Source organism: Streptomyces sp. cf386, from assembly GCF_900103585.1.
Taxonomy (GTDB): domain Bacteria; phylum Actinomycetota; class Actinomycetes; order Streptomycetales; family Streptomycetaceae; genus Streptomyces.
This window is the reverse complement of sequence record NZ_FNHV01000038.1, coordinates 1-54,704: the sequence shown is the minus strand read 5'-3', so window position 1 is coordinate 54,704 and position 54,704 is coordinate 1. Positions and strand designations below refer to the sequence as shown.

General features: G+C 70.4%; 59 protein-coding genes and 1 tRNA gene. 29 read left to right on the top strand and 31 right to left on the bottom strand.

All coding sequences use genetic code 11. The features are described from left to right. From BLU79_RS45895 to BLU79_RS45885, 3 genes are all read left to right on the top strand, one after another. Positions 1-488: polysaccharide deacetylase family protein (locus tag BLU79_RS45895; RefSeq protein ID WP_143052601.1), on the top strand; the 488-nt coding region annotated here is incomplete at its 5' end. 179 nt (positions 489-667) lie between these two features. Further along, the gene (locus BLU79_RS45890; protein ID WP_093912016.1) at positions 668-2,245 is read left to right on the top strand and encodes an alpha/beta hydrolase; all 1,578 of its coding nucleotides are present in this window, start codon (positions 668-670) and stop codon (positions 2,243-2,245) included. A gap of 48 nt (positions 2,246-2,293) precedes the next feature. Next, a complete protein-coding gene (locus tag BLU79_RS45885; RefSeq protein ID WP_093912015.1) occupies positions 2,294-2,914 on the top strand; it encodes a hypothetical protein in 621 nt (206 codons plus the stop codon). Positions 2,915-2,948: 34 nt separating this feature from the next. Here the strand turns inward: BLU79_RS45885 and BLU79_RS45880 are convergent, their stop codons facing one another. From BLU79_RS45880 to BLU79_RS45855, 6 genes are all read right to left on the bottom strand, one after another. After that, positions 2,949-4,961, bottom strand: a complete 2,013-nt coding sequence (locus BLU79_RS45880; protein ID WP_093912005.1) for a beta-galactosidase — start codon at positions 4,959-4,961, stop codon at positions 2,949-2,951. Next, a complete protein-coding gene (locus tag BLU79_RS45875; protein WP_093912004.1) occupies positions 4,958-6,274 on the bottom strand; it encodes a glycoside hydrolase family 36 protein in 1,317 nt (438 codons plus the stop codon). The genes BLU79_RS45880 and BLU79_RS45875 overlap by 4 nt, the downstream gene beginning before the upstream one ends. A 41-nt stretch (positions 6,275-6,315) precedes the next feature. Next, positions 6,316-7,206: a carbohydrate ABC transporter permease gene (locus BLU79_RS45870; RefSeq protein ID WP_093912003.1), complete on the bottom strand. Its 891-nt coding sequence runs from the start codon at positions 7,204-7,206 to the stop codon at positions 6,316-6,318. Further along, complete coding sequence (locus tag BLU79_RS45865; RefSeq protein ID WP_093912002.1) at positions 7,203-8,180, bottom strand: carbohydrate ABC transporter permease; 978 nt, start codon at positions 8,178-8,180, stop codon at positions 7,203-7,205. Before BLU79_RS45865 ends, BLU79_RS45870 begins: the two co-directional genes overlap by 4 nt. Beyond that, positions 8,177-9,490: an ABC transporter substrate-binding protein gene (locus BLU79_RS45860; protein ID WP_093912001.1), complete on the bottom strand. Its 1,314-nt coding sequence runs from the start codon at positions 9,488-9,490 to the stop codon at positions 8,177-8,179. Before BLU79_RS45860 ends, BLU79_RS45865 begins: the two co-directional genes overlap by 4 nt. A gap of 223 nt (positions 9,491-9,713) precedes the next feature. Next, entirely contained in the window at positions 9,714-11,498 is a 1,785-nt protein-coding gene (locus tag BLU79_RS45855; protein WP_093912000.1) for a copper resistance CopC/CopD family protein, read from the bottom strand. A gap of 385 nt (positions 11,499-11,883) precedes the next feature. On the opposite strand from BLU79_RS45855, the gene BLU79_RS45850 reads away from it, so the two are divergent. Next, positions 11,884-12,219 (top strand): hypothetical protein, encoded by a 336-nt coding sequence (locus tag BLU79_RS45850; protein WP_256333750.1) that lies wholly within the window; start codon positions 11,884-11,886, stop codon positions 12,217-12,219. A gap of 76 nt (positions 12,220-12,295) precedes the next feature. Here BLU79_RS45850 and BLU79_RS45845 read toward each other — a convergent pair whose 3' ends face one another. Continuing rightward, positions 12,296-12,742, bottom strand: coding sequence for an anthrone oxygenase family protein (locus BLU79_RS45845; protein WP_093911999.1), 447 nt, complete (start codon positions 12,740-12,742; stop codon positions 12,296-12,298). 91 nt (positions 12,743-12,833) lie between these two features. Here BLU79_RS45845 and BLU79_RS45840 point away from each other — a divergent pair, with 91 nt between their 5' ends. Next, complete coding sequence (locus BLU79_RS45840; RefSeq protein ID WP_093911998.1) at positions 12,834-13,412, top strand: TetR/AcrR family transcriptional regulator; 579 nt, start codon at positions 12,834-12,836, stop codon at positions 13,410-13,412. A gap of 180 nt (positions 13,413-13,592) precedes the next feature. On the opposite strand, the gene BLU79_RS45835 is transcribed toward BLU79_RS45840, so the two are convergent. From BLU79_RS45835 to BLU79_RS45820, 4 genes are read right to left on the bottom strand one after another with little or no spacing between them, the layout of a single operon-like run. Next, positions 13,593-14,366: an SDR family NAD(P)-dependent oxidoreductase gene (locus BLU79_RS45835; RefSeq protein ID WP_093911997.1), complete on the bottom strand. Its 774-nt coding sequence runs from the start codon at positions 14,364-14,366 to the stop codon at positions 13,593-13,595. Then, positions 14,363-14,836: a cupin domain-containing protein gene (locus BLU79_RS45830; protein ID WP_093911996.1), complete on the bottom strand. Its 474-nt coding sequence runs from the start codon at positions 14,834-14,836 to the stop codon at positions 14,363-14,365. The genes BLU79_RS45835 and BLU79_RS45830 overlap by 4 nt, the downstream gene beginning before the upstream one ends. Beyond that, entirely contained in the window at positions 14,833-15,444 is a 612-nt protein-coding gene (locus tag BLU79_RS45825) for a GNAT family N-acetyltransferase (RefSeq protein ID WP_093911995.1), read from the bottom strand. Before BLU79_RS45825 ends, BLU79_RS45830 begins: the two co-directional genes overlap by 4 nt. After that, a complete protein-coding gene (locus tag BLU79_RS45820) occupies positions 15,437-17,599 on the bottom strand; it encodes a penicillin acylase family protein (protein ID WP_093911994.1) in 2,163 nt (720 codons plus the stop codon). The genes BLU79_RS45825 and BLU79_RS45820 overlap by 8 nt, the downstream gene beginning before the upstream one ends. A gap of 78 nt (positions 17,600-17,677) precedes the next feature. Here BLU79_RS45820 and BLU79_RS45815 point away from each other — a divergent pair, with 78 nt between their 5' ends. The 5 genes from BLU79_RS45815 to BLU79_RS49660 all read left to right on the top strand — a co-directional run bounded on the left by BLU79_RS45815 (position 17,678) and on the right by BLU79_RS49660 (position 20,477). Further along, entirely contained in the window at positions 17,678-18,397 is a 720-nt protein-coding gene (locus BLU79_RS45815; RefSeq protein ID WP_093911993.1) for a siderophore-interacting protein, read from the top strand. A gap of 61 nt (positions 18,398-18,458) precedes the next feature. Continuing rightward, positions 18,459-19,052, top strand: coding sequence for an HhH-GPD-type base excision DNA repair protein (locus tag BLU79_RS45810; protein ID WP_093912013.1), 594 nt, complete (start codon positions 18,459-18,461; stop codon positions 19,050-19,052). A gap of 170 nt (positions 19,053-19,222) precedes the next feature. Beyond that, positions 19,223-19,894, top strand: coding sequence for an HdeD family acid-resistance protein (locus tag BLU79_RS45805; protein ID WP_093911992.1), 672 nt, complete (start codon positions 19,223-19,225; stop codon positions 19,892-19,894). An 86-nt stretch (positions 19,895-19,980) separates the two neighbouring features. Continuing rightward, complete coding sequence (locus BLU79_RS45800) at positions 19,981-20,304, top strand: hypothetical protein (protein ID WP_256333749.1); 324 nt, start codon at positions 19,981-19,983, stop codon at positions 20,302-20,304. 47 nt (positions 20,305-20,351) lie between these two features. Continuing rightward, positions 20,352-20,477 carry a hypothetical protein gene (locus BLU79_RS49660; RefSeq protein WP_256333748.1) on the top strand — a complete coding sequence of 42 codons (126 nt, stop codon included), beginning with the start codon at positions 20,352-20,354 and terminating at the stop codon, positions 20,475-20,477. A 113-nt stretch (positions 20,478-20,590) separates the two neighbouring features. Here BLU79_RS49660 and BLU79_RS45795 read toward each other — a convergent pair whose 3' ends face one another. After that, positions 20,591-22,225, bottom strand: a complete 1,635-nt coding sequence (locus BLU79_RS45795) for a helicase HerA-like domain-containing protein (RefSeq protein ID WP_093911991.1) — start codon at positions 22,223-22,225, stop codon at positions 20,591-20,593. Positions 22,226-22,510: 285 nt separating this feature from the next. Here BLU79_RS45795 and BLU79_RS45790 point away from each other — a divergent pair, with 285 nt between their 5' ends. Both BLU79_RS45790 and BLU79_RS45785 read left to right on the top strand, forming a co-directional pair. Next, positions 22,511-22,807 (top strand): type II toxin-antitoxin system VapB family antitoxin, encoded by a 297-nt coding sequence (locus tag BLU79_RS45790; RefSeq protein ID WP_003999914.1) that lies wholly within the window; start codon positions 22,511-22,513, stop codon positions 22,805-22,807. A gap of 139 nt (positions 22,808-22,946) precedes the next feature. Next, positions 22,947-23,600 (top strand): LytR C-terminal domain-containing protein, encoded by a 654-nt coding sequence (locus BLU79_RS45785; protein WP_256333747.1) that lies wholly within the window; start codon positions 22,947-22,949, stop codon positions 23,598-23,600. Positions 23,601-23,643: 43 nt separating this feature from the next. Here the strand turns inward: BLU79_RS45785 and upp are convergent, their stop codons facing one another. After that, positions 23,644-24,279 (bottom strand): uracil phosphoribosyltransferase, encoded by a 636-nt coding sequence (upp, locus tag BLU79_RS45780; RefSeq protein ID WP_093912011.1) that lies wholly within the window; start codon positions 24,277-24,279, stop codon positions 23,644-23,646. A 138-nt stretch (positions 24,280-24,417) separates the two neighbouring features. On the opposite strand from upp, the gene BLU79_RS45775 reads away from it, so the two are divergent. The 9 genes from BLU79_RS45775 to BLU79_RS45735 all read left to right on the top strand — a co-directional run bounded on the left by BLU79_RS45775 (position 24,418) and on the right by BLU79_RS45735 (position 29,882). Beyond that, positions 24,418-24,630, top strand: coding sequence for a hypothetical protein (locus BLU79_RS45775; protein ID WP_093911989.1), 213 nt, complete (start codon positions 24,418-24,420; stop codon positions 24,628-24,630). A gap of 320 nt (positions 24,631-24,950) precedes the next feature. Further along, on the top strand, positions 24,951-25,478 hold the full coding sequence (locus BLU79_RS45770; protein WP_093911988.1) for a tRNA adenosine deaminase-associated protein: 528 nt from the start codon (positions 24,951-24,953) through the stop codon (positions 25,476-25,478). Between the two features lie 65 nt (positions 25,479-25,543). Beyond that, positions 25,544-26,026 (top strand): nucleoside deaminase, encoded by a 483-nt coding sequence (locus tag BLU79_RS45765; RefSeq protein ID WP_093911987.1) that lies wholly within the window; start codon positions 25,544-25,546, stop codon positions 26,024-26,026. A gap of 85 nt (positions 26,027-26,111) precedes the next feature. Continuing rightward, positions 26,112-26,196 (top strand) — tRNA-Ser (locus tag BLU79_RS45760). A 143-nt stretch (positions 26,197-26,339) separates the two neighbouring features. Continuing rightward, on the top strand, positions 26,340-26,519 hold the full coding sequence (locus BLU79_RS45755; protein WP_093911986.1) for a hypothetical protein: 180 nt from the start codon (positions 26,340-26,342) through the stop codon (positions 26,517-26,519). Positions 26,520-26,550: 31 nt separating this feature from the next. Next, positions 26,551-26,844, top strand: coding sequence for a Dabb family protein (locus tag BLU79_RS45750; protein ID WP_093911985.1), 294 nt, complete (start codon positions 26,551-26,553; stop codon positions 26,842-26,844). A gap of 146 nt (positions 26,845-26,990) precedes the next feature. Next, positions 26,991-27,875, top strand: coding sequence for an RNA polymerase sigma factor SigF (locus tag BLU79_RS45745; RefSeq protein ID WP_177001457.1), 885 nt, complete (start codon positions 26,991-26,993; stop codon positions 27,873-27,875). Positions 27,876-28,144: 269 nt separating this feature from the next. Further along, positions 28,145-29,065: an RNA polymerase sigma factor SigF gene (locus BLU79_RS45740; RefSeq protein WP_093911984.1), complete on the top strand. Its 921-nt coding sequence runs from the start codon at positions 28,145-28,147 to the stop codon at positions 29,063-29,065. Between the two features lie 49 nt (positions 29,066-29,114). After that, positions 29,115-29,882, top strand: a complete 768-nt coding sequence (locus tag BLU79_RS45735; RefSeq protein ID WP_093911983.1) for a hypothetical protein — start codon at positions 29,115-29,117, stop codon at positions 29,880-29,882. A gap of 68 nt (positions 29,883-29,950) precedes the next feature. Here the strand turns inward: BLU79_RS45735 and BLU79_RS45730 are convergent, their stop codons facing one another. Beyond that, on the bottom strand, positions 29,951-30,148 hold the full coding sequence (locus tag BLU79_RS45730) for a hypothetical protein (RefSeq protein WP_093911982.1): 198 nt from the start codon (positions 30,146-30,148) through the stop codon (positions 29,951-29,953). A gap of 205 nt (positions 30,149-30,353) precedes the next feature. On the opposite strand from BLU79_RS45730, the gene BLU79_RS45725 reads away from it, so the two are divergent. The 4 genes from BLU79_RS45725 to BLU79_RS45710 all read left to right on the top strand — a co-directional run bounded on the left by BLU79_RS45725 (position 30,354) and on the right by BLU79_RS45710 (position 35,063). After that, positions 30,354-30,803 carry a MarR family winged helix-turn-helix transcriptional regulator gene (locus BLU79_RS45725; RefSeq protein WP_093911981.1) on the top strand — a complete coding sequence of 150 codons (450 nt, stop codon included), beginning with the start codon at positions 30,354-30,356 and terminating at the stop codon, positions 30,801-30,803. Between the two features lie 57 nt (positions 30,804-30,860). Next, positions 30,861-33,392, top strand: a complete 2,532-nt coding sequence (locus BLU79_RS45720; RefSeq protein WP_093911980.1) for an MFS transporter — start codon at positions 30,861-30,863, stop codon at positions 33,390-33,392. A gap of 96 nt (positions 33,393-33,488) precedes the next feature. Further along, complete coding sequence (locus BLU79_RS45715; protein WP_093911979.1) at positions 33,489-34,313, top strand: YceI family protein; 825 nt, start codon at positions 33,489-33,491, stop codon at positions 34,311-34,313. 279 nt (positions 34,314-34,592) lie between these two features. Next, a complete protein-coding gene (locus BLU79_RS45710) occupies positions 34,593-35,063 on the top strand; it encodes a PPOX class F420-dependent oxidoreductase (RefSeq protein WP_093911978.1) in 471 nt (156 codons plus the stop codon). A gap of 28 nt (positions 35,064-35,091) precedes the next feature. Here the strand turns inward: BLU79_RS45710 and BLU79_RS45705 are convergent, their stop codons facing one another. The 14 genes from BLU79_RS45705 to BLU79_RS45640 form a co-directional block, all read right to left on the bottom strand. After that, a complete protein-coding gene (locus BLU79_RS45705) occupies positions 35,092-35,859 on the bottom strand; it encodes a TetR/AcrR family transcriptional regulator (protein WP_093911977.1) in 768 nt (255 codons plus the stop codon). 121 nt (positions 35,860-35,980) lie between these two features. Then, positions 35,981-37,495 carry an MFS transporter gene (locus BLU79_RS45700; RefSeq protein ID WP_093911976.1) on the bottom strand — a complete coding sequence of 505 codons (1,515 nt, stop codon included), beginning with the start codon at positions 37,493-37,495 and terminating at the stop codon, positions 35,981-35,983. Between the two features lie 122 nt (positions 37,496-37,617). Further along, positions 37,618-39,867 carry an ArnT family glycosyltransferase gene (locus tag BLU79_RS45695; RefSeq protein ID WP_093911975.1) on the bottom strand — a complete coding sequence of 750 codons (2,250 nt, stop codon included), beginning with the start codon at positions 39,865-39,867 and terminating at the stop codon, positions 37,618-37,620. Continuing rightward, on the bottom strand, positions 39,864-41,399 hold the full coding sequence (locus BLU79_RS45690) for a bifunctional glycosyltransferase family 2/GtrA family protein (RefSeq protein ID WP_093911974.1): 1,536 nt from the start codon (positions 41,397-41,399) through the stop codon (positions 39,864-39,866). Before BLU79_RS45690 ends, BLU79_RS45695 begins: the two co-directional genes overlap by 4 nt. A 14-nt stretch (positions 41,400-41,413) precedes the next feature. Next, positions 41,414-43,072, bottom strand: coding sequence for a sensor histidine kinase (locus BLU79_RS45685; RefSeq protein ID WP_093911973.1), 1,659 nt, complete (start codon positions 43,070-43,072; stop codon positions 41,414-41,416). Further along, positions 43,069-43,809, bottom strand: coding sequence for a response regulator transcription factor (locus BLU79_RS45680; RefSeq protein WP_093911972.1), 741 nt, complete (start codon positions 43,807-43,809; stop codon positions 43,069-43,071). Before BLU79_RS45680 ends, BLU79_RS45685 begins: the two co-directional genes overlap by 4 nt. A gap of 270 nt (positions 43,810-44,079) precedes the next feature. Further along, positions 44,080-44,298 carry a hypothetical protein gene (locus BLU79_RS49655; RefSeq protein WP_256333746.1) on the bottom strand — a complete coding sequence of 73 codons (219 nt, stop codon included), beginning with the start codon at positions 44,296-44,298 and terminating at the stop codon, positions 44,080-44,082. Positions 44,299-44,545: 247 nt separating this feature from the next. After that, positions 44,546-44,929, bottom strand: a complete 384-nt coding sequence (locus BLU79_RS45670; RefSeq protein WP_177001456.1) for an antibiotic biosynthesis monooxygenase family protein — start codon at positions 44,927-44,929, stop codon at positions 44,546-44,548. A gap of 116 nt (positions 44,930-45,045) precedes the next feature. Next, positions 45,046-45,456, bottom strand: a complete 411-nt coding sequence (locus BLU79_RS45665; RefSeq protein WP_093911971.1) for a hypothetical protein — start codon at positions 45,454-45,456, stop codon at positions 45,046-45,048. A gap of 7 nt (positions 45,457-45,463) precedes the next feature. Continuing rightward, positions 45,464-45,949, bottom strand: a complete 486-nt coding sequence (locus tag BLU79_RS45660) for a protease inhibitor I42 family protein (protein ID WP_093911970.1) — start codon at positions 45,947-45,949, stop codon at positions 45,464-45,466. Positions 45,950-46,038: 89 nt separating this feature from the next. Next, positions 46,039-47,754 carry a cysteine peptidase family C39 domain-containing protein gene (locus BLU79_RS45655; RefSeq protein WP_256333745.1) on the bottom strand — a complete coding sequence of 572 codons (1,716 nt, stop codon included), beginning with the start codon at positions 47,752-47,754 and terminating at the stop codon, positions 46,039-46,041. Positions 47,755-47,805: 51 nt separating this feature from the next. Next, a complete protein-coding gene (locus BLU79_RS45650) occupies positions 47,806-48,192 on the bottom strand; it encodes a WXG100 family type VII secretion target (RefSeq protein WP_143052600.1) in 387 nt (128 codons plus the stop codon). Positions 48,193-48,317: 125 nt separating this feature from the next. Next, positions 48,318-49,196, bottom strand: coding sequence for a DUF2797 domain-containing protein (locus tag BLU79_RS45645; protein WP_093911968.1), 879 nt, complete (start codon positions 49,194-49,196; stop codon positions 48,318-48,320). A gap of 58 nt (positions 49,197-49,254) precedes the next feature. Then, entirely contained in the window at positions 49,255-49,629 is a 375-nt protein-coding gene (locus BLU79_RS45640; protein WP_093911967.1) for an HGxxPAAW family protein, read from the bottom strand. Between the two features lie 82 nt (positions 49,630-49,711). Here BLU79_RS45640 and BLU79_RS45635 point away from each other — a divergent pair, with 82 nt between their 5' ends. Continuing rightward, positions 49,712-50,188 carry a MarR family winged helix-turn-helix transcriptional regulator gene (locus BLU79_RS45635; RefSeq protein ID WP_093911966.1) on the top strand — a complete coding sequence of 159 codons (477 nt, stop codon included), beginning with the start codon at positions 49,712-49,714 and terminating at the stop codon, positions 50,186-50,188. Between the two features lie 49 nt (positions 50,189-50,237). Here the strand turns inward: BLU79_RS45635 and BLU79_RS45630 are convergent, their stop codons facing one another. Beyond that, positions 50,238-50,633, bottom strand: a complete 396-nt coding sequence (locus BLU79_RS45630; protein ID WP_093912007.1) for a winged helix-turn-helix transcriptional regulator — start codon at positions 50,631-50,633, stop codon at positions 50,238-50,240. Between the two features lie 124 nt (positions 50,634-50,757). On the opposite strand from BLU79_RS45630, the gene BLU79_RS45625 reads away from it, so the two are divergent. Together BLU79_RS45625 and BLU79_RS45620 are read left to right on the top strand one after the other, a co-directional pair. Beyond that, entirely contained in the window at positions 50,758-51,597 is an 840-nt protein-coding gene (locus tag BLU79_RS45625; protein ID WP_093911965.1) for an NAD(P)H-binding protein, read from the top strand. 208 nt (positions 51,598-51,805) lie between these two features. Then, the gene (locus BLU79_RS45620; RefSeq protein WP_256333744.1) at positions 51,806-52,342 is read left to right on the top strand and encodes a GtrA family protein; all 537 of its coding nucleotides are present in this window, start codon (positions 51,806-51,808) and stop codon (positions 52,340-52,342) included. A 216-nt stretch (positions 52,343-52,558) separates the two neighbouring features. Here the strand turns inward: BLU79_RS45620 and BLU79_RS45615 are convergent, their stop codons facing one another. Together BLU79_RS45615 and rutA are read right to left on the bottom strand one after the other, a co-directional pair. After that, a complete protein-coding gene (locus BLU79_RS45615) occupies positions 52,559-53,236 on the bottom strand; it encodes an isochorismatase family protein (protein ID WP_093912006.1) in 678 nt (225 codons plus the stop codon). After that, complete coding sequence (gene rutA, locus BLU79_RS45610; protein ID WP_093911964.1) at positions 53,233-54,300, bottom strand: pyrimidine utilization protein A; 1,068 nt, start codon at positions 54,298-54,300, stop codon at positions 53,233-53,235. The genes BLU79_RS45615 and rutA overlap by 4 nt, the downstream gene beginning before the upstream one ends. Before the next feature lie 158 nt (positions 54,301-54,458). On the opposite strand from rutA, the gene BLU79_RS45605 reads away from it, so the two are divergent. Then, positions 54,459-54,704: helix-turn-helix domain-containing protein (locus tag BLU79_RS45605; RefSeq protein ID WP_371132078.1), on the top strand; the 246-nt coding region annotated here is incomplete at its 3' end.

Below are 54,704 nucleotides of genomic sequence, written 5' to 3'. Positions count from 1 at the left end.
ACGGGGTGAAGGCCACGTTCTGCATGGTGGGTACGCAGGCCCAGGCACACCCGGACCTGGTCAAGGACGTGGTGGCGGCCGGGCACCGGCTGTGCGACCACTCGGTTTCGCACGACGTCACCATGGACCGGCAGTCCGAGGCCTACCAGTCGCAGCAGATCCTGGACGCCGAGCGCATGATCACCAAGGCGTCCGGGGGCGTACGGCCGATGTACTACCGGGCCCCCGGCGGGGCCTTCACCCCCTACAGCCGCCACCTCGCCGCGTCCCACGGAATGCGCCCGCTCGGCTGGAACATCGACTCCAAGGACTTCGAACTCCCCGGCACCGAGGCCATGGTCGCCACCGTCAAGAACGAGATCTCCAACGGCCCGACCCTCCTCTTCCACGACGCGGGCGGAGACCGCTCCCAGACCGTGGCCGCCCTGCGCGAAGTCCTGCCGTGGCTCAAGGAGCAGGGCTACTCCTTCGGCTTCCCCGTGCGCTGAGCCCTCCAGGGCTGGACGGTGATGAGCCGTTCGTGGTTGTCCGACTCGGGGACCATCCGTCACGACCGCCGTCCCTCCACGGTCGGACGGATCTCGGATCTTCGGACGGATTCGCCCAAGTCCTCTGCACGAAAGGGTTGGTACGTCTCACCCGTATCAACCCCAAGGACGTTCCGCACGTGCGCAGCAGTCGAATAGCCCTCTTCTCAGCGGTCGGCACCGTCGCCACCCTGATTCCCGCGCTCGCACCGGCCACGGCATCCGCCGCGGGAAATCCCCTGAGCCAGTACGTTCAGCAGAGGCCGGCCTGGCACCGCTGTGACTCGGCGATGCCCGCGGCCTTCCAGTGCGCCACGATCAAGGTGCCGCTCGACTACAGCCGTCCGAACGGCAAGAAGCTCGATCTCGCGATATCGAGACTGAAGACGAGCAAGAAGGACGAGCGCCGCGGTGTGCTCCTGCTCAACCCTGGCGGTCCGGGCGGTACGGGCGTCGACCTGCCCCAGCTGTTGGCGAGCGAGATCCCGAAGTCCGTGAAGAACAAGTACGACCTCATCGGCTTCGACCCGCGAGGCGTCGGCCAGAGCTCCCCCGTCGGCTGCGGCTGGACGCCCGATGAGCAGAACTGGGAACGGCCGTACAAGGCGGAGACGTTCGCCAAGGACGTGAAGTGGGCCCGCACCGTCGCCGAGAAGTGCAACACCCGGCAGGGCACCAAGCTGCGCCACATCACCACCCGCAACACCGCCCGGGACATGGACGTGATCCGTGCCGTCCTCGGCGAGAAGAAGATCTCCTACCTGGGCTACTCGTACGGCACCTACCTCGGCGCGGTCTACACGCAGATGTACCCGGGGCGCTCCGACCGCTTCGTGCTGGACAGCGCTGTCGACCCGGCCCGGATCTGGCGCGGCATGATCCAGGTCTGGGCGGAGGGCAGCGAGCCCGCCTTCACCCGGTGGACCGAGTGGACCGCCGAGCGCAACTCCACCTACAAGCTGGGCGAGACGCCCGAAGCGGTCCGCAAGACCTTCTACGACCTGGTCGCCCAGGCCGACCGCAAGCCGATCGACCTCGACGGCACCAAGCTGACCGGTGACGCCGTCCGCTCCGGCAGCCGTGGCATGTTCTTCAGCGTGCGCGAGGCCGCCGAGTCGGTCGTCGAGCTGAAGAAGGCCGCCGCGGGGAGCCGCCGGTCCGCCGCCCCGAAGACCGGCACGGCCACGCCGCAGCCGCCGACGTTCGGCCGCGCCGCGCCCTCGGACAACGGCGACGCCGCGTTCTGGTCCGTCCTGTGCGCCGACACCCGCAACTGGCCGCGCGATCCCGAGCAGTACCGCGCCGACGCGATCCGGGACAAGGCCACGTACCCGCTGTACGGCGACTTCGCGTCCAACATCAAGCCGTGCGCGTTCTGGAAGCAGACCGGCGGTGAGGCCGCCACGAAGGTCGACAACAAGGTCGGCGCGCTGATCCTGCAGAACGAGTGGGACCCGCAGACTCCGCTGACCAGCGGCCAGGGCCTGCGCCGTGTCATGAAGGGCGCGAAGATGGTCACGGTCGCGGGAGGCGTCGGGCACGGCATCTACGGAACCAAGTCCTGCGCGGACAAGACGGCCACGACCTACCTGACCACAGGCAGGCTGCCGGCGACGGACCTCACCTGCCAGGCCGCCCCGGCCGCGGGCGAGCGCACCGGCGACAACCCGCTGCCGCTGCCTGCGCCGTCCGGTATTCCGGGCCTGATCGGCCGATAAGGCCGGAGGCCGAGCCGACCGAGGTCGGCCAGTGACAGACTCATGCCCATGACCCCCTCAACCTCCCGCCGTCGCAAGCCCGTTGCCGTTGCCGGTGTCGGTCTCGTCCTGGCCGTCGGCCTGGCGCTCACCGCCTGTGGTCAGGTGCGGGCGCCGGGCGCGGCGGGCGGGGGTGCGCCCAGCGCATCGGCGGGCGCGCCCAGCGCTTCGGAGAGTCCCGCGGGTGCCTCTCCGTATGTGGAGCCGGGGGCCGGTGACGGTGCTCCGCACTACAACGAGAACAACGCCTATCGGCAGACCCGCGAGATGTCCCCCGAACACGCGAAGGACGCCGAGCGGGAGGCCGAGCGGATCAAACCGGTGATCGAGCGGCTCTGGGAGCAGCGGAAGTGGGATCCGGCTGCGGTGCGCACGGCACTGCTCCGGCTCGGGTACGAGGAGGAACGCTTCACCGAGGACGGCGAGCGCCTCGGTGGGAAGCTCACCGTCCGCGCGATGGACAAGCGCTACCGCGACGGCGGCTACGTCACGCCCGAGGGCGCGCTGGTGGGCCTGCGGGTCCATCCGGATGCCTGCGTCATGGCGTTCGTGCAGAAGTCCAACTTCGAGGTGCGGGCCGACGGCCCGTACCTGGAGACAGGGTGCTTCCCGCCGCCCTTCAGCCACTGAACGGCATGACGCCGCATCCGGTTCCCCACCGTCCTCACACCCCGCGCGGCTCCCGTACGACCGCGATCTCCCCCGCCGGGACGATGACCGAGCCCAACACCTGCTTACCGGTGAGCAGTTCGGTGCCCTCGGCCAGGACCTCGCCCGGCCGGTCCGTGTGGTTGATCAGGAAGAGGTAGTCGGCTTCGGGCCCGCGCCGCAGGGCCGCCTCGACGCCCTGCGGGGTCGTACGCACCGGCTCCACTCCGGCCTCCGCACGGATGCGGTCCACCAACCCGGTCAGAGTCTCCGCGTCCGGCTGCGTGGCGAGATACCAAGTCACGCCCTCGCCATGGGAGTGGCGTGTCACCGCAGGCACTCCCGTCAGCGGACCGCTCGTGTACGACTCCACCGGCTCGGCACCGGCCAGCCGCAGGCGCTCCGACCACAGCACCCCCGTACCGCCACCGCTGAGGCGCACCGTCTCGCCGGGCAGCAGCGGGAACAGCTCGTCCGAGCTGACCCCCAGCGCCTCCCGGAACGCGCCCGGGTAGCCGCCCAGCCGGACATGGCAGTTCTCGTCCACCGCCCCGCTGTGGAAGCCCACCGCCAGGGTGCCGCCGCCCGACGCGAAGGACACCAGGTTCGCCGCGCCCGCGTCGTCCACCAGATACAGCGAGGGAGCCAGCACCACCCGGTAGGCCGACAGATCCGCGTCCGGGCGTACGAAGTCCACCGCGACGCCCGCCCGCCACAGCGGCTCGTACCAGGCGCGCACCAAATCCTGGAAGCGCAGCGCCTCGCTCGGCTGGGACGGGAGTTCCATGGCCCAGCGGGCGTTCCAGTCCCAGACGATGGCCACCTGAGCCGTGCCGACGCTGCCGCGTACCTCGCCGAGCGCCCGCAGGTCGGCGCCCAGCCGGACGACGTCGCGCCAGATCTGGCTGTCCGTTCCGGCGTGCGGGAGCATCGCCGAGTGCCACTGCTCGGCGCCCGCCTTCGCCGCGCGCCACTGGAAGTAGGCGATGCCGTCCGCGCCGCGCGCGACATGGGCGAGCGCGTTCCGCCGAAGCTCGCCGGGGCCCTTCGCCCGGTTCACCGGCTGCCAGTTGACCGCGCCCGTCGAGTGCTCCATCAGCAGCCAAGGGCCGCCGGCGAGGGAGCGGACCAGGTCGCCGCTGAGCGCGATGTCGATCTGCGACTCAGGGTCGGCGGACTGGAGGTAGTGGTCGTTGGAGACGAGGTCCAGCTTCGGGGCCCAGCGCCAGTAGTCCAGGGCGTCGAAGTTGTACATCACCATGAAGTTGGTGGTGGCGGGGGTGGCAGGGGCCGCCTCCAGCAGCACCTCGCGCTCCGCCTCGTACAGCGACAGCAGTGCGTCGCTGCAGAAGCGGCGCCAGTCCAACTGGTGGGTGGGGTTGGGGACGGCTCCCGTGGGGCGGGGCGGGATGATCTCGTCCCAGTCGTAGTACCACTGGCTCCAGAAGGTGGTGCCCCAGGCGTCGTTGAGGGCGGCCAGGTCGTCGCCGTACCGCTCCCGCAGCCAGCGCCGGAAGGCCGCCGCGCTCTCGTCGCAGTAGCACTCGGCGTTGTGGCAGCCGTACTCGTTGTGGATGTGCCACATCACCACCGCCGGGTGGTCGGCGTAGCGCCGGGCGAGTTCGCCCGCGATGCGCAGGGCCGCCTCGCGGTAGGCGGGGCTCGACGGGCAGAACGTCTGACGGCTGCCGTACGACAGTCCGCGCCCGTCCCGGTCCACCGGCAGCGCCTCGGGGTGGGCCTTGAAGAACCACGCCGGGGGTGCCGCCGTCGGGGTGGCCAGGTCGGCGGCGATGCCGTTCTCGTGGAGCAGGGCGAGGATCCGGTCGAGGCGCGAGAAGTCGTACTCGCCCTCGCGCGGCTCCAGCAGCGCCCACGAGAAGATGTTGACGCTGACCATGTTCACGCCCGCCTCGCGCATGAGGCGTACGTCCTCGGCCCAGACCTCCTCGGGCCACTGCTCGGGGTTGTAGTCACCGCCGTAGGCGATGCCCTCCACAGAAAGCCCGCGGGAAAGCTCGCGCGTCATCGGACGTCCCCCGACAGCAGCCGGCGCGTCGTCTCCACGCCCCACGTGTCCAGCGACAGCAGCCGGTCGCTGGACGCCATCAGGCCGCCGGTCGCCTCGACGTGCGCGGCCCAGCGCTCGCGGGTCTCCACCGCCGGGCGCGCCATCAGGCAGTCGGGGTCGTTGATCCAGAGGCGGCCGTGCTGCCACTGGCGGCCGACGCCCGTGAACTCGGCGGGGTCCTGGCCGGGTTGGCTGTAGTCATCGGCCTCGGGACGGCGGTGCGGGGCCGTGTCGGGGCTGACCCGCATCGCGTCGAACAGGCCGATGGAGGCGAGCAGGGGCGCGCCGCAGCCCAGGAGGTAGGCGTCCTCACCGATCGCGTCCCGGATCAGCCGGATGCCGGAGCGGTACGCCGTCAGCGCGTCCGACTCCGAATCGTGCCGTACGCCCTCCAGCGCGCCCGCGTAGAGGAAGTCCACCTTGAAGTAGTCGTAGCCCTCGGCGCGCAGCGTCCGGAAGACCTCCGTCAGATACGCCGCCGCCTCGGGGTGCGTGGTGTCCAGGACGCGCAGGTCATGGCCCCAGTTGCGGCCGGCGTGCGCGAAGCCGCCGTCGGCGGTGCGGACCAGCCACTCGGGGTGCTCGGCGGCCAGGTCGCTCGCCGGGTCGACGAGGAAGGGCGCCGTCCAGATGCCCGCCCGACGGCCCCTTGCCCTGATCGCGTCCGCGATGCCCGCGCGGGAGCGGAAGCGGCCGGAGAGGGTGAGCCAGTCGCCGAGGGCCTTCTGGTAGCCGTCGTCGATCTGGACGACGTCGATGGGCAGGTCGAGGGTGTCCATCGCACGGAGGTTCTCGTGGATGTCGTCCTCGGTGACGGCGGTGAAGTACTCGTACCAGGAGCACCAGACCGTCGGGGCCGGGCGGGGGGCCGTGAGCTGGAGGCTGTCGGCCCACTCGCCCAGCACCGACTGGACGGTGGCGCCCGTCCACTCCTTCACCGGGCCGTCGGCGCTGACCTCCGCCACGCCGTCCGTCACGACCAGCCGGATGGAGGGAACCTCGGTCAGCGGGTCCGTCGCCGCCCACAGGCGGACCGGTGAGCCGTCGCCGGGGTCGAGCGCCAGCAGGCCCTCGCCCTGGAAGGCGCCCTCGGGGACGGTGACGCCGGGGCGGTAGCAGACCGTCGCCCAGTTGTCGTTGGTCGGGCGGTACGGCTTGTCGCCGAGAGCGTAGGCGCCGCTGGGGCTCCAGGACTGCCAGCCCTCTTCGTGGACGCGGGCGTTGGCCTCGTCCACGGGCACGGAGGCGACGGGGGTGAAGGGGTGGTGCACGGGTGTCTCTTTCAAGAAAGGGGCTGTCGAGAAAGGGGCCGTCAGCCCTTGTTGGCGCCCAGCGTCAGACCGCTGACGAACTGCCGCTGCAGCACGAAGTAGACGATCAGCGTCGGGATCGCGGTCAGCAACGCACCGGCGGCGACCAGGTTCGGGTCCGTGAAGTACGCGCCGGTGAGGTTGTTCAGCGCCGAGGTGATCGGCATGTTCTCGCCGGTCGAGATCAGCACGAGGGCCCAGAAGAAGTCGTTGTAGATCCAGATGGACAGCAACGTCGCCAGGGCCGCCATCGCCGGCTTGCACAGCGGCAGCACGATCTGCCAGTACTGCCGCCATACCGAGGCGCCGTCCACCAGCGCGGCCTCGGTCAGCTCGTGCGGCAGGGTGCGCATGTAGTTGCTGAGCACGAAGGCGCAGAAGCCCGACTGGAACGCGACATGAATCAACACCAGGCCGAGCGCGGAGTCGTAGAGCTTGCCGCTCATCGTGATGCCGGGCAGGTCGATCAGCAGGTACAGCCGGTACAGGGGGGTGATGATGACCTGCTGCGGCAGCAGGTTGCCCGCCGTGAAGACCAGCAGCAGCGCCAGGTTGACGCGGAAGTCGAAGCGGCTGACGTAGAACGCGACCATCGAGGACAGGAACAGCGTCACCAGCACCGCCGGGACGGAGATGATCATCGTGTTGACGAAGTAGTGGCTCATGTCCGACTGCGTGAACGCGTTCGTGAAGTTGTCGAAGTTCAGCGTGTCCGGCCAGGACACGTAGCCCTTCTCGCTCGTCTCCGAATACGGCCGCATCGCCGAGTAGACGGCCCAGAGCAGCGGCGCGAGCCAGGCCAGTGCTGCGCCCGCGAGGAAGAGGTGGAGCAGGATCCGGGCGGGGCGGATCGGAGTGCGCTGCTTGCCGAGCGCTGCGGTGGGGCTGCTCATGCGCGCCGCTCCTTCCGGAAGGTGGCCACCAGGTAGGGGATGATCACGACGAGGGAGATCAGCAGCAGGACGACCGCGATGGCGGAGCCGTATCCGATGCGGCTGGACTCGCCGATGATGTTGTTGGTGACCAGGATCGAGAGCAGTTCGGTGCCCTCGGCGCCCTTGTTGAAGACGAAGACCAGGTCGAAGGCGCGCAGGGCCTCGATGATGGTGACGACCAGGACGACGGTGTTGGTGGGGCGCAGCGTCGGGAAGATGACGTTCTTGAACGTCTGCCACTCGTTGGCGCCGTCGAGCGCGGAGGCCTCCCGCAGCGACGGGTCGACGCCCTTCAGGCCGGCCAGGTAGAGGATCATCATGTAGCCGGTGTGGCGCCAGGACGCGGCGACGAGGATCGCCCAGAGGTTGAGGTCCGGGTCGCCGATCCAGTCGATGTACTTGCCGGGCTCGTTGGCCCCGATGAGGCTGTTGATCAGGCCGGTGTCGGGGTTGTAGATCAGCTGCCAGACGAAGCCGATGACGGCCATCGACAGCACGACGGGCAGGAAGAAGGCCGTCTGGTAGACGCGGCTGAACCGGATCTTCTTGTCCAACTGCACGGCCAGGAACAGGCCGAGCGGGGTCGGGATCACGATCAGGACGACGAACCAGATGACGTTGTGCTCGACGGCGGGCCAGAACTGCGGGTTCTCCTCGAAGAGTTCCTTGAAGTTCTGCAGCCCGACCCACTGGATCGAGTCGAAGCCGATCCCGTCCCAGGTGGTGAAGGCCAGCGCGATGGAGGCGAGGGCGGTCACCCAGACGAGGGCGATGTGCAGGACGGTCGGCAGACCCGCCATCAGACCGAGGGTGAGCCGGTCGCGGCGGGTCAGCAGACGGCGGTGCCCGTGGGGCACCTTCTTGGCGGGGGCAGCACCCGAAGGCGGCTCAGTGGCCGCCTCCGGGATCTCCTTGGTGGTGTTCGTGGTCATGAGGAAGCGAAGATCGTCTTCTTCTGGCGCTCGATCGAGGACAGCAGGCTGTCGACGCCCTTGGGGTCTCGGACGAACTTCTGCAGCGCGGGCTGCATCACCGTGGAGGTGAAGTCGGGCCGGCTGTCGCGGTCCATGAACTGGGTCAGGGACTTGGCGCCGGCGATCATCTCGTACGCCTTCTTCTGCAGGGCGCTGTACGACGACGTGTCGGCGCCGGTGGCGGCGTGGACCACGCTGGGGTCGGACTTGAGGTAGATGTCCTCGGCCTCGGTGGTGCCGAGGAACTCCAGCAACTTGACGGCCTGGGCCTTGTTCTTCGGGCTCTTGCTCATCATGAAGCCGTCGGTGGGCGCCTCGACGGTGTCCTGCCCGTATGCCGGGTCGATCTCCGGGAAGGCGAAGAAGTCGAGGTCCTCCAGGGCGGCCTTGTCGGTGAACTGCTGGGCCACGAAGGTGCCGAGGAGGTACATGCCGGCCTTCTTGGAGGCCAGCGTCTGGGCCGCGTCCTGCCAGGTACGGCCGGTGGCGCCCTCCTGGTGGTAGGGGAGGATCTCGGTCCACAGGTCGAAGACCTTGCGCACCTTGGCGTCGGTCCAGGAGGCCTTGCCGGCCATCAGCTCGACGTGGAAGTCGTAGCCGTTCTGGCGGAAGTTGATCTGGTCGAAGGTGCCGAGCGCGGGCCAGGCGTCCTTGTCACCGAAGGCGATCGGGACGATGCCGTCCTTCTTCATCTGCTTGCACAGCGCCACGAAGTCGTCCCAGGTGGTGGGGACTTCGTACCCCTTCTCCTGGAAGACGCTCTTCCGGTAGAAGACCGCCCACGGGTACGTGTACAGCGGCACGAAGTAGTACTTGCCGTCCTCGCCCTTGCTGAGCTTGTGCATCGCCTCGGGGAAGTTGCCCCCGATGGTCTTCCAGACGTCGTCGATCGGCGTGGCCAGTCCCTTGGCCGCGAAGAACTGCATCCGGTAGCCGGCGAACCAGGTGAACACGTCGTCCGGCGTGCCCTGGAGGTAGGAGTTGATCTGCTCCTGGAAGGTGTTGGAGTCCTTGGTGTTCACGTCGACCGTGATGCCGGACTTCTTCTTGTAGGCCGCGTAGATGTCCGCGAACGCCTTCTTCGGCACGGCGTCGGACGCCTTGGAGCCGAGGGTGACGGTCTTCGGGTCGCTCGCCGTGCCGCTGCCACCACAGGCGCTCAGCAGCGGGACACCCGCTCCGAGTACGGCGGCGCCGCCTATGCCGCGCAGCAGAGTGCGGCGGCTGGCCGAGGGGAGGGAGAGACCGGAGGGGGAGAGGTCGTGCATCTACGGCTCCTGAGGGCAGGGTTCGATCGTGAGGGTGGGCTCGTCGAAGTCCGTCTTAACCGATCAGAAATCAACTTGACCGAACACGGTGGCGCAATAACAGCCGTATGTCAGGTCATGCGTCAAGAGATGTCGATCGCCGTTTCGGAAACGTGACCGATATCTCGAACCGATCTTGAACCCCTCGCGCGTGCTCGTACGTGCTCTCCCGGGAGGCCGGGGGCTAGCGCACGACCACCGTCCTGGTCACACTCACCTGGTCGACCTCCGACGTCCGCACGGTCACCTTCATCTCCCACGTCCCGGCGATGGGCAGGTTGAGGAAGCTGTTGGCCCAGTAGCCGCCCTTGTCGGTGAGCTCGCCGTCCAGAGGGCCGATGTCCTTGGCCGGAAGGGTGAAGGAGACACGCAGCTCGGGGACGATGGAGACACCGCCGTCGGGCCCGTAGACGAGAGCCTCGATGGAGTTGTCGCCGACCCGGCCCGGGTCGAGGGTGACCTGGACCTTGCCATGGCCGCCCGGGGTGCCCACGTCGAACGGCACCGTGGTGACGGACGCGCCGATCACGGCGGGCGTCTGCGCCGCCGCCTCGGCCTCCGCCCGGCCGGGCAGGGTGCTGGTGAGGATCGTGGTGACGGCGAGCACGGCGGCGCCGACGGCGACTTCGGCGAGGACGGAGCGGCGCAGGGCGCGGCGGTGTGTGAGGTGCCGCGTGTGCTCGTGCTCCTCGTCCGCCGAAGCGGAGGATTCCGGTGCCTCGCCGGGGGACTCCGGCAGAGGCGGCCCGCCGACGGCCTCCGGAACCTTCCCCCGAACGACCGCCTCCACCTCCACCTCCACCTCCACCTCCGCCTCCGCGTCGGCCGTCGCCAGCCGGGCGGTCCAGCGGCGGGACACGGCCGCCGCCCCCAGCAGCAGGGCCACCGCGGCCATCTTGAGGATCAGGAGCCTGCCGTACGTCGTGCCGGTCAGCGCCTCCCAGGAGCCGAGGCCGCGCCAGGACTGGTAGACGCCGGTGACGACCAGGACGGTCACGGAAGCGAACGCGAGGCGCGAGAAGCGGGTGACCGCGGCCGGCGTCAGATGGGCGCGGCACAGCGTGACGAGCAGGGCCGTGAGGCCGCCCAGCCAGACCGCCGTGGCGAGCAGGTGCAGGGCCGAGGACGTCATCGCCGCCGGCACCTGGATCCCCGCGGAGGCGTGCTCACCGGCGGCCCAGGTCACGGCGAGGCCCGCGGCGAGGGCGGCGCCGGTCCAGCCGTAGGGCTGACGGCGCCTGGACAGTCGTACGAGATAGCCGGCGGCCACCAGCAGAAGGGCCAGCCGGGCCAGCAGGACGACGCCGGGGCGGCTGGTGAGGGTACGGGTGAGGGAATCGGCGCTCAGCGCCCCCAGCGGCCCCTCACCCGACTCGTACGGGCCGCGCAGCACCAGCAGGGCGAGGGTGGTGGCGAGGAGGGTCCACCAGCCGGTCCGCAGCAGCCTGGCGAGCACGGGGGCGTCCGGCGGGCGGCAGACGGCCATGAACGTCGCCGTGCCGATGAGCAGGGCGGCAGCGAGGTAGGCCAGATAGCGGGCGATGTTGTAGAGGCTCTTGGTCGCCGGGTCCTCGGTGGGACCGGTGTCGACGGTGGCGGTGGTCAGGGAACGTTTGCCGACGGAGAAGGTGAACGCGCCGGAGACCGGGTGACTGTCCGCCGACACCACCCGCCAGGCGACGGTGTACGTCCCCTGGGCCAGCTTCGAGGGCAACGCGACCCTGGCGGTGTCACCACTGTCCGGGCCGTGCTGCGGCTCCCCCGTACGCAGCCGGCGCCCGTCCGGATCCAGGACGCGGAAGGAGTCCTCCAGCAGACCGACGGACTCCGTGAAGCTCAGCGTGAGGTGGCGGGGAGCCGACTTGAGGAGGCTTCCGTCCCCGGGGTCGGTGCTTCTGAGCGCTGCGTGGGCCGACGCGGGGCCCGTGCCGCCGAGGAGGAACAGGACCAGCAGGGTGCCCAGCAGCACCAGCCGTTGAAGCCCCCGCCGTCCGCTGAGTCGGCGCCGCGGTTGTCGTCGGTCATCGCACCCCACGTGTGTCACATCTCCGTCGTCGGACTTGAGGCCTCGGGGGTAGGTACGGATGCGGAGGCGTTCGGGCTCAGCGGGCGTCGGCGGATTTGCGCGGTGACTACGCTCTGCACTCCCCGGCGTGTTGACCGGGCCACCTGGAAGAAGTGAAATGCCTCGCCGAACTCTGGTTGCCTTGAGCCTTCTTGCGGTTGCTGCGGTACTTCCCGCGACTGCTTGCTCCGCAGCCGCCTCCAAAGCGGAGGAGCCGACGAAGTCCTCCACGCCAAGCGTGCCTGCGGAGACAGAGACCGCCCCGTCCGACGACTCTACGGAGCCGTCCGTGGCCCATCCTCCGGAGCTGGACGGAACCGAGACCGTTGCCGGGGAGCAGGGTGAGACGCACGGCAATCGCAGCCTGGAGTTCGGCAAGGGGGAGAAGGGCCACGCGCTCATCGTCGCCGTGCGATGCCAAGGCAAAGGGACCATCAACGTCACTCTGCGACCCACTGACGTCTTCTTTCAACTGGAATGCCTCGACAGCGAAGTGAGAACCATCCACAACCAGGTGGACATCGCTGGAGCAGAGGACAAGGGGACCGTCTCCGTCGAAGCACCCACGACCGTGCGCTGGTCCATGACCATCGGTCGCGGCAAGGCGGCAGCCGAGCAATCCTGAGCCGCGCAGGGCCCGCTACCGCCCGCGCGCAGGAGGGGGAGTACGCGCGCCGCCTGCCCGGCCTCGCCCCGGGGGCTCAGGCGAGGGCGGCGACCAGCAGGGTGAAGGCGGCGACGATGACGGCGACGCGGACGTAGTGGAAGCGGTCCCAGCGGTTCATCTGCTCCTTCCAGTCGTCGGGCCGGTTCTCGGTGGTCCACGTCTTGCCCCGGTTGTTGATCGGGACGAGCAGCAGGAGCGACATGACCACGCTGAGGACCAGCAGCGCGCCGGCGGTGACGACAAGGCCGGCGCCGTCGTGGTGCCATCCGGCGATGGCCCAGACCGCGCTCAGGATGAGCGAGCCGATGTACCAGAACGGCATCACGGCGCCGAGCATCCGGCCGCCGTGGCTTCGGCCGCGTTGACTGCTGTCGTCAGGGAGGGCGTTGAGGATCGGGTTGATGACGAAGGCGACGGAGAACTCCACCCCCACCATCACGCCGACGACCACGGTGGTGAAGACCTCAAGTGCATTGAGCATGATGATCCCTCCCGGAATCTAGCGTTGCTAGATGTTGAGGCAACGCTAGTACTGCCACCGCTCGGTTGTCTAGCGGTGCTAGGATCGACTCATGTCGGTACAGGAACGCAAGGAGCGCGAACGGGCGGGCCGCGAACGCCTCATCGTGGCGACGGCCCGCGAACTCGCCGAACAGCAGGGCTGGGACGCGGTCACCACCCGCCGGCTCGCCGAGCGCATCGAGTACAGCCAGCCCGTCCTCTACAGCCACTTCCGCGGCAAGCGCGAGATCATCGGCGCCGTCGCCCTCGAAGGCGCCGCCGAGATGGCCGCGGCGCTGCGGGCCTCGGCCTCCGCCGCGGACGGCCCGCACGCCCGGGTCGTCACCCTCGCCCGCGTCTACCTCGACTTCGCCGCACGCAACCCGGCGGTCTACGACGCCATGTTCCTGCTCGACGGCGGCCTGGCGTTCGCGCAGGAGGACACCCCGGAGCCTCTGAAGGACGCCTTCGCCGCCCTGCTGGAGAGCCTCGGCGAGGTCGCCGGGGACGGGGTCCACCCGGGGCTGTTCACCGAGGTGTTCTGGGCGGCCCTGCACGGGCTGGCGACCCTGACCCGGGCGGGACGGCTGCCGCCGGGGGACGCCGAGCGGAGGGTGGAACTGCTGGTGGACCGCCTCGCCGTGGTCTGACGCACCGTCCGGGAGGGCGGGCAGCCGGCGTCTTCCGGCCCGGCCAACGGCCTACGGCATCACTTCTGGTCGGCCCACCCTGTCGCGTCCTCTCGGCTGACCACGGGGAAGAGACAGGCAAGGTGCGGGCAAGGCATGGCGAGAACATGCTGCCGATGGCCTACTGAAAACCGGCCCGGGTCACCACGTCGGCCGAGCCGACACCCCACCATCCACCACCAGGTCATGCCCCGTGACCCAGGACGCCAGCCCCGAGGCCAGAAACACGCACGCGTCCCCCACGTCCTCCGCCCGCCCCAACCGCCCGGCCGGCGCCGCCCGCTCCCACCGCCGCACCCCCTCCGGCCAGGCCTCCTCCAGCCCCTCCCGGTGGATCAGCCCCGGCGACACGGTGTTGACCCGGATCCCGAACGGCCCGTACTCCAGGGCGGCCGAGCGGGCGTGCATCACGACGGCCGCTTTGGAGGCGGAGTAGTGGGCGTGCAGGGGCGCCGGACGGGACGCCTCGATGGAGGCGATGTGGGTGACCGAACCGCCTCCGTCCTGCTGCCGCATGACCTCGGCCGCCGCCTGCGTACACGCGAACACGCTCGACAGGTTGGTGTCCACGACCGCCCGCCACTCGGCCACGGTCATGCCCGGCAGCTCCCGCGTCGGCTGTACGCCCGCGTTGTTGACCAGCGCGGTCAGTCGCCCATCGCCCCACTCGGCGGCCTCGGCCACCACCCGCCGGCACTCGTCCTCGTCCGTCAGGTCGGCCCGCAGCACCAGCGCCCGCCCACCCGAATCCCGGATACGGGACGCCGCTTCCCGCGCCGCCGCCACCGCCGTACGGCAGTGCAGTACGACCGCCGCGCCCTCCTGCGCGAACCGCGTCGCGATCCCGCACCCGATGCCGCCGCCCGCACCCGTGACCAGGGCGACCTGTCCTTCGAGGAGTCCGCGTCCGCTCATGGGCGGCACAGTGCCGCGATGCGGGCGGCCTCGGCGGGATACCGCGCCGTCAGCTCCGCCAGGTCGCCGTGCTCGTAGCCCTCGTAGGTGAAGCCGGGTGCCATCGTGCAGCCGAAGAAGGCCCAGGACCCGCCCGGCACCACCCGCGCGCCCATCCAGGTGCCGGCGGGCACGGTGAGCTGGATGTGCTGGCCGTGCAGGAGGTCGGGGCCGAGCACGGCGGTGCGGGACGTGCCGTCGGGGGCGAGGAGCAGGAGTTCCAGGGGGTCGCCCAGATAGAAGTGCCAGACCTCGTCGGACGGCAGGCGGTGCAGGGCCGAGAAGTCGTCCGCCGTGAGCAGCACGACTATCGCCGAACCCTGCGGGCGCCCGTCGGCCAGCTCCGGTCCCGCCCAGGTGCGCCGGAACAGGCCGCCCTCGCGCGGGATCGGCTCCAGTGTGTAGTGCGCGACGAGGTCTTCAGGGGTCACTCCGGGAAGGCTACCTGCCGGGTGAGGAAAGCGAGTTGGGCCTCCTTTTGCGGGATGTGCACCTCCGGGAGGTCGATCTCGGGCAGCACGACCGCCGGGCCCGCCGTGAAGCCCTGCCTGAGGAAACGGGCGATGGCCTTCTCGTTGCGCACATCGGGGTCCACCACGACCCGCTGCCGGTCCAGGGTCAGGAAGACGTACGACGTCATGACCGTCAGCAACGCCGAGGTCCAACCGGACCGCCCGCCCCCGGCACCGGCCGGCGCCAGCAATAGATGGACGCCGATGTCGCCGGGGCGGACGTCGTAACACTCGCTGACGCGGTCGGCCTCCGGCTCGTAGGTCTGGAGCAGCGCGACCGGGTCGGAGTCCCGCAGGACCAGGAAGGCGTGATGGGTGTCGAGGGTGTCCATGTGGGCGTAGATCTCCGCCACCTGGTCCCTGGTCAGACCGTTCATGCCCCAGAAGGCGGCCCGCTCCTCACTCACCCAGCCATGGACGACGTCGGCGTCGGCCTGCGGGTCCAGGGGCCGGATCCGGACGGCGCCGAAGCCGTCGACCATCTGCTCATGCACCCATTCGCGGGCTGCCGTCGGCTGTTCAGACATCGGATTCCTTCTTGAGCTTGGTGAAATCGGTGACGACCGGGACCAGTTCTCCCCCGAGCCACAGGGGGAGTTGGTCGCGGTGATGGGGTGTGCCCGGAATCCCGGAGGCGCCGAGCGGGACCACCCACAGGCTCGCCTCGCGGTCGGCCAGGTCCCAGACGTAGCGGGCGGCCGGGCCGCGCGCGCTCAGGTCGGTGAGGCCGGGGACGGCCGAGGTGCACAGGACGCAGTCGTGGTCGCCGGAGAGGCCGGGCGGGTCGTACGACGGGTCGGGGAGCGCCCGCCAGGGGACGAGGCGGTGGGCGTCGCCCCAGGTTGGCACCCCGGTTCCGGCGGACTGCTCGGCGGCCACCTCCTCCACCGCCTCGCGCACGGTCTCGGCGCGGTCGATGCCGTACAACTCCTCGGCGCGCAGCAGGTGTTCGAGGGCGAAGCCGATGCGTGGGAGCAGGGCCAGCCAGGGGAGGAGGACCTCCGGGTAGGCGGGCGGGGCGACCAGCGCGGCGAAGGCCGGGTGTGCGGCGAGTCGTCGTACGACCGCCCCGCGCACCGCCGCGTAGACGGCCGCCGCCTCGCTGCTCGCGTCCATGAGGCGGTCCCAGGCCAGGAGGGTCCGCCGGATGGCCGCGGCCTCGGGAGTGAGGGTGTCGAGGGTGTTCAGGAGCTCCAACAGGGGCTCCGCGGAGGCCAGTTGCGTGTCCATGTGGATCGCCGGCATGTCGGTGGCGGACCAGCGGGCCTTCTCCCCCAGCAGGGCCGTGATGCGGTCGGCGCGATGGGGCGGGGCGAACTCGACGCCAAGGGGTGTGGCGATGCCGCGCTGGTTGGCCATGGCGGCGATGCCGTCGGTGAGCCCGCCTCGGGGCGTCTCGTGCCAGCCCTGCCAGTCGTGGCCGGGCTCCCAGGCGGGCACCAGGCGGGTGCGGTTGGCGGCGGAGCGCACCGGCACCCGTCCGGCGACGCGGTGCAGCAGGCCGCCCTCGGTGTCGGCGGCCTGGACGACGTTGACGGGCTCGGCCCAGAGGTCCACGGCACGGTCGACGTCGGCCACGCGACGGGCGCGGAGGAGGGGGAGGAGAGCGCTGAAGCCGAGGTCGGCGGTGACGCGGGGCGGGTAGCGGAGGGCTACGGCGAGGGGAGGGGCGTCGGGGAGCTCGAACCCGGAGGAGAAACCTTCCTGCAGACCTTCCTGCAGACCTTCCTGCAGACCTTCCTGCAAGCCGTCCGGCAGGCCCTCCGGCCCCCCGATGATCACCGGCCCCCGATCCGTCTCGATCACCTCGACCTCGACGGACTCGTTCCCCGCCACCTCCACGACCTCGGTGTGCCGCGTGGCGCGCCGCCAGACCCCGTCCGGACCCAGGGCCTCCACACCCGCGCCGGTGCGCCGCAGCCGCTCCCGGTACAGGTCCTGGTAGTCGGCCATGGCGTTGGTGATGGCCCAGGCGACCGTGCCGGTGTGGCCGAAGTGGGCGATGCCGGGGACGCCCGGGACGGCGAGGCCGATGACGTCGAACTCGGGGCAGGAGAGGTGGAGCTGCTGGTAGACGCCGGGTTCCTCGATGAAGCGGTGCGGGTCACCGGCGATGATCGCCTGCCCGGTGACGGTCCGCTCGCCGCTCACCAGCCAGCCGTTGCTGCCGGAGGTGCCCGGCCCGTCGATGGCGAACAGCCCGATCGCGTCGGGGCCGAGATGCCGTACGGCCTGCTCGCGCCAGAGCTTGGCCGGGAAGCCCGCGAACAGGATGTGGATGCCGAGCCAGACGCCCAGCGGGGTCCAGGGCTCCCAGTCACCGGGAGTCAGCCCGGCCCGCGCGAACTCCGGGGTACGGCGGGCGCCCTCGGCCAGCGTCTCGTTGACCCCGTCGACGTACGCCCGCACCCAGCGCGCCGTCTCGGGGTCCCGTCTCTCCAGCTCGGCGAAACACCGTCTCGCCGTGTCGTCGAGGCGGGCCCGTCTGACGAACCGGTCCCAGGGCAGGGCCTCGGCGCCGAGGAAGGACGCGGAGGTGCCCTTGGCCCGGTGCCGCTCGACCTCCAGCTGCCAGGCCCGGTCGAGAGCGGTCACCCGGCCCTGGGCGCGGGCGAGTTCGGTCACGTCGTCCGCGCGGAGATGCGGAATGCCCCAGGCGTCGCGGTAGATCTCACCCGTCACCCTGTGTCCCTCCTATGCTTTAGGTTAGCCTTCCCTAAGTAATCTGGGCAGGAATCGTACTTGAAGGGTGAAGAAGCCATGGGGCAGGGGCACGGCTGGGAGGGCGCGGTCCTGAAGCTGCTGCGCGCGAAGGACTTCGTGTTCACGGTGACGGGCGCGGAGGACGTCACCCCGCACTATCGCCGCGTTCACCTTCAGGACGGCGGCTTGCTCGCGGCGGCGGGCGTACATCCCACAATGTGGGTCCGCCTGTGGTTCGACAACGCGGGCAAGCCGCACCAGCGGGCGTACACCCTGGTCGACCCGGACCCGGCGGCCGGCACCTTCAGCCTGGAGTTCGCCCTGCACGAGGGCTGCGCCAGCGACTGGGCGCGGGCGGCGAAGCCCGGCGACACGATCGAGGCGACCATCCACGGCACCGGGTTCACCGACCCCGACCCCGCGCCCTCCCACGTCTTCGCCGTCGCCGACCCGGCCTCGCTCCCCGCCCTCAACTCCCTGCTCAGCGCCCTGGACTCGGCCCCGGCGACGGTGTGGTTCGAAGGCGAGCGGGACGACCTCCCCTTCCGCACCGAGCCCGCCCGCCACGACATCCGCACCCTCCCGAGGCGCGACGCCGGCGCCCACCTGGTCGACCAGGTGAAGGAGGCCCTCCCCGACCTCCTCGAGGGCACCCCGGACCCGTACGTCTGGATCGCCTGCGACACGGCGACGACCCGGGCCCTGACGTCGTACGTCCGCAAGGAGCTGGGCGTTCCCAAGCAGCGGGTGAACGCGCTGGGGTACTGGCGCCCCTGAACGTACGGCTGCGGGGCACGTACGGCTGCGGGGCATGAGGCGAGGGGGCATGATCGGGGGCATGGACGTCACCCTTCACCTGGCCCAGGACCCCGAGGCCGACGAACTCCTCGGCCGCAGCCCGCTCGCCGCGCTGGTCGGCATGCTGCTGGACCAACAGGTTCCGATGGAGTGGGCGTTCAAGGGGCCCCGCACGATCGCGGACCGGCTCGGCGCGGAGGACCTGGACGCGCACGACATCGCCGCCCAGGACCCGGAGGCGTTCTCGGCCCTGCTGTCGGAGAAGCCGGCCGTGCACCGCTACCCGGGGTCCATGGCCAAGCGGATCCAGCAGCTGTGCCAGTACCTCGTCGAGCACTACGACGGTGACGCCGAGCTCGTCTGGAAGGGCGTCGACGACGGCCGGGAACTCCTGCGCCGCCTGGAGGCCCTGCCCGGCTTCGGCAAGCAGAAGGCCCAGATCTTCCTCGCCCTCCTGGGCAAGCAACTGGGCGTGACCCCCACAGGCTGGCAGGAAGCCGCCGGCGCCTACGGCGAACCGAAGTCCTACCGCTCCATCGCCGACATCACCGGACCGGAATCCCTGACCAAGGTACGGGCCCACAAACAGGAGATGAAGGCGGCGGCGAAGGCGGCGAAGGCAGCGCGGAAGTAACGGCCGTGGCGGCGGGAGTGGCCTGCGGCCCATAGGCACCGGCCGGGTCCACGGGTGACCCCCTCCGGCACCGCGGGCAGCGACCGCGCCGGCCCGCAGCAACGATCCCCCGTCAGCCAAGTGGCCCGTCCCGAATGGCGGAGCCCGTGCGGGTGTTCGCAGCATGGAGCATGAGCGAGGCACCGACCGGTCCTGCCGGGGGCCGGGACTACGACGACCGCCGGGTGCATGCCGGGCGCTCACCGGGGCCGGGGACGTCCCACGAGCCCGAGCCGCCCTTCGAGGGCCCCCTGCACGCCCTCTCCCGCGCCGCCTGGCAGGTCGTCCTGCTCACCGGGGTCGCCTCCCTGGTCCTGGGTGTTCTGATCCTGGTCTGGCCGGACGCCTCGCTCTTCGTGTCGGGTGTTCTCTTCGGGCTCTACCTCCTGATCAGCGGCGTCTTCCAACTGGTCGCCGCCTTCGGCACGCACAAGACGACCTCGCTGCGGGTGCTGGCGTTCATCAGCGGCACCGTGTCGGTCCTCCTCGGCCTGTTCTGCTTCCGCCGCCCGATGCAGTCGATCCTGCTGCTCGCCCTGTGGATCGGTATCGGCTGGCTCTTCCGGGGCATCACCCAGACCCTGGCCGCCGCCTCCGACCGGTCCATGCCGGCCCGCGGCTGGCAGATCTCCCTCGGCGTGGTCACCGTCGTCGGCGGGATCGTGCTGATCGACTCCCCGATCGAGTCGGTCACCGTGCTCACCTTGATCGGCGGCTGGTGGCTGGTCGCGGTCGGCGTCGTCGAGATCGTCACCGGAATCCGGATGCGGGGGCGGGCCCGCCAGGTCCCGCACGAGCTGTGATATCCGCCGCGCACCGGTACGCCGAGCGGGCGGTTCTCGCGTCCGACGCGATGAACCCGCTACGGCCACCGGGGAGATGACCTCCCGTGAGCACCGCACGCACTGTTCCGCGCAGCCACACCTGGCTGCGGGTCCTCGTGCTGCTGCTCGCCCTGCTGGTGCCGGGCGCGCACGCCCAGGCGCATGCCGTGCCCGCCGTGGCCGGGGTCTCCGGCGAGGCCGTCGAGCACGACGCCCTCGACACGGTCCTGCGGCCACCGGCCCGCACCGACCGGCGCACCACCGTACGGCTGTGTTCCACGCCCCCGTCGAAGCCGGTGCCCGGCGTCCCGGCCCGCCTCTCCCACCCCGCGCAGCCGCGACCGCCGTACGTCCCGCACATCCTGCGCACCGTGGTCCTGCGTTGCTGACAGACCCCCGCGACGAGGTCAGTCAGGACGACACAAGGAGCACAGTCATGCCCACCGACCACTACGCCGTCCTGCGCGCCCTGCTGCGCGCGGAGGCCGTCCGCAACACCCCGAAACCGCAGCTGAAGCAGGCGAAGCCGCAGCAGCCCCCGAAGAAGCGGGAGCGCGGCTGACGCGGGCGCGGCGGAGGTGGCCGGGCTCCACCGGAGCCGGATCCTCCGCCGCGCCGCTCCCCGAGACCTCCTACAGACCCGCCTACCGCCCCCGAGACCTCCAACAGACCCACCTACCGCCTCCGCCGCGCCGTCCCGAAGACCGACCGGGTGATCTCCCGCCCGATCTGCGTACCGATCGACCGAGCCAGGGACTTGAACATGCCGCTCCCGACGACCTGCTCGACGACCGAGGGCTGCTCCTTCTGCTCGGCCCTGCGCGCCCCGGCCCCGCGCTCCCCGGCAGTCACCGCCTCGCGCATCTCGTCGGGCCCCTTCGCACCTCGGGACGCCTGCAGCCGCTCGTACGCCGACTCCCTGTCCACAGCCTGTGCATACCGCCCGTACAGCCCGGACGACGTCACCGCCCGCTCCAGCGCGCCCGCCTCGATCGGCCCCATCAGCGACTCGGGCGCCCGCAACCGGGTCGCGGCGACCGGCGTCGGCGCGCCCTTCTCGCTCAGGACGGTCACCACGGCCTCACCGGTGCCGAGGCCGGTGAGGAGTTCCTCCAGGTCGTACGCCGAGTTGGGGAAGGTCTTCACCGTGGCCCTGAGCGCCTTCTGATCGTCCGGGGTGAAGGCGCGCAGCGCGTGCTGGACGCGGTTGCCGAGCTGGCCCAGGACGTCGGCGGGCACGTCCTTCGGGGTCTGCGTCACGAAGAAGACGCCGACCCCTTTCGAGCGAATGAGTCGCACGGTCTGGGTGATCGAGTCCAGGAAAGCCTTGGACGCGTCGTCGAACAGCAGATGCGCCTCGTCGAAGAAGAACACCAGCTTCGGCCTGTCGGCGTCTCCTACCTCCGGCAGATCGTGGAAGAGGTCGACGAGCAGCCACATCAGGAAGGTCGAGAACAGCTGCGGCCTGTCCTGTACGGCGGCCAGTTCGAGGACCGAGACCACGCCCCGCCCGTCCGCCGCCGTCCGCAGGAGTTCACTCGTGTCGAACTCCGGCTCCCCGAAGAAGTCGGCCATGCCCTGTGCCTCGAACGCAGTGAGGGACCGCAAAATCACCCCGGCCGTGGCAGTGGAGAGCCCGCCGATGTTCTTGAGTTCCGCCCGGCCCTCGTCCGAGGTCAGGAAGGCGACGACCGCCCTGAGGTCCTTGAGGTCGACCAGTTCCAGGCCCTTGGTGTCGGCGTAGTGGAAGATCAGGCCGAGGGACTGCTCCTGGGTCTGGTTGAGCTGGAGGACCTTGGAGAGCAGGACGGGGCCGAAGCTGGTGATCGTGGCGCGTACGGGGATGCCGTGACCGATGCCGCCGAGCGCGTAGAACTCGGCGGGACAGCCGGTCCCGGCCCACTGCTGGTGCACCTCGGCGGTCCGGGACCGCACCTTGTCGTTCGACTGCCCCGGCGCCGCGATCCCCGAGAGGTCGCCCTTGATGTCCGCCAGGAACACCGGCACACCCTGCGCCGACAGCTGCTCGGCGACCAGCTGGAGCGTCTTGGTCTTGCCGGTGCCGGTGGCGCCCGCGACCAGGCCATGCCGGTTCAGCACGGCCAGCGGGACCCGGATCTGCGCGTCGGGCAGACACCGCCCGTCCCAGAGCAGCGCGCCCAGGTCGAGGGCCGGCCCGCTGAACGCGTACCCGGCCGCGATCTCCAGCGCCTCCCGCGCGAGGGCGGGCGCACTGCCACGCGCCTCCGGAGCGGCACCCGGCGACACGGTCCCGGAGCCGGCCTTGCCCGCGTTCTCTCGATCCCTCATGTCGGACCTCCACCGCGTCCGCCCCGATGCCGACCACCACTCCGATCGCCGATCGGATGCCCTCGCCCACCCCCGGTCGGACCATCCCTCCACCATTCGGCCCAACGTCTGTTCGGTTCGGTCCCCGACCGCCGCCCCGGCCTCCGTTCAGGCCCGTTCCGGCTTCCGATCCGGCCACGGTTCCCTCACACCTCGCCGCTTCACCTCACTTTGTCCCGACTTTTCCAGCGTCGCACTCCGCCGCCATGGCTGCGCCCGGAACGTCTTGACCGGTAGGCTTTCCGTGTGATCTTCAAGCGCATCGGAAACGGCCGGCCGTACCCCGACCACGGCCGGGAAAGCACCCGGCAGTGGGCGGACGTCGCGCCGCGCCCGGTCCGCCTCGATCAGCTGGTGACGACCAAGGGTCAGCTCGATCTGGAAACCCTGCTCGCCGAGGACTCCACGTTCTACGGCGACCTCTTCGCGCACGTCGTGAAGTGGCAGGGCGACCTGTATCTGGAGGACGGTCTCCACCGCGCCGTGCGCGCGGCGCTGCAGCAGCGCCAGGTGCTGCACGCGAGAGTCCTGGAACTGGACTGACGGACGGACCGCACCAGTCCCGGACACGCCCCGGGGCGGCGCCCTCGTGCGTCGGCCTGTTGGCCCTTTCGGGTTGGACTGAGCGGTATCGAATGATCATCTAGTAGGCATCGCCGCTCAGGCGCACTACGCTGCGCCCATGAGCATGCTGACTCCCCCGGGCATGGGCGGCGAGTACCGGATCCGGGGGAACAAGTACCCGCGGATGCGCCGTCCCCGGCGACGCGGCAGGCTCGTGGTCCTCGCCGTCGCCTCCGTCGCCGCGCTCGGCATGATCGGCTGGGGAACGCTGCAGCTCATCGACGTCTTCACCGGCAACGGCAGAAAGGCTTCGGCAGCCGGCGCGAAGGCCGACTGCGAGACCAAGGTGACCCCCTCGGGCACCCCCTCGCCCAGCGCCACGGGGCCGCTGCCCAAGCCGGGCGGCATCACCGTCAACGTCTTCAACGCCACCACCCGCAGCGGGCTCGCCAAGCAGACGGCGGACGAGCTCAAGAAGCGCGGCTTCAAGATCGGCGACGTGGGCAACGCGTCGAAGGAGTTCGACAAGAAGGTCAAGGGCACCGGGATAGTGCTCGGCCCGGCCGAGTCGATCAACAGCTCGCTGCCCGTCCTCGCCACCCAGCTCACCAGCGCCGAGCGCCGCACCGACGCCGCCCGCAAGGGCAAGGACGTCGACCTGATCATCGGCAACAGCTTCAAGTCGCTGACGAAGAAGGCGGACGCCGACAAGGCACTGGCCACGCTGGCCGAGCCCGAGCCGACGTCCACCGCCGCGGAGCAGAGCTGCTGAGCGGAGCTACTGAGCGGTCGTAGCCGCTCGGGAACTTGCTCGGCTACTCGGCCGCGCCGTAGAGCCGGTCCCCCGCGTCGCCCAGCCCCGGCACGATGTACCCGTGCTCGTTGAGGTGGTCGTCGACCGCCGCCGTCACCACCGTCACCGGCGTCCCCGCCAGCTCGCGCTCCATCAGCTCGACGCCCTCGGGCGCGGCGAGCAGCACCACGGCCGTGACATCGTCGGCACCGCGCTTGATCAGCTCCTGGATCGCCGCGACCAGCGTGCCGCCGGTGGCCAGCATCGGGTCCAGGACGTACACCTGACGCCCGGAAAGGTCCTCGGGCATACGCGAGGCGTACGTGGACGCCTGGAGCGTCTCCTCGTTGCGGATCATGCCCAGGAAGCCCACCTCGGCGGTCGGCAGCAGCCGGACCATGCCGTCCAGCATGCCGAGGCCGGCCCGCAGGATCGGCACCACCAAGGGACGCGGGTAGGAGAGCTTGACGCCGGTGGTGTCGGTGACCGGGGTCGTGATGTCGACCGCTTCGGTGCGCACGTCCCGCGTGGCCTCGTAGGCGAGCAGGGTGACCAGTTCGTCGGCGAGCCGGCGGAAGGTCGCGGAGTCGGTGCGCTGGTCGCGCAGCGTGGTGAGCTTGTGGGCGACCAGGGGGTGGTCGACGACGTGGAGACGCATGTCCACAACAGTAACCGGGCCGGGTATGCCCGGCGCCCCCGCACACGGCAAGCCCAAGGCCATCGCTTCAGCCTTGCGCTGGCATCAAACCACCCATCGGAGGGAAAGTGGGAGGCACGTACCGGGGGTGGTGAGCCTATGCCCGATCGTGAGTCCCCAGCGGATCCCACACAGGCGACGCAGGACGCGCAGGACACGCGCGAGGAGACCGACGCCGCGCGCCGCCGGCGGCGCGCCCAGTTCCTGCGGGAGCTCGCCGAAGCCCGCGAACTCCGGGACCGCGTCCAGCCGCGCCGCGCCAAGACGGCCCGCCTGCGACACGCGATGCGCATGCGGACGTTCCGCTGGTAGGGCGGGCGGGCCGGAGGGGAAGATCCGCGGCTCTCGGGGGCGTTGGAGCGGTGGGGGTGCGTGGACAGCTGGAAAAGCCGCGTACGATCCGCAGGTGGCGGCAACGAGTGCGCTGGTGAGTCCTTCACGGACGTGCTCGCGGGCCCCCTCGGGCCCACGCGATCAAAACTGCCGGACACAGGGTGCCGAAGACGTCCCCTGAACGCCTTGTTTCTGCCACGATTCCGAGTGGGTGGGGCTCGGACCCCTAGCCTCCCCGCCCGCAACCTCCGCCGGGGGGAAGCCCAACCGGCACGCCTATGACCAGTGGGAGAGTCACGGTGTACTTCGCCGCACTGCTCGCGCGCACCGAAGACGGGTGGGAAGCGAGCGACACAGAGCTCGACGATGTGGAGACCCTGTCTGATCTGGCCGAACTGGCCCGTGAAGCCTCGCCTGAGGACGACACGGTGCTGGTGCTCATCGAGCAGGAGGACTCCTGGTTCGGTGTCGTCCGGATCGACGGCGAGGACGACCCTCGTATCTACGTCTCGGATGCCGCCGCCGCCGCCCGCAGCAGCTACGGAGAGATCCTGCTCACCGACGAGATGCTCGGCAGGGAGCCCGGCGACGACGACGCCGACCTGGACTCCCTCGACCTCGACGGCACGGAGGAGCCCGACGGCGACTCCGACGACGAGGTCGGCGGCTCCGCCGAGGCGGTCCCGCACAGCCCCGTCGGCGACAGTTCGATCCTCGACGACCTCGGCGTCGGCGAGAAGGAGCTGAAGGCCCTGGACGCCGATGACGCGCTGGGCGCGATCGCCGAGGCGCTGGGCGCCTCGGAGGTGCTGGAGACCGTCCGCTGACCTCGTTCGACCAGGGGTCGGCGGCCGAGCCGCCCGACCCCGTACGCGACCGCTGGCGAGCCGCGATGCGGCTCGCCCTGGACGAGGCCGAACTGGCCGTCCGGGGCGGGGATGTCCCCGTCGGCGCCGTCGTCCTGTCCGCCGACGGGACGACCGTGCTCGGCGCCGGCCACAACGAGCGCGAGGCGACCGGCGATCCGACCGCGCACGCCGAGGTGCTGGCGATCCGACGGGCTGCCGCCGAATGGGGAGGGGCGGCGCGAAGCGCCTCCGTCAAGGGCGGTGGTGGGAGACGGGCGGGCGAGTGGCGGCTGTCCGGCTGCACGCTCGTCGTGACGCTGGAGCCCTGCACCATGTGCGCCGGTGCGATCGTGCAGTCCCGGGTGGACCGGGTCGTCTACGGCGCCCGGGACGAGAAGGCCGGCGCGGCGGGGTCCCTCTGGGACGTCGTGCGCGACCGGCGGCTCAACCATCGCCCCGAGGTCGTCGAGGGCGTGCTCGCCGAGGAGTGCGCCCGTCTGCTCACGGACTTCTTCCGGACTCGGTGACACGAGCCCGGGGCAGCAGCTCGGGGCAGGAGCTCGGCGAATACCGATTTCAGAGCATGGCCCGCCTTGCTGTAAGGTCTCCCTCGGTAGCGTGTCCGAGCGGCCGAAGGAGCTCGCCTCGAAAGCGAGTGTGGCGCAAGTCACCGAGGGTTCAAATCCCTCCGCTACCGCTGAAGAAGGGCCCCGTCGACAGACGGGGCCCTTCGTGCTGTTGATCTCAGGAGAGGCGCGAAGGTTACACTCACCGCCGGTAACACAGGGCCCTTTTGGCTCTTTCGGCTCATTCGGCGCAGCAGCCACAGGGGAGGCCGCGATGGCGGTGAATTCGAAGAAGGTCGCCGTCTATGTGCTCGTGGTCTTCGTGCTCTATCTGATCATCACGGACCCGGCCAAGGCCGCCGACTACGTGCAGATAGGGTTCGAGGGCATATCGGACGCGGCCAAGGCCATCGGCGACTTCATGACGTGGATCGCCAACGGCGGCGACAGCTAGGCCCTGCCGTGGCCTGACCCAGGGAGTACCCATGATCCGCCACCTGGTCCTCTTCAAGCTCAACGAGGGCGTCGAGCGCGACGACCCGCGGGTCGTGGAGGGTGTCGAGGCCTTCCGCTCGCTGGAGGGCAAGATCTCCGAGATCCGGCACTGGGAGCTCGGCTGGAACATCAGCGACCGCCCCATCGCCTACGACTTCGCCATCAACTCCGCCTTCGAGGACACGGCCGCCCTGCGGACGTACGCGGAGCACCCCGAGCACCAGGCGGGCGTCACCCTGTGGCGGGAGTTCGCCACCTGGGTGATCGCGGACTACGAATACTGAGCCTCGGTACCCCGGAGCCCTCCGCCGTAACGGCGGGGGGCTTTCGCGTGTCTTGCGCACCGATCCATCCCCAACACGGGATTATGCGGTACTTGAACACAATGAACTGTCTTGTGATGCTATGACCGCTTTTGACCGATGAGTTGATGGATCACGAGGTGGAGTTGACCGTGCCGGCCAGTACTGCGCCTCAAGCCCCGAGCCCTCAAGCGCCGAGCCCTCAAACCCCCAGCCAGCAGGAGACCCCCACGGCGGCGCCACCCCGTAGTCGCGGTGCCGACACCCGGGCGCTGACCCAGGTGCTCTTCGGCGAGCTCAAGGAGTTGCAGCCGGGTACGCCGGAGCACAACCGCGTGCGCGGGGCGCTCATCGAGGCGAACCTCCCGCTCGTGCGCTATGCGGCCGCCCGTTTTCGCTCCCGCAACGAGCCGATGGAGGACGTGATCCAGGTCGGCACGATCGGGCTCATCAACGCCATCGACCGCTTCGACCCGGACCGGGGCGTGCAGTTCCCGACGTTCGCGATGCCGACCGTCGTCGGCGAGATCAAGCGGTACTTCCGCGACAACGTCCGCACGGTCCACGTACCGCGCCGGCTGCACGAGCTGTGGGTCCAGGTCAACAGCGCGACCGAGGACCTGACCACCACCTTCGGTCGCACCCCCACCACCGCCGAGATCGCCGAGCGGCTGCGCATCACCGAGGACGAGGTGCTGTCCTGCATCGAGGCCGGGCGGTCGTACCACGCCACCTCGCTGGAGGCCGCGCAGGAGGGCGACGGGCTGCCCGGGCTGCTGGACCGGCTCGGCTACGAGGACCCGGCCCTGGACGGCGTGGAGCACCGGGATCTCGTCCGGCACCTGCTGGTGCAACTCCCCGAACGTGAACAGAGAATCCTTCTCCTGCGCTACTACAGCAACCTCACCCAGTCGCAAATCAGTGCGGAACTCGGGGTATCCCAGATGCACGTTTCGAGGCTACTCGCGCGTAGCTTCCAGCGACTTCGGTCGGCGAACCGGATCGAGGCGTAACCGCAAACAGGATCGACCGGTAACCGTCGCGAGCGAATCGCTCACCAGGGCGGATCCCGACAGTTCTGCGGTGAAATACCGTCAGACCCCGTTTATCCAGGGCGGATTCAAGTCTCACATGTCGACATGTCACTACAGCGTGTTGCCGACATGTGACATTCTTCGGGAAGCGCGTTTGCCGTGGCCTCGGCTCCGGTATTCAGGTGAAGGCCGGCGTTCCTCGATCCGGAGCGTTCGCCGCGACCGTCCCGCGACCCAGAGGGGGTGGCATGTCCGCAGATCAGGGCAGCTCGAAGGTGCTCACGCTCACAAAGAGCGAGTCCGCGCCCGACGCCGCGCTCGGCCCCATCGATGATGTGACGGCCCTGGCGGCCGCTGACGCCCCGGCCCTCCCGGCCGCCGACGTCCCGGCCCTGCCGGCTTCGGTGAACATCGACACCCGCACCCTGTCCCGCTCCCTGTTCCTGCGGCTCGCCGCGCTGGACGAGAACAGCCCCGAGCGCGCTTACGTCCGCGACACCCTGATCGAGCTCAACCTCCCGCTGGTGCGTTACGCGGCCGCCCGCTTCCGCTCCCGCAACGAGCCGATGGAGGACATCGTCCAGGTCGGCACCATCGGCCTGATCAAGGCGATCGACCGCTTCGACTGCGAACGGGGCGTGGAGTTCCCGACGTTCGCGATGCCGACGGTGGTCGGCGAGATCAAGCGGTTCTTCCGCGACACGTCCTGGTCGGTGCGCGTCCCGCGCCGCCTCCAGGAGCTGCGCCTGGCGCTCACCAAGGCCAGCGACGAGCTCTCCCAGAAGCTGGACCGCTCCCCGACGGTCACCGAACTGGCCGCCGTGCTGGGCGTGTCCGAGGAGGACGTCGTCGACGGCCTCGCGGTCGGCAACGCGTACACGGCCTCCTCGCTGGACTCCCCGGCCCCGGAGGACGACGGCGGCGAGGGCTCCCTGGCCGACCGGCTCGGCTACGAGGACACCGCGCTGGAGGGCGTCGAGTACCGCGAGTCCCTGAAGCCCCTCCTCGCCAAACTCCCGCCCCGCGAGCGGCGCATCATCATGCTGCGCTTCTTCGCCAACATGACCCAGTCGCAGATCGGCGAGGAGGTCGGCATCTCCCAGATGCACGTCTCCCGGCTGCTGACCCGGACCCTGGCGCAGCTGCGCGAGGGCCTCATCTCCGACTGACCCCTTCCGTCCCCTTCATATTTGACGGAGCGTCAGCCACCATGGCCCGATGCTTCGATCACCCTGGACGACATGGACACATGGCCGTCGGTGCGCCCTGATCGGCGCGTCGGCGGCCGTCGTCTGTCTGGGCGGGGCGCTGGCCGCGTGCGGGGGCGGCGGGAGTGGTGAGGGGTACGTCGCGACGGGCGCGGCGGGCGGGCCGCCGAGGGTCTCCGGTACGGCGGTCCTGCCGACGGGCGAGGTGACGCTGGTGCCGCTCGACGGTCCGGAGGCCGGAGAGGACGGCGGCACCGGTCGCACCCCCGGCAACTCGGGCAACTCCCCAGAGCGGGAGGGGAGTCAGGATCCGCCTTCCCCCGAAGGCACAGGTCGCTCGCCACAACTCCCGGGCATCACACCCGAACCCGCGGGCACGCCTGCCGACTCCGCCACCGCGCCCGGCAGTTCACCCACGCCCTCTACGGCCGCGCCACCCTCGACGCCTTCGACACCCTTGCCGCCCGCAAAGCTGACCGTGAGCGACCCCGTACGGGAGCCCACGGACAAGCGCTGGTGCGAGAAGGTGACCCTCGGCTTCCACAACTCGGGCGGCACCGCCGTGCGCTCGGGCACCGTCACCTTCGGCACCCACATCATCGGCGCGCTCGGCATCGACTGGGCGACGATCGAGTCGACGGAGAAGCTCCCGGCGCCGATCGGGGCCGGCGCACGCAAGGAGAAGGCCTGGACGGTGTGCGTCGACGCGTGGCGCGTACCGCTCGGCATGCACATCGAGACGCGGGACGTCGACGTCCAGGACGTCCGGTGGGACTAGGGCCTGCCGACAGGGCCCAGGCCGACGCCGTAATGATCCGAACGACAGGCCCTGGCGGACCGTACGGCCTACTTGAACGCCAGCCAGGCCACGGCCGCGACGACCGCCACGGCGACGACGACGCCGAGGATCAGGCCGATGCGCGGTCCGCCGCCGGAGGAGGCCTGCTGTCGACCGCCCTGCGGGGACTCGTCGACGAACGCGCGGAACATCTGGGTGCTGCCGGCGGGGTCGTGGTTGCCCTGGGGGCCCTGGGTGTTAGCCATGGCCTGAGACCCTAGCGAATCCGCCCGTTCGGCCCAAGTGGGGGCCGCGGGCCTGCACAGGGGGTCACAGGACCCACCCCACCTGCACATTTACGGTCGCAATACTTGCCTTTGCCAAGTTTTTGCGGCGCGGCCCCCTCATTTGTTTGCCTGTAGCAACCAAACGCTTCTATGGTTGCCCAAAGCAACAAACACGGGAGGTGTGATGGCCGAGCAGGCGCAGTACGAGGAGCTGGTCCGCCAGTTCAGCGCCTTCGGCGCCGTGAAGCGGGAGATGGGACGGACGCTGCCGTCCGACTGTCCCGGGGCTTCCGCCGCCGTACTGACGTTGCTGGCCCGCCATGGAGAGATGCGCATGAGCAAGCTCGCCGAGCTGCTCGCCGTGGACATGTCGGTCACCAGCCGCCATGTCGCCCACGTCGCCGAGCGCGGCTGGATCGAGCGCTCCCCCGACCCCGCGGACAAGCGGAGCCGCATCCTGCGCCTCACCCCCGACGGCGAGGACCGGGTGCGGGAGATGTCCCGGCGGACCACGCAACTGCTCGCCGAGCGGCTGAGCGACTGGACCGACGACGAGGTCGCCCAGCTCACCCGGCTCATGGCCCGGCTGAGGGCCAGCTTCGACGACTGCCGTACACCCGCGATCACCCAGTAACAGCCCCGAGCCCCCCCCCAGCCACAGAGCCAGAGAGCCAGTAAGAGAAGGAAGCCCATGGCAACGACCACACCAGCCGGTGTGCGGGCCCACGCCAAGCACGCCGGAGGCCCGTCCGCCGACGGCGCCCCGATGTCGCACCGGCAGATCATGGAAGCGCTGACCGGGCTGCTGCTCGGCATGTTCGTCGCGATCCTGTCGTCGACGATCGTCTCCAACGCCCTGCCCGACATCATCAAGGACCTCGGCGGCGGTCAGAGCGCCTACACCTGGGTGGTCACCGCGTCGCTGCTGGCGATGACCGCGTCCACACCCCTGTGGGGCAAGCTCGCCGACCTCTTCTCCAAGAAGCTGCTCATCCAGCTGGCCCTCGTCATCTTCGTGGCGGGCTCCGCGCTGGCGGGTCTCTCGCAGAACGCCGAAATGCTCATCGCGTTCCGCGCGGTGCAGGGCATAGGCATGGGCGGTCTGTCCTCCCTGGCCCAGATCATCCTGGCCGCGATGATCTCCCCGCGTGAGCGCGGACGCTACAACGGCTACCTCGGTGCCACCTTCGCCACCGCGATGGTCGGCGGCCCGCTGATCGGCGGCGTCATCACCGACACCGACTGGCTCGGCTGGCGCTGGTGCTTCTACGTCGGCGTGCCCTTCGCCGTGATCGCGCTCATCGTGCTGCAGCGCACCCTGCACCTCCCGGTCGTCAGGCGGAAGGTCAAGGTCGACTGGGCCGGCGCCTTCTTCATCACCGCCGCGGTCTGCCTGCTGCTGGTCTGGGTGACCTTCGCCGGTGACAAGTACGACTGGATGTCCTGGCAGACGGGTGCGATGACGGGCGGCGCGCTGGCGCTCCTGCTGATCTTCCTCTTCGTCGAGACCAAGGCAAGCGAGCCGATCGTCCCGCTGCGCCTGTTCCGCAACCGCACCATCACCCTCGCGTCGCTGGCCTCCCTGTTCGTCGGCATCGCGATGTTCGCGGGCACGATCTTCTTCAGCCAGTACTTCCAGCTGGCCCGCAACGAGTCGCCGACCATGTCCGGCGTCCTGACCATCCCGATGATCGTCGGCCTGTTCATCTCGTCGACCGTCTCCGGCCAGGTCATCACCCGCACCGGCCGCTGGAAGGCCTGGCTGCTCGCCGGCGGTGTCCTGGTGACCGCGGGCCTCGGACTCCTCGGCACGATCCGCTACGACACCGAGTACTGGCACGTGGCGATCTTCATGGCCCTGCTGGGTCTCGGCGTCGGCATGATGATGCAGAACCTGGTGCTGGCCACGCAGAACCAGGTGGACCCGAGCGACCTGGGCGCCGCCAGCTCGGTCGTGAACTTCTTCCGCTCCCTCGGCGGCGCCATGGGCGTCTCGGCCCTGGGCGCGGTCCTGAGCCACCGCATCACGCACTACGCCGAGGAGGGCCTGACCAAGCTCGGCGTGCAGGGTTCGTCGGGCCACGGCGAGATCCCGGACCTCGACGCGCTGCCCGGCCCGGTGCGCACGGTCATCGAGAGCGCGTACGGCCACGGCGTGGCGGACGTCTTCCTCTACGCCGCACCGATCGCCTTCCTCGCCCTCCTGTTCGCCCTGTTCATCAAGGAGGTCCCGTTGAAGACGAAGGGCGCGCTGGCGCAGGCCGCGGAGTCGGAGACGCCGCAGAGGACTGGTGCGGCGGAGACTGCGCAGGCCTCGGTGACCGCGCCGGCCGCCGCGCAGGAGCGGACGCCGAGCTGGGCGGTCACGTCCTCCGAGACCGAGATCGCTCCCGAGGGCACCCGGCAACTCGCTGCCGTGGCCACGGTGGCCCGCCCCGAGGAGACCGGCCCGGTGTCCGGGGGCGTTCCGGTCCGCGGCTTCGTCCGGGGCGCCGAGAGCGCGCCGGTGCCGCAGGCGGCGGTCACGCTGATCTCGCTGGCCGGGCGGCAGCTCGGCCGGTCGGTGGCGCAGGCCGACGGTTCGTACGGGGTCGACGCGCCGGGCGCGGGATCGTACGTCCTGATCGCCTCCGCCGACGGCTTCCAGCCACAGGCCTCCACGATCGTGGTGGGCGGCGACGAGCCGGTGGCGTACGACATCCTGCTCAGCGGCACGAGCGGCCTGAGCGGTGTGGTGCGGGCCGCGGGGAGCGCGCTGCCGGTCAAGGACGCGATGGTGATCGTCACCGACGTGCGCGGCGACCTGCTGGCCACCGCCGCCACCGGTGAGCAGGGCGAGTTCGGCTTCGCCGAGCTGGTGCCGGGTGCCGTGACCGTCGCGGTGAACGCCGCCGGGTTCCGGCCGCGCGCCCTGCCCGTCGAGATCGGCGGCACGGGGGTGACCCGGATCGAGGTCGACCTCGACGCCGGCGCCCAGGTCCGGGGCGTCGTAAGGGCGCCGCACGGCCCGCTGGCCGACGCCCGCGTGACCCTGGTCGACGCGGCGGGCAACGTGGTCGGCACCGCGACGACCGGCTCGGACGGGGCGTACGCCTTCACCGACCTGGACGGCGGCGAGTACACGGTCATCGCGACGGGCTACCCGCCGGTCGCGACGGCCCTGACGGTCACCGGCCGCGGCGCCGACGACCACGACATCGAACTCGCCCACCCCGGCGAGTAGTTGTGCCCCGGCCCGTGGTGAGGCGGCGCGCTCCGAGCGGAGGCGGTGCCGCCCGCCACGGGCCGGTTTCTTTTGAGCTTGTGAGGAGTACGTGAGATGGGACTGACCGCGAGGATCCGTACCCGGGACGGATGGGCCGTGTCGCACGCGGTCGTCACGGTGACGGACATGACCGGAGCACAGGTGCTGCGGGTGGAGGCGGACGCGGAAGGAGCCGTCCGGGACGCGAATCCGCTGCCTACGGGGCCGTACACCGTCATCGTCACCGCCGTCGGATACGCCCCCGCCGCGGCGACCGCGATCGTGACGGCGAGCGGCCGGGCCGAGGTCGGCACGGTGACACTGGCCCGCCAGGGCGGCACGGAACTCCCGCCGCCGGGCCCCTGGACCATCGACCCGGCACACTCCACCGTGGCCGCCGTCGCCCAGCACCTGGGCATCTCCAGCGTGCGGGGACGTTTCACGGCCTTCACCGGCGCCATCGAGATCGCGCCGGACGATGTCACCAAGTCCCGCGTGGAGGCGGTGATCCGGGCCGACTCGATCGACACGGGAAACGCCATGCGGGACGGCCACCTGAAGTCGCCGGACTTCCTGGACGTGGAGAAGTACCCCGAGATCACCTACCGCTCGACGGGGGTCACGGCTGCCGCCGGCTCCGACCGCTGGACGGTACACGGCGAGCTCGCCATGCACGGTGTCGTACGGCCCGTGGACCTGAACCTGGCCTACCTCGGTACGGGGGCCGACCCGTGGGGCGGGACTCGGGCGGCGTTCCGGGCGACGGCGGAGCTTCATCGGGACGACTTCGCCATGAACTACAACCAGGTGGTGCAGGCGGGGATCGCGGCCATCGGTACGACGTTGAAGGTGGAGCTGGACATTCAGGCTGTGCAGGGGGAGTCGCTGCCGGCGGCTTGAGCGGCGTCCGCGTCGCTCAGGAGGGCGAAACGGCGGGCGGCGCGACCGGGCACGGGCCGTTCGGCGCCGAGCACGTCAAGGTCCAGTGGTCCGTGGCCGTCGCCGTGTAGGCGGCGCGCCATGCGTCCAAGTCGTCGTGGTCGCGGATGCAGCCGCGGCAGCGACCACGGGGAATCTGCCTCGGGAGGTACCTGTACCCCTTCAGGGTGCGGGCCGGACGGATGTGGTGCCACCAGCAGGGTCACGCTCACCGGGCCGGTCAGACCCTAGGCTGACCCCATGGCACCGAACATCGCGACCAACACCCGCGTCTCGCTCGAAGAGCTGCTCGAATTCGTACGGCCCCGTCATCGCGCCATCCTGTTGACCCGGCGGGCCGACGGTGGTCCGCAGGCCTCGCCGTTGACCTGTGGGGTCGATGATTCGGGGCGGATCGTGGTCTCCACGTATCCCGAGCGGGCCAAGACGCGGAACGCGAAGCGGGACGAGCGGGTCAGTCTGCTCGTGCTGAGTGACGACTGGAACGGGCCGTGGGTGCAGGTCGAGGGGACGGCGGAGGTCATCGACTCGCCGGAGTCCGTGGAGCCGCTGGTCGAGTACTACCGGAACATCGCCGGGGAGCATCCGGACTGGGACGAGTACCGGGCCGCGATGGTGAAGCAGGGGAAGTCGATCATTCGGGTCACACCACAGAAGTGGGGGCCGGTGGCCACCGGTGGGTTCCCTGCGCGGCTGGTTGAGGGGGACTGAGGCGGCCGGGGAGAGTGAGCCAAGAGGGCTACTCGTTCCCGGCGCGCTCCACCATCGCCTCGATGCCTGCCACCAGTAGGTCCAGGGCGAACTCGAAGTCCCTCTCCCACATCTCCTCCACCGTGTCGCCGCCCCGGGCCTCCATCAGTTCCGCGGACTCCTGGACGATGTCGGCGGCTTCCGGGGACTGCGTCACCGTGCTCATGGCGTGATGGAAGTAGTCGTCGGGAGTCATGCCGAAGGCCGCGCTGCGGGCGATGAAGTGCCCCTCGATCGTGCCGAAGCCGTACACGAACTGGAAGACAGCGGAGATGGCGGCCACGAGGCCGTGCGCGGGCAGGCCGGTCTTGCGGATGATCCGCTGGACGAGGCGGGAGAAGGCGAGGCTGTTCGGACCGATGTTGACGTAGGTGCCGATCAGCGGGGACAGCCACGGGTGGCGGACCAGCAGGCCGCGGTATCCGCGGGCCAGCGCGCGCAGCTGGTCGTGCCAGTCCTCGTCGGACTCCGGGTCGGGCAGGGTCAGTTCGCCGAAGGCCGCGTCGAGGGCGAGTTCGAGGAGGTCGTCCTTGGTGTCGACGTACCAGTAGACGGACATCGCGGTCACGTTCAGCTCGGCCGCCAGCCGCCGCATGGAGAACTTGGCCAGCCCGTCGGCGTCCAGCAGCCGGATGGTGGTCGCGGTGATGCGGTCCCGGTCCAGGCCGGAGGGCTGTCCCCCGCCGCGTCCCCCTCGGCGTTCCTTGCCCTCCAGCCAGACGCTGGTACGAGCGGACTGCCGGGCTGCCCTAGCCATGGCGCACCTTCCTCGACGTTCTGATGCCGGTCATGCTAAGCGCCCCCTGAGGGGCGCGGGGAACTGCGCGACCAGCCACAACGAGGCCTGCAGTCGCACAACTACCCAGCGCCCCGAGCTGTTAGGCGCCGGCCCGCTCAGCCCTGCGCAGCAGACCCGCCGCGACCAACCCCCCGGCCAGCACAGCCACCGCCCCCACCAACTGACTCGTCTCCAGGCCGGAGGCGAACGCCTCCGTGATCCGCGCCCGCTCCGCCTCCGACCCCGCCTCGGCCAACGCCCCCGGCAGGGACACCGCCGCGACCGGAATCAGCGCGGCGAAACGGGAGTTGAGTACGGCGCCGAGCACCGCGACGCCCAGGCCCTGACCGAACTCCGCCACCGTGCCGTTGATGCCGGCGCCGACCCCCGCCTTCTCCGGCGGAATCGCACTCATGATCGCGTGGGCCATCGCCGGGCTGGCGATCGCCGCGCCCGTGCCGATGAGCACCAGGCCCAGCAGCGTGCCCGGATACCCGTGCTCGGTGAGCGTCGCGATCGAGACGAGGCCGGCGGCCATCGCCGTCATGCCCAGCCCGATGGAGACGGGCGTCCCGAGCTTGCCCGACCACTTCGCCGCCACTCCGGTGAAGTTCAGGGCCACGATCATCAACGCGAGCGGCGCCGTGCGCAGACCCGCCTCCAGGGGGCCGTATCCGAGCACGAACTGCATGTGCTGGGTGAGGAGGAAGAGGGAGCCGCCCATACCGAAGGCGATCAGCACCGCCCCGGCCACCGCTCCCGTGAACCGGCGGTTCCGGAAGAAGTGCATGTCGAGCATGGGGTACGGGATCCGGCTCTCCCAGTACGCGAAGCCGGCCAGCACCACGACCGCGACGGTCGCCGACGTCAGCACCCGGCCGGACGTCCAGCCGTGCTCGGGTCCGGAGATGATCGCGAAGACCAGGGAGGACATGCCGATCGTGGACAGTACGGCGCCGAGGAGGTCGGGTCGGTCGCCCTGCGGGTTCTTCGACTCCGGGACCAGGATGACGACCGCCACCAGGGCGAGCGCCGCGACCGGCAGGTTGATCAGGAAGATCGCGCCCCACCAGAAGTGGTCCAGCATGAAGCCGCCGAGGAGCGGTCCGGTCGCGAAGCCCAGCGAGTTCACGGCCGCCCAGATGCCGATCGCCTTCGGCTGCTCCTCCAGCGTGAAGATCTGCATCGCGACGGCGAGTGTGGTCGTCATCAGCAGTGCGCCGCCGATGCCCATGCCCGCCCGGGCGGCGATCAGCTGCCCGGAGCTGTCCGCCAGTCCGGCCACCAGCGAGCCGACGCCGAACAGGACGAGGCCCGCGGCCAGCATCTTCTTACGGCCGTAGCGGTCGGCGGCGCTGCCCGCGGTCAGCAGCAGACCGGACTGCACCAGCGAGTACGCGTTGATCATCCACTGGATGTCCGAGGTGGCGGCGCCGAGTTCGCTGGTGAGCGAGGGGATCGCCACGTTCAGGATCGTGTTGTCGAGCAGCACGGTGAGCTGGGCGAGGCAGATGACACCGAGGATCAGCCAGCGTTGGGGGTGGCCGCCCGGCGACTGGGGCTCCGGCTGCGGGTCCGGCTGGGCTGGGGCCTGTTCCTGGGGCGACGTTGTCATGTTCTACACCGTAGAACATCTCCCATACGCTGTACAACGGGGATACGCAGAGATAGGAGAGAGGGCGGTGGCCACGTACGGCCACCGCCCTCACTTCTTTCTTCCGGTTCCTTCCGGCTACGTCAGCCGCTCGCCTTCTGCGTCAGGTCGTAGAAGGTCGACGAACCGACCGTGACCTGCTTGAAGTTGGCCTCGACCCACTCGGTGATCTGCGAGGACGTGCCGCTGCTGCTGCCGCCCATGCCGCCGCCGGAGCCGCTGGAGATGAAGTAGTGGATCTTGCCCTCTTCCACGTACTGCTTGAACTCGGCCAGCGTCGGGGACGGGTCGGTGCCGTTGAAGCCGCCGATCGCCATCACCGGGTCGCCGGTGGAGAGCTGGTAGCTCGCGGCGTTCTGGGCGCCGATGGCCGCGGCCACCCAGGTGTAGTGCTCCGCGTTCTTCTCCAGCAGCGCCTTGGCCTCGTCGCTGACGCTGGCGCCGTTGAGCAGACCGCCCATGCCACCACCGCCGCCCATGCCACCGCCGTCGCCGGTCTGGCCGCCGGGGCCGCCCTGCTGGTTCTGGCCCTGGCCCTGGTTCTGGCCCTGGGTGGTGCCGTTGCCGTTCTGCTGGCCCTGCTGGTTGTTCTGGCCGGGCATGCCGCCGCCGGGGAAGCCGTTGCCGTTCTGCTGGTTCTGGCCGCCCTGCTGGTTCTGCTGGCCCTGCTGGTTCTGGCCGGGCATGCCGCCCCCGCCGGGACCGCCGCCCATGCCGCCGCCACCGCCGGGACCGCCCCCGCGGCCACCCGAAACCGCCGGACCCGCGGTCACGATCGAGCCGGTGTGGCCCTCGTTCACCGTGGTGAGGGTGTACGCGGTCGGACCGGCCAGCGCGGCCGCGAGGCCGAGGCCGACGACGCCCATGGTCAGTTGACGTCCGAGCTTGCTCGCGAAGATCAGGCCCAGCGCGGAAACCAGGCCGCCGACCAGGACCACCCACTTCAGCCAGGGCAGGTAGTCGGAGGAGCGGTTGAGCAGGACGTAGCCCCAGACCGCGGTGGCCGTCATGGCGGCCGCCAGGCTCAGCGACGCCCACATCTTGTCGCGCTTCTCCCAGAGCAGCGCGGCGCCCATGCCGATCAGCGGGGCGATGTAGGGGGCGAGGGCCACCGTGTAGTACTCGTGGAAGATGCCCTGCATGTAGCTGAAGACCAGCATGGTCGTGATCAGCGCGCCGCCCCAGACGAGGAACGAACCGCGCGTCACCGACGTACGGCGCGCCTTGCGCGTGGCCACCAGGGCCGCGACCAGCAGGATCAGCGCGGCCGGGATCAGCCAGGAGATCTGGCCGCCGATGCTGGAGCTGAACAGGCGGTCCCAGCCGGTCTCGCCCCAGTTGCCGCCGCCGTTGCCGCCACCACCACCGCCGCCGACGCTGCCGGTCTCCTCGCCGTTCAGCCGGCCGAGGCCGTTGTAGCCGAAGGTCAGCTCCAGGAAGGAGTTGTTCTGCGAGCCGCCGATGTAGGGGCGGGAGGAGGCGGGCCACAGCTCGACGATCGCGACCCACCAGCCGCCGGAGACGACGATCGCGACGAGGCCCGCGGCGAGCTGGCCGATCCGCTTCTTCACCGACACCGGCGCGCAGACCGCGTAGACGATCGCGAGCGGCGGCAGGATCAGGAAGGCCTGGAGCGTCTTGGCGAGGAACGCGAAGCCGATCGCGACACCGGCCCACACCAGCCACTTGGTACGGCCGTCCTCCAGGCCCCGGATGACGAAGTAGCAGGCCACGGCCATCAGCAGGGCCAGCATCGCGTCCGGGTTGTTGAACCGGAACATCAGCGCCGCGACGGGGGTGAGAGCGAGCACCGCGCCCGAGATCAGGCCCGCCGCGGGGCTGAACCGGCGGCGGACGGCCGCGTAGACCACGGCCACCGTGCCGACGCCCATGAGGACCTCGGGGAGCAGGATCGCCCACGAGTGGAGGCCGAAGAGCCGCACCGACAGGGCCATCGGCCACAGGGAGGCCGGGGGCTTGTCGACGGTGATGGCGTTGGCCGCGTCCAGCGAGCCGAAGAAGAAGGCCTTCCAGGACTCGCTGCCCGCCTGGACGGCCGCCGAGTAGAAGGAGTTGGCGTAGCCGGAGGCGCTCAGGTTGTAGAGGTAGAGGAGGAACGTGGCGAGGAGGAGGCCGAGGAAGGCGGGGCGGGCCCAGCGGGGGTCCTCGGGGCGGCCCCGCCACAGCCGCCGTACGAAGGGCTGCTTGGGTTCACCGGAGTCGGGGGCCGGTGTGGCCGGCGGGGGTGTCGAGGGTGGGTCCCAGGACGTCGGGCCCGCGGTGGGGCTCGTATCTCTGCCGTCGTAGGTCTGCTGGTCGTAGTGGACGCTCATCGGGAGTCCCTCGAGTCGGTGTCGTGCGGGCGCACCGGCTGCAGCTGCATGGTGGCGTCCCGCCAGGTGCCGTCCGCGGCTTCACCGGCGCGGAACTGTGCGGTGTCGAACTGTGCGGTGTCGTGCGTGTACTGGGGCGCGCCCTGCGCCGTCGGGCGCTGCGGGAGCGGGCCGTAGTGGGCGGGCTGCGCCGCGGAGACCGTGGAGTAGGTCCGCGAGGACGGGTGGGGGACCGGCGCGTACTCCGGGTGGTGTTCCGGGTGGTGCGCGGCGACCACCATCGAGTCGCCGTCGCGTCGGTCGGGGAACACCCACGCCCGGAAGAGCAGGAAGCGCAGGACCGTCGCCGCGAGGTTGGCGGCGATCAGGACCGCCAGTTCGGTGGAGTGCGAGGGGTCGCTGCTGGCCGCGTTCAGGGCGGCCAGCGAACCGCTGGTCAGGGCGAGGCCGATACCGAAGACGACCAGGCCCTGCGCCTGGTGCCGTACGGCGCCGCCGCGGCCGCGCACTCCGAAGGTGAGGCGCCGGTTGGCCGCCGTGTTGGCGATGGCGGAGACCAGGAGGGCGAGCGCGTTGGCGACCTGAGAGCCGGTGAAAGCCCGGAAGCCGCTGTACAGCAGCAGATAGAACAGGGTGGACAGGCCGCCGACGACGCAGAAGCCGACGAGTTGGCGGGCCAGGCCCTTGGGTACGTCCTTGATCTCGCGGTCGCGCGGGTCGTCGCCGAAGGGGCGGGCGATCCGGTCCAGCGGGAGCGAGCCGGACGCCAGGGCCTTGCCGACCCGCCAGACGCCCTTGAGGTCCTCGGTCGCCGTCTTCACGATGTGGACCGTGGAGTCGGGATCGTCGACCCAGTCGACCGGGACCTCGTGGATACGAAGGCCCGCGCGCTCGGCGAGCACCAGCATCTCGGTGTCGAAGAACCAGCCGGTGTCCTCCACCAGCGGCAGCAGCACCTGGGCGACGTCCCTGCGGATCGCCTTGAAGCCGCACTGGGCGTCCGAGAAGCGGGCCTGGAGGGAGCCGCGCAGGATGAGGTTGTAGGCGCGGCTGATGAACTCCCGCTTGGGGCCGCGTACCACGCGGGAACTACGGGCGAGCCGGGAGCCGATCGCGAGGTCCGAGTGACCGGAGATCAGCGGCGCGACCAGCGGCAGCAGGGCGTTGAGGTCGGTGGACAGGTCCACGTCCATGTAGGCGAGGATCGGGGCGTCCGAGGCGGACCACACGGTCCGCAGGGCCCGGCCGCGCCCCTTCTGCTCCAGCCGGAAGCCCCTGACCTCCGGGAGCTCCGCCTCCAGCCGCTGGGACACCTGGGGGGTGGTGTCCGTCGACGCGTTGTCCGCGATGGTGATGCGGAACGCGTACGGGAACGTGCGCTTGAGGTGATCATGCAGTCTCAGCACACACGGCTGGAGGTCCTTCTCCTCGTTGTAGACGGGGATCACTACGTCCAGGACAGGCGTACCGGCGTCGCCGGCCGGGAGGTGCTCCCGCGCCGGCAGGGTGCCGGGAGAAGAGTCGGTTCGCATGACACCGACTTTCGTCAGGCGCCCTGTTCCGCCCATGTGGTGACACTGTGCTGTGCCTGTGAGTGCTGTTGCCAGCTCATTTCGGGGCTCGGCGGCGTCGGAAGCGCCGGCAGATGCACCGTGAACACGGTGCGTCCGGGCACGCTGTCGACGGTCACCGCGCCGCCGTGCGCGGTCGCCACGGCCTGCACGATGGCCAGGCCGAGGCCGGTCGAGCCGGTGGCACGGGAGCGCGCGGAGTCGCCGCGGGCGAACCGTTCGAAGACGTGCGGGAGCAGATCCGACGGGATGCCCTGACCGTTGTCCTCGACGTCCACGCACATCCATGGCCCGCGCCGCTGAACACGGGCGGTGACGGTCGTACCCGGTGGGGTGTGCTTGCGTGCGTTGCCGAGCAGGTTGATGAGAACCTGCTGGAGCCGAGCCGCGTCTCCGGACACGAGCGCGGGCTCGTCGGGCAGGTCGAGGCGCCAGTTGTGGTCCATGCCGGCCGCGCGGGCGTCGCTGATGGTGTCGACGACGAGCGGGATGAGGTCGGTCTGCTCGAACTGGAGGGGCCGCCCGGCGTCGAGCCGGGCGAGCAGGAGGAGATCCTCGACGAGCAGGGTCATACGCCCGGCCTCGGACTCGATCCGGCCGAGGGCGTGCTTGGTGTCCGGGCCGACCTCTTCCCTGCCGCGTCTGGTCAGCTCGGCGTACCCGCGGATGGAGGCGAGGGGGGTGCGCAGCTCATGGCTGGCGTCGGCCACGAACTGGCGTACCCGCATCTCGCTCTGCTGGCGGGAGTGCAGGGCTCCGTGGACGTGGTTCAGCATGCGGTTGAGCGCGGCGCCGACCTGGCCGACCTCGGTGTGCGGGTCGGTCTCCGACTCGGGGACGCGTTCGCTGAGGTTGACCTCGCCGGTGTGGAGGGGGAGTTCGGAGACGCGGGTTGCCGTGGCGGCGACTCGACGGAGGGGGCGGGTGGCTACGCCGACGAGGACGGAGCTGGCGATGCCGGCGGCGACGAGGGCGGCGGCGGTGACGCTGGCCTCGATGAGCATCAGGGTGTTGAGGGTGCTGGTGACTTCGTCGGTGGGGATGGCGACGTAGTAACCGCGGGAGCTGTCGGCGGTCGTCCGGTACTGCACGCGGTACTCGCCGAGGCTGCCCAGATCCACGGTGTGCTGCTGCTTGTCCTGGGCGACCTCGTTGAGCGCCGCTTCCTGGGCTTTGGTGAGGTCATTGGCCACCATTCCGAAGTTGTCGGCGGTGGTGCTGTCGTCGGACTTCTGGCCGACCTTGGCCTCGGTGATGACGCCGTTCTGGACCAGGGCGATGACCGTGCCGGACGATCCCGGGCCGCCTGCGCGCTTCGCGAAATCGCCGAGGTCGACGGTCTGGGCGGCCTTGTCGGGCGCGTCGCTGTCGGTGGGGTCGTTCTTGTCCGATTCGTTCTTGCCGGGGTCGGCGCCGGGCGGCTTGCCGGCAGCCCGATCGCCGACCTCGGCGAGCTGGGTGCCCAGCTGTTCGTACAGGTGCGAACGCAACGCGAGCGTCGTCACCGTACCGATCACCGCACACACCACAGCGATCAACACCACGGACGCGACGACGAGCCGCGTCCGCAGGGTGCGCGGCTGCCCCGTCCGCCGCTGCCGCTTCTGCGCACGCGGTCGCCGTCGCCCGCTCATGACGCCGCGGGCTTGATCAGGTAGCCGGCACCGCGCCGGGTGTGGATCATCGGCTCGCGACCGGCGTCGATCTTCCGGCGCAGGTAGGAGATGTACAGCTCGACGACATTGGCCTGTCCGCCGAAGTCGTACGACCACACGCGGTCGAGTATCTGGGCCTTGCTGAGCACGCGCCGCGGATTACGCATCAGGAACCGCAGCAGCTCGAACTCGGTGGCGGTGAGGTGGATGCCCTCCCCGGCCCGCGAGACCTCGTGGCTGTCCTCGTCCAGCGTCAGGTCGCCGACGACCAGCACGGAGTCCGACCGCCGGTCCGCCGCACCGGAGCGCCGGATGAGCCCGCGCAGCCGGGCCACGACCTCCTCCAGGCTGAACGGCTTGGTGACGTAGTCGTCGCCACCGGCCGTGAGCCCGGCGATACGGTCCTCGACGGCGTCCTTGGCGGTCAGGAACAGCACCGGAACGTCCGGCAGATCCCGACGCAGCCGCCCGAGGACGGTCAGCCCGTCCATGTCCGGCAGCATCATGTCCAGGACGACGGCGTCGGGCCGGAACTCACGCGCGGTCTGGACGGCACCCTGGCCGTCTCCCGCGCTGCGGATCTGCCAGCCTTCATAGCGAAGGGCCATGGACAGCAGTTCGGTGATCGACAGCTCGTCGTCCACCACAAGCACTCGGACGGGGCTCCCGTCCGGCCTCAGCAGTTCGGTGCGCCCCTGGGGCGAGGTCGTGGTCATGCTGGAAACAATGTCGGGGTCCTCTTAGAACACGCTTTCCGAAACCTGTGATTTTCCTAAGAAACACACAGGGGACTCTCAGCGGGCGCTTGGGTGATCGACACGGGAGACCCACCGTTCCGGCAGCGCGAGCAGTGGGCCTCTCGTGCCGAACTCGCAGGTCAGCACTGGGAGTTGGGGACGAAGTGGACCGGAATGTACTGGTCGTACAGCCGCTGGCCGGTCGCCGTGAAGTCGGCGCGGGTGACGATCGCGCAGCGTACGTTCACGTCACAGACAACGCCGTCCTTGATCTCGGGCCGGATGTTTCTCCAGCGTCGTACGGAAGCTGCCGCCGTCCTCGTACGGGAGCGTGATGCCGGGGGTTCCCGTGCCGGTGTCGGTGATACGGCGCGAGGCCCCGTCCTTGGTCTCGGCGCCGGGGAGACAGGGGCCGGGGAGGGTGGTGTACGTCGAAGGGTCGCCGACGCGGATGCCCTCGGGGATCACGCAGAACGCGAGGAAATGCCCTGGGCGCGGTTGTATCCGGCGCCCTTGACCCGCACCGTGCTGCGGTCCGAGGCGGGCAGCACGGTCGGGCCGGCGGCCGGCTTCAGGTCGAAGGTCTCGCCGCCGGCCGCGGTGACGGTGCGGTGCGGTGCGCGTAACCGCCGAACGGCACGGCCGCGTGCCCGCCGAACGGCACGGCGCTCGCGGTGCCGGCCGCCGTCAGGACCACGGCGAGGGGAAGCACCCCTCACCGGGCCGGGCGGTCCGGTGCGCTCGCCCGCTCGAACCCGCTGCTGTGCTCGACCCTGGCGATGTGCAGCGAGTAGCGCTCGTACCAGTTCGTACGCCCGTATGCCTTGGCCTCACGGTGCTCCGCATGGTCCCGCCACCGCTCGATGCCGGCGAGATCCCTGAAGTAGGCGACGGTGATCGAGAGACCTCCGGGGGTGCGGGCGGAGTCCTCGCCGAGGAACCCGGGGATCTCCTTGACCAGTTCGCCCATGCGCTGGGCGGTCGCGCCGTATCCACCGTCGCCGTCGGTGCGTACGGAGGTGAACACGACGGCGTAGTAAGGGGGTTCGTGGGCGGGAATGGGCACAGGAACGACAGGTGTCATCTGGTGATCGCTCATGTCACCCACAGTCGGCCCCCGCAGCATGCGGCGTCCAGGTTCCTTGCCGAAAGGGATCCCGGAGGGATCCAACTCTTTACCCTCCGGTGCGCGGCGCACCTGCCCCGGCCCGGCTGTCAGCCCTCCGGCCGTACCGCCTCCCGCAGCCCCATGACATCCGCCACCGCCATCAGCCAGCGGGCCATCGCCTCGTCGCCGTCGACTGCGGGGTCGTGCGCGGCCGCCGTCGACAGCCAGTCGAGGACCAGGGCGTTCGCCTGCGCGCCGGGCAGTACTTCGGGCAGCGTGGCGGCATGGCGGACGCCGCCCGCGCGGACCAGCTTGGCCAGGTACGCGACCGCGCGCGGCCGTACGCCGAGGCCGTCGAGGGTGACGGCGGCGCCGACCGCACCGTCGCCGAACAGCGCGGTGCGCTGCGGGCCGGGGCGGGTGAGGCCGTAGCGGAGGAGCACCGTGAGGTCTCGTTCGGCGAGTTCGGCTTCGGTGCGGGGAGCGGGGGCGGGATCGGGGGCGGGGTGCGGGGCCATGGCGGGATTACCTCACGGTGACGGTGTAGGTGTAGTAGCGCGGCTGGGGGTCGGTGCTGGTCTGCTGAGGGCTCGCGACGGGTGAGGGGGAGACCGAGGCGCCCGAGCCGACGCAGGTGCCGACGGGGCAGTGCAGGATCCGGATCTTGGTGGTGCCGGGCCCCACGGCTTCGAAGTCGAAGGACTTGGTGCCGTCGGTCCCGCCGTCGAGGTCCGATCCGTCGAGGTCCTGGTGCTCGTCGCCGATGCGGACGACCTCGTCGTCGGGACGGGGGTCCACGCGGTACCACCACTCACCCTGCCCGGGGGAGTAGGGGACGGTGATGCTGAACTCCTCCCCGGCCTCGGCCTCGATGGTGCGCGTCTCGGTGTCGTACTCCGCGGGACCGGCCAGTCCGCAGCCGGTGAGCAGGAGTACGGCGGAAGCCGCGACCGGCAGGAGGAGCTGTCGGAGGCGGGGCCGGCGGTGTGGCGGTCGGGGGGTGCTGGTCATCGGGGGTCCTGGGGTCATCGGGGGTCCTGGGCTCATCCGGGGGGGGCCGGCTCAGTCGGGGAGCCGGGCTCAGTCGGGGAGGGCCGGGCTCAGTCGGCGGGGAGGTGAACGGCGTAGGCGTCCGGCATACGGTTGTCGGACGCCTTGCCCATCCGGCCGTTGATGAAGTCGTCCTCACTGATCCAGGTGGTGCGGCCCCAAGGGTTGTAGACCTGGAGCATGTCGCCTTCCTGGCCGACGATCATCATCGCGTGGCCCACTCGCTCGCCGTCCGGGTGCCCCTCGACGCCGATCGGCACCGGCTTGCCTTCGGCGACCGCCCGCTCGATGTCGGGCAGGACATCACGGCGGGCGTCGGCGCTGCGGGTCTCCTGGAACTCGTACGAGCTGCCCGTGTGCGGGCTGATCTCCTCGTTGACGATGGTCGTCTTGCCGTCGTTGTCCATGCCGGAGGGAGAGCGACCCCAGGGGAAGTGGTATTCGTAGTTCCCGTCGCCCTCTTCGTGCACCCGTTCCTGCTCCGCCGTCAGGCGCTCGCGGAAGGCCGCGGGGTCGTCCTCCTGACCTGACGGACCACCGGTCAGCTCAAGTGCGTAGATCGGGTCGACCATGGCGCGGGCGTTCACCGTCGAGGACGGGACGCAGGTGTTGCCGTCCTGGGACCACTTGTTCCCGTTGAAGGTGACCTCGTCGTAGTTGGTGTTCGCACCGTCGGGGTTGAGGCCCTCGTTCTTCATGCTGTCGCCCTGCGTGACCACCGGGGTCAGATGGCGCTGCAGCCAGGCCGGGTCCTTGCCGTGGATCTTGTCGCGGAACTCGCCGAGTTCGTCCATGCCGTATCCGGCGGCGAGGGCCTTCATCAGATACGCGCGTTCCTGCGGCGACTTGGCCTCGGAGAGCATCCGCTCGAACTCCGCCCGGTCCTTCGCGTTCATGCTCTCCATGCGCTTGCCGGACCGCTCCAGATCCGTGGCAGTGAGCAGCTCGTTCCACTCCTGCGGGCCGCCGGGGACGGCGGTGTCGGCGAGGACGAGACGGTCGGCGGCGGATATCTCGTCGGTGCCGAGCCGGCCGGCGCGCGCTTCGGAGGCGTACTTGTTCAGCTCCCGGGCCGCGGCCCTGGCGGCGTCGTCGGCCGCTTCGGCGGCCTGGTGCATACGGTGCGCGCCGGTGTCGGCGATGGAGCGGGCGCGCAGCCGTTCCGCCTCCTCCTCGTCCTTCTCGATCATGTCGTCGAAGAAGCCGTCCTCCGCGCCGAGGATGGTCAGAGCCTCACGCAGTTGCCCGCGTCCACCACTGTCCTCGCTGCGGGCCGACTCCAGTGCACCGGAGAGGCGGATCAGCTGGTTGCCCACGGCGCGGAAGGCTATGGCCATCTGGTCGGCGTCCCGGTAGGCGGCCGCGACGACCTCGGACGCCTGGGCACCCGTCTGACCGACCCATACGCTCGGCAGTCCCTTGGTGCCGACGGCCTTGACGTCGTCGTGGATCTTCTCGGCGTCGTCGGCCTTCTTCTGGTAGGTCACCCCGAGGTCGTTGAGGACTCCCGGGTCGCCGACGGGCGGGGAGATGCCCAGGGCCCTGTTGATCGCCCCGACGAGGTCGTTCTTGCTGTCCGCGCCCGCGATGTCCTTGCGGCAGGCGGCGAGTTCCTCGCGGCGGTCGGTGGTGGATTCCCCGGCGTCGGGCATGGCTGACTGGTACCCCATCGGTGCGGTGGGCAGGAAAGTGGCGGGCGACGTCAGAGCGACGCCGTCCAGGTCGGCGAAGGCCTCGGGCGGCCTCGGTGGGATCCGGCGGTCCAAGGGTCCGGCGGTATCCGGTGGGATCCGGCGGTATCCGGTGGGATCCGGCGTCTACCCGAAGGGAGAACTCGTCGTCACCGGCACGCCCCCGGCCGGCGGCGGTGTCGGCGTCGGCCCCGCGCCGCTGCCGGCGACAGCCGACCTCAGCCCGGCCACGGCCTGCTGCTCGGCCCCGCCATAGGCCTGGCTGGAGACGCGGACCTTGTCGGCGAGCTCGTGCAGCGCCTCTTCCAGGACCTTCGCCTCGGCCTGCCAGGCAGCGGCGAAGCGGGTGTAGGCCGGGCCGCTGTCGGAGCCGCCGAGGGCGTCCGAGGAGTAGCAGGGGAGTGCGGAGATGGCGGTGCGGATGTTCCCGGTGTCATCACCAGCACGGTCGAGCTTGTCCGCCTCGCTGCTCATCCCGCTTCGCTGGACGTCGTATCCGCCCGAGCTGCTCATGCTGTGCCCCCGCTTCAGCTGCTTGATCGCCGCGTGAGCTTAACATGACAAACCGCAGCTCAAACGCCCTTTGTCCGGCGCCATTTCGACCCGGGCGAGCGACCGCAACCACGGCTCACCGCGGCTCAGAACAACTCGTCCTGCACCCCCGCGCCCTTGCTCTTGAACTCCCGTACCGGAAGCGTGAGTTCACTGTCCTCACCCACCGGCACCAGTTCCCACCCCGTCATCAGCCGCGTGTCGACCACGACCACCCCGCCCCCCGTCTCCACATGCAGATCCGGCCCGGCAGCCGCCACCAACCGCCCGCTCACCGCCCCGCCCGCGACGAGCCCGCTCACCTCACCGACAGCGGCCGGGAGGTCCGCGAGGCCGAACACCCCCGCGTGGTCCACCGGTTGGCAGGGCTCGCGGTCGAGCGACTCGGGCCAGCCAGGGAGCGCCGCGGCCCGGGCGTGCAGGTCCGCCACCTCGGCCGCCCGCTCCGCCGCCGACTCCGGCAGCGCGGACCGTACCGCCCGCTTGTCGCCGTACGGAATCCGGTCCGGCACCCGCAGCGCCGCGCGCAACAGCTCCTCGGTGCGCCGGGCCGCCATCAACGGGCCGACGCCCAGCCAGCTGAAGCAGACCGCGCCCTGCTCCAACAGCCGTGCCGAGCCGCGTTCAAGAGCGGTGATGCCGACCTTGGTCATGCCGGGGCCGAACCACGCCAGATATACGTGATACGGCCGCGGGTCGTCCGCGATCGTGTCGGCGGCCACCGAGTGCGCCCGGTCCAGCCGCGCACACTCCTCGCACCGCGCCCCTGTGCTCCGCCCCGGCACGACCGCCCGCACCGGACACGCGTTCCTCCGCGCTCCCACGCATGTCCGCACGCCCCCTTCCGCGACCCCGAAGGCCACCCGCTTCCCCCAGGTCAGCGCCGAGCGCCGCCCACCGCCCCACGCCAGCTCGGGACCGCTCGCCGACCAGCGCAGCCCCTTGCATCTCCATGCCTGTGCCATCGCTCTTCGAGCGTATGGGCTGCCACTGACAACAGCGCCCGCGACAACGGCGCCCGCGTCAGCGCCCGGCCTCAGCGGCAGCGGGCTCGGGCTCCCCGCCCACGGGACCCACCTCGGACGCCACCACCCCCGCCGTACGCCGACCACGCCCCGCCAACCGGCATCCCCAGCAGTCCGGATGCCCGTCCCGCGCGGTCAGGTCGCGCGCTCCCATCCGCCACTCACCGCGCGGCCGGACGCCCGGCGGCTTGCCCCACCCGGCGAGATGCAGCGCCCAGGTGACCAGGACGCTCGCCGCCAGAATCCCGGTCCCGCCCGCGATGAACACCGCCGAAACCATGCATATCCCCGCGCCCAGCACGGCGGAACCGACGGTCGCGATCGCGGTTCCGGTCCATCCTGCGACCGTATGCCCCTCGTCATACTGGCTCATGTACCTGCTCCCTCCGGACCAAGACCTCTCACCTTGTAAGAAATTTAGCGCATAAATCTCTCACGAACTAAGGCAATCTGGAATGCAAGCCAAGCCTCGCCCCGCCGCCTCCCCGGCCCAGGCCCTGACGGCGATGGACGACCTCATCGCGACCGCGATGGTCGGGCAGCAGGAGATCGCCGCACAGGTCGGCCTCAACGTCACGGACCTCACCTGCTTCGCCTACGTGCTGCAAGCCGGCGAGAACCTGCTCACGGCCGGCGACCTGGCGGCACGCGCCCACGTCACCACGGGCGCGGTGACCGGCATCCTCAACCGCCTGGAACGCGCGGGCTACGTCACCCGCCGCCCCGACCCGACGGACCGCCGCCGTGTGCGCGTGGCCGCGCGACCGGATGCGGAGGCCCGTATCCGTGAGATCTACGAGCCGTACTACGCCCGCCTGATGGACCTCTTCGCCGACTACTCACCCGACGAGGTCGCCGTCCTGACCGACTGGTTCACCCGCGCGAGCGCGCTGGCGGCGGGCTACCTGGAAGAACACTGCCGCCCCGACTGACGCACCGTCCGACCCATCGCCCGCCACGCCGCCCTCCTCGCCGGCAGGCTCAACGGCCGCGCCCCCGGCCGGGGCCGGCCTCCCGGGCGTCGTACGCCACCCGCGCCCGCTCGACCTCGCCCAGATTGACGGACCACTCGGACAGCGCGGCGAACAACGGCGCCAGGCTGCGCCCCAGTTCGCTGATCTCGTACTCCACGCGCGGCGGGACCTCGGGGAAATAGGTGCGCACGACCAGCCCGTCCCGCTCCAGCTGCCGCAGCCGCTGCGTCAGCACCTTCGGCGTGATCGTGGCGATACGGCGCTCCAGTTCGACGAAGCGCTGACGGCCGTACTCGTGGAGCACCCACAGGATCGGGGTGGTCCAGCGGCTGAAGACGATGTCCACGACGGGGGCGATCGGGCAGGCGTTCTCGGGAGCGACCCCGCCCGGAACCCGCTTCATTGTGTCCTCGGTCACAACTGCCCCCGCTCGCCAATACTTTCCTCTAGGTACCTACTACCTCCACAACAGTAGCGTCGCCGTACGAGACGAGGCATGAGATCCGAACTCGGAACGGAGACCGAAGATGATCGTGGTGACCGGAGCAACGGGCAATGTGGGACGGCCACTTGTACGGGCCCTCGTGGACGCGGGCGAGCAGGTGACCGCCGTCTCGCGCCGGATTTCCGCGCGGGATGTGCCGGCGGGGACCCGCCACCACCAGGCCGACCTGACCGAACCCGAGCGCCTGGCGCCCGCGCTCGACGGGGCGGGGGCCCTGTTCCTCCTGACGTCCGGCGACTTCATGGCGGCCGACGGTGACCTCGGTGCCGTTCTGGACGTCGTACGGGACTCGGGTGTCCGCCGTGTGGTGCTGCTGTCGTCCCAGGGCGTCGGCACCGGGGACCACCCCCCGTTCCTGGAGGAAGCCGTCAAGGCAACGGGACTTAAGTGGACGATGCTGCGCCCCGGCGGCTTCCACTCCAACACGCTCCAGTGGGCCGACACGGTCCGCACACGCCGGGAAGTGGCCGCGCCCTTCGGCGACGTCGCCCTGCCGACCGTCGATCCGGCCGACATCGCGGAGGTCGCCGCCGTGGCGCTGCGCGAGCCCGGGCACTACGGCGAGGTCTACGAGCTGACCGGCCCGGCACCCGTCTCGCCCCGACAGCAGACGGCCGCGATCGGTGAGGCGCTCGGTGAGGCGGTGCGGTTCGTCGAACTGAGCCGCGCCGAGGCCCGGGAGCGCATGCTCGGGTTCATGCCGGAGCCGGTCGTCGAGAGCACCCTCGACATGCTGGGGGCTCCGTCGGCCGCGCTGCGGCGGGTGAGCCCGGATGTGGAGAAGGTCCTCGGGCGGCCCGCGCGGCCGTTCGCGGAGTGGGCGGGGCGCAGCGTGGGGGCGTTCAAGGAGGGAGCGGCGTGAGGGCGCTCAGTAGGGCGCAGTGCAGGAGCCGTGGTGGAGCCTGCCCCACCTTCCTTCCGGCAGGTCACTCCATCGTTTCCACGCGCGGACAACGGAATCGTTGACCTCGGTTGATCCCGGCTGAAGCTCGACTGAGGCACCGCTGAAGCCGTGCCGGGGTGAGCTGTGGATCCGTCAGAGGTCCAGGTCCGCCCGGAAGGAAACCGCCATGGAGTCGCAGCTCCCGCCGAAGCCGATGCCGTCGAAGCCTGGCGCCCTCTCCTCCTTCGTCCGATTCGTGGTGTGCGGCGGCGGTGTCGGGCTGCTCGCCGGGGCCGCCGTGCCGCTGCTGGCCACGGCGATGCCCTGGGCGCTGGCGAACGCTCTGATCACCGTCGCCTCCACCCTCCTGTGCACCGAGCTGCACGCCCTGTTCACCTTCGGCACCGGACGCCGCGCGGGACTGCGCCGGCATCTGCAGTCGGCGGGTTCGGCCATCGCCGCCTACCTCGTGACGACGGCCGCGATGCTCATACTCCACGCGGTCCAGCAGTCGCCCTCGCTGCTCTGCGAGCAGGCCGTCTACCTCACCGCCTCCGGGCTGGCCGGGATCGGCCGGTTCCTGGTCCTGCGGCTGTTCGTGTTCGCCGAGCGGAAGAAGGAGGCGACGGCCCCGGTTCAGCCCCGCGCCGCCCTGTCCGCCGACGCCCTCGGCACCGGTCCCCAGCGCGCCACGTACGCCCCGATGGTCCCGTCCGTCGCATAACCACTGCCCCTCAGGACGACCACCTCCGCCGCCGCGAGAGACCGTACGGCTCGGCCACCCGCTCGTCGCACCGGCCGAGCAACCCCGGACCCAGCGTGATCACGTCGACGCCCCTGTCCGGGGGCCGTCCGGCGAGTTCCTCCACGAGTCTCGTCCCGCGTCGAGGGTGCCCGAGGCGGGTTTCGGGTTTCGGGTTTCCCGCGACCACCGCTGTTCTCAAAGCCGCTCCCCCGCCCCCACGAGATAGCCCATGGCCCGCTCCATGGGCCACACCTCCCCGATCTTGTGCCGGATGTCGAAGAGGTTCGCCGCGTGCACGTCCGGATCCCGGTCGCCGACCGCCTCCTCCACGACGACCGGGACGAACCCGTGCTGCATCGCGTCGAGCGCGGTGGCGCGCACGCACCCGCTCGTCGACAGCCCGCCGATGAGGAGCGTGTCGATGCGGTGGGCGGTGAGGTACGCCGCCAGCGACGTGCCGAAGAAGGCGCTCGGGTACTGCTTCGTGACCGTCAACTCGTCCTCGGCGGGGGCGAGTCCGGCGATGAAGTCGCCGTACGGACTGCCCTCTGCGAACACCCGCAGCGTCGGCACCTTGCGGAAGAAGACGCCGCCGTCACCGCCGTCGGGCCGGAACCGCACACGCGTGACGACCACGGGAATCCGCGCTCGCCGTGCGCCCGCCAGCAACGCCTTCATCGCCTCCACGGCCGGTTCGACCCCGGCGTACAGGGGGCACTCGGGGTCCACGTAGGCGCGGGCGGGGTCCACCAGGAGCAGGGCCGGGGAGGTGCCGGGGGCGAGGTGACCGTCCAAGCCGGCCCGCTCGTAGTCGCCCTCCTGCGACTCCTCCCGCGACTCCTCCCGCCCGGCCTGCCGCCGTAACCCACTCATGCCCGCCGGCACTTCATCAGCGGCTGGATGCGCGTGCCGAAGTTCTCGATGCCCGCCAGGAAGTCGTCGAAGACCAGCATGATCCCCTTGGTGCCGTTGACCTCGGCGACCTCGTCGAGCATCCGCGCGACGCTCTCGTACGACCCCACGAGCGTGCCCATGTTGAAGTTCACCGCGCCTTCGGGCAGCACGATGGTGCGGGCCGTGGAGGAGTCGTCGGCGGTGGTGTCGGTGGCCGACTCGCCCGCCATGTAGGCGAGGGCCGCGTGGTCGGCGTTGTCGTGGTAGTCGCGCCACTTGGCCTGGGCGGCTTCGTCCGTCTCGTCGGCGATGACCATGAAGAGGGAGAGCGCCCCGACGTCCCGCCCGGTCTCGCGTGCCGCGTCCACCAGCGTCGCCGTGGTGTCGGCGAAGGCGAGCGGGGTGTTGACGCCGCTGCCCAGGATGAAGTTGTAGTCGGCGTGCTCGGCGGCGAACCGCATGCCGGTGTTGCTCTGGCCCGCGGCGACGATGTCGATGTGGCCGTTCGCCGGGCGCGGCGACAGCACGCAGTCGTCCATCTCGTAGAACTCACCCTTGAAGTCGCTGACGCCCTCGCGCCACAGCTCCTTCATCACGGTGACGTACTCGACGGCCCGGTCATAGCGGTTGCCGAAGTGCTCGTCGCCGGGCCACAGGCCCATCTGGGAGTACTCGCCGGGCGCCCAGCCGGTGACGATGTTGATGCCGAAGCGGCCGGGGGCGATCGAGTCGACCGTCGTGGCCATCCGGGCGACGATGGCCGGGGGCAGGACGAGGATCGGCGTGGACGCGTACAGCTTGATGCGGTCCGTGACCGCGGCCAGGCCCGCCATCAGCGTGAACGACTCCAGGCAGTGGTCCCAGAACTCCGTCTCGCCGCCGAACCCCTTGAGTTTGATCATCGACAGCGCGAAGTCGAGACCGTGCTCCTCGGCCTTCTGCACGATGGCCTTGTTCAGCTCGAAGGTGGGCATGTACTGCGGTGAACTCTTCGATATGAGCCAGCCGTTGTTGCCGATGGGGATGAATACGCCGATGTCCATACCGCTCCTCAGCGGGTCGGGGGGCCAGGGCCGGAGGGCCGGAGTCCGGGGGGTGGTACCGGGTGATGCTAACGACCTCGTGCATGGTTGGCCGTGGCTCAGCCTCCAGGTGGCTCGTTGAGCTGTGCATGGTGGGGGCTGGGGCGCGTGAGTTGATCGTGGCGGAGTACCGGATCACTGGGCTGTCGTCGGATGTGATCGGTGAACTGATCGCCGAGGTCGGGCCGTTGTGGCACGAGCAGCATCAGGCCCGGCTCACGGCTCGATCGCGGCAGCGGGCTGTAGGTGCCGGGGCGAAGCACAGGCTCGTCTTCGTCGACCGGCTGCTGGCCACGTTGGTGAGTCTGCGCCATGGCACTACTCACGACGTGCTGGCCTGCTGGTTCGGTGTGGACCGCTCGACC

Excerpts from the sequence above, each read along its gene's own strand:
- BLU79_RS45740 (WP_093911984.1), top strand. The coding sequence starts at position 28,145 with ATGTCCGCAGATCAGGGCAGCTCGAAGGTGCTCACGCTCACAAAGAGC.
- BLU79_RS45755 (WP_093911986.1), top strand. The coding sequence starts at position 26,340 with ATGGCGGTGAATTCGAAGAAGGTCGCCGTCTATGTGCTCGTGGTCTTC.
- BLU79_RS45745 (WP_177001457.1), top strand. The coding sequence starts at position 26,991 with ATGGATCACGAGGTGGAGTTGACCGTGCCGGCCAGTACTGCGCCTCAA.
- BLU79_RS45870 (WP_093912003.1), bottom strand. The coding sequence starts at position 7,206 with ATGAGCAGCCCCACCGCAGCGCTCGGCAAGCAGCGCACTCCGATCCGC.
- BLU79_RS45845 (WP_093911999.1), bottom strand. The coding sequence starts at position 12,742 with ATGCTCAATGCACTTGAGGTCTTCACCACCGTGGTCGTCGGCGTGATG.
- BLU79_RS45720 (WP_093911980.1), top strand. The coding sequence starts at position 30,861 with ATGGCAACGACCACACCAGCCGGTGTGCGGGCCCACGCCAAGCACGCC.
- BLU79_RS45665 (WP_093911971.1), bottom strand. The coding sequence starts at position 45,456 with ATGGCCCCGCACCCCGCCCCCGATCCCGCCCCCGCTCCCCGCACCGAA.
- BLU79_RS45700 (WP_093911976.1), bottom strand. The coding sequence starts at position 37,495 with ATGACAACGTCGCCCCAGGAACAGGCCCCAGCCCAGCCGGACCCGCAG.
- BLU79_RS45695 (WP_093911975.1), bottom strand. The coding sequence starts at position 39,867 with ATGAGCGTCCACTACGACCAGCAGACCTACGACGGCAGAGATACGAGC.
- BLU79_RS45730 (WP_093911982.1), bottom strand. The coding sequence starts at position 30,148 with ATGGCTAACACCCAGGGCCCCCAGGGCAACCACGACCCCGCCGGCAGC.
- BLU79_RS45705 (WP_093911977.1), bottom strand. The coding sequence starts at position 35,859 with ATGGCTAGGGCAGCCCGGCAGTCCGCTCGTACCAGCGTCTGGCTGGAG.
- rutA (WP_093911964.1), bottom strand. The coding sequence starts at position 54,300 with ATGGACATCGGCGTATTCATCCCCATCGGCAACAACGGCTGGCTCATA.
- BLU79_RS45880 (WP_093912005.1), bottom strand. The coding sequence starts at position 4,961 with ATGACGCGCGAGCTTTCCCGCGGGCTTTCTGTGGAGGGCATCGCCTAC.
- BLU79_RS45615 (WP_093912006.1), bottom strand. The coding sequence starts at position 53,236 with ATGAGTGGGTTACGGCGGCAGGCCGGGCGGGAGGAGTCGCGGGAGGAG.
- BLU79_RS45840 (WP_093911998.1), top strand. The coding sequence starts at position 12,834 with ATGTCGGTACAGGAACGCAAGGAGCGCGAACGGGCGGGCCGCGAACGC.
- BLU79_RS45715 (WP_093911979.1), top strand. The coding sequence starts at position 33,489 with ATGGGACTGACCGCGAGGATCCGTACCCGGGACGGATGGGCCGTGTCG.
- BLU79_RS45810 (WP_093912013.1), top strand. The coding sequence starts at position 18,459 with ATGGACGTCACCCTTCACCTGGCCCAGGACCCCGAGGCCGACGAACTC.
- BLU79_RS45860 (WP_093912001.1), bottom strand. The coding sequence starts at position 9,490 with ATGCACGACCTCTCCCCCTCCGGTCTCTCCCTCCCCTCGGCCAGCCGC.
- BLU79_RS45670 (WP_177001456.1), bottom strand. The coding sequence starts at position 44,929 with ATGAGCGATCACCAGATGACACCTGTCGTTCCTGTGCCCATTCCCGCC.
- BLU79_RS45710 (WP_093911978.1), top strand. The coding sequence starts at position 34,593 with ATGGCACCGAACATCGCGACCAACACCCGCGTCTCGCTCGAAGAGCTG.
- BLU79_RS45630 (WP_093912007.1), bottom strand. The coding sequence starts at position 50,633 with ATGAAGCGGGTTCCGGGCGGGGTCGCTCCCGAGAACGCCTGCCCGATC.
- BLU79_RS45885 (WP_093912015.1), top strand. The coding sequence starts at position 2,294 with ATGACCCCCTCAACCTCCCGCCGTCGCAAGCCCGTTGCCGTTGCCGGT.
- BLU79_RS49660 (WP_256333748.1), top strand. The coding sequence starts at position 20,352 with ATGCCCACCGACCACTACGCCGTCCTGCGCGCCCTGCTGCGCGCGGAG.
- BLU79_RS45765 (WP_093911987.1), top strand. The coding sequence starts at position 25,544 with ATGCGGCTCGCCCTGGACGAGGCCGAACTGGCCGTCCGGGGCGGGGAT.
- BLU79_RS45785 (WP_256333747.1), top strand. The coding sequence starts at position 22,947 with ATGAGCATGCTGACTCCCCCGGGCATGGGCGGCGAGTACCGGATCCGG.
- BLU79_RS45750 (WP_093911985.1), top strand. The coding sequence starts at position 26,551 with ATGATCCGCCACCTGGTCCTCTTCAAGCTCAACGAGGGCGTCGAGCGC.
- BLU79_RS45660 (WP_093911970.1), bottom strand. The coding sequence starts at position 45,949 with ATGACCAGCACCCCCCGACCGCCACACCGCCGGCCCCGCCTCCGACAG.
- BLU79_RS45680 (WP_093911972.1), bottom strand. The coding sequence starts at position 43,809 with ATGACCACGACCTCGCCCCAGGGGCGCACCGAACTGCTGAGGCCGGAC.
- BLU79_RS45805 (WP_093911992.1), top strand. The coding sequence starts at position 19,223 with ATGAGCGAGGCACCGACCGGTCCTGCCGGGGGCCGGGACTACGACGAC.
- BLU79_RS45685 (WP_093911973.1), bottom strand. The coding sequence starts at position 43,072 with ATGAGCGGGCGACGGCGACCGCGTGCGCAGAAGCGGCAGCGGCGGACG.
- BLU79_RS45690 (WP_093911974.1), bottom strand. The coding sequence starts at position 41,399 with ATGCGAACCGACTCTTCTCCCGGCACCCTGCCGGCGCGGGAGCACCTC.
- BLU79_RS45635 (WP_093911966.1), top strand. The coding sequence starts at position 49,712 with ATGCAAGCCAAGCCTCGCCCCGCCGCCTCCCCGGCCCAGGCCCTGACG.
- BLU79_RS45865 (WP_093912002.1), bottom strand. The coding sequence starts at position 8,180 with ATGACCACGAACACCACCAAGGAGATCCCGGAGGCGGCCACTGAGCCG.
- BLU79_RS45625 (WP_093911965.1), top strand. The coding sequence starts at position 50,758 with ATGATCGTGGTGACCGGAGCAACGGGCAATGTGGGACGGCCACTTGTA.
- BLU79_RS45725 (WP_093911981.1), top strand. The coding sequence starts at position 30,354 with ATGGCCGAGCAGGCGCAGTACGAGGAGCTGGTCCGCCAGTTCAGCGCC.
- BLU79_RS45650 (WP_143052600.1), bottom strand. The coding sequence starts at position 48,192 with ATGAGCAGCTCGGGCGGATACGACGTCCAGCGAAGCGGGATGAGCAGC.
- BLU79_RS45825 (WP_093911995.1), bottom strand. The coding sequence starts at position 15,444 with ATGTCTGAACAGCCGACGGCAGCCCGCGAATGGGTGCATGAGCAGATG.
- BLU79_RS45775 (WP_093911989.1), top strand. The coding sequence starts at position 24,418 with ATGCCCGATCGTGAGTCCCCAGCGGATCCCACACAGGCGACGCAGGAC.
- BLU79_RS45835 (WP_093911997.1), bottom strand. The coding sequence starts at position 14,366 with ATGAGCGGACGCGGACTCCTCGAAGGACAGGTCGCCCTGGTCACGGGT.
- BLU79_RS45815 (WP_093911993.1), top strand. The coding sequence starts at position 17,678 with ATGGGGCAGGGGCACGGCTGGGAGGGCGCGGTCCTGAAGCTGCTGCGC.
- BLU79_RS45645 (WP_093911968.1), bottom strand. The coding sequence starts at position 49,196 with ATGGCACAGGCATGGAGATGCAAGGGGCTGCGCTGGTCGGCGAGCGGT.
- BLU79_RS45620 (WP_256333744.1), top strand. The coding sequence starts at position 51,806 with ATGGAGTCGCAGCTCCCGCCGAAGCCGATGCCGTCGAAGCCTGGCGCC.
- BLU79_RS45640 (WP_093911967.1), bottom strand. The coding sequence starts at position 49,629 with ATGAGCCAGTATGACGAGGGGCATACGGTCGCAGGATGGACCGGAACC.
- BLU79_RS45735 (WP_093911983.1), top strand. The coding sequence starts at position 29,115 with ATGCTTCGATCACCCTGGACGACATGGACACATGGCCGTCGGTGCGCC.
- BLU79_RS45795 (WP_093911991.1), bottom strand. The coding sequence starts at position 22,225 with ATGAGGGATCGAGAGAACGCGGGCAAGGCCGGCTCCGGGACCGTGTCG.
- upp (WP_093912011.1), bottom strand. The coding sequence starts at position 24,279 with ATGCGTCTCCACGTCGTCGACCACCCCCTGGTCGCCCACAAGCTCACC.